This window comes from Sphingomonas sp. Leaf9, from assembly GCF_001421355.1.
Lineage (GTDB): Bacteria > Pseudomonadota > Alphaproteobacteria > Sphingomonadales > Sphingomonadaceae > Sphingomonas.
The window spans coordinates 559,448-616,585 of sequence record NZ_LMKC01000001.1; the positions used below are offsets into that span (position 1 = coordinate 559,448).

Annotated in this window: 53 protein-coding genes and 1 tRNA gene (1 of these 54 running past the window's edge); 16 read left to right on the forward strand and 38 right to left on the reverse strand. The window is 67.3% G+C overall.

Annotated features, from left to right (window positions below):
• Positions 1-39 precede the first annotated feature (39 nt).
• Positions 40-189 carry a hypothetical protein gene (locus ASE58_RS02705; RefSeq protein ID WP_156347579.1) on the forward strand — a complete coding sequence of 50 codons (150 nt, stop codon included), beginning with the start codon at positions 40-42 and terminating at the stop codon, positions 187-189.
• A gap of 75 nt (positions 190-264) precedes the next feature.
• A complete protein-coding gene (locus ASE58_RS02710) occupies positions 265-720 on the forward strand; it encodes a hypothetical protein (RefSeq protein ID WP_055817639.1) in 456 nt (151 codons plus the stop codon).
• A 2-nt stretch (positions 721-722) separates the two neighbouring features.
• On the opposite strand, the gene ASE58_RS02715 is transcribed toward ASE58_RS02710, so the two are convergent.
• On the reverse strand, positions 723-1,721 hold the full coding sequence (locus tag ASE58_RS02715; RefSeq protein WP_055817641.1) for a hypothetical protein: 999 nt from the start codon (positions 1,719-1,721) through the stop codon (positions 723-725).
• Complete coding sequence (locus tag ASE58_RS02720; protein ID WP_162233497.1) at positions 1,718-2,494, reverse strand: glycosyltransferase family A protein; 777 nt, start codon at positions 2,492-2,494, stop codon at positions 1,718-1,720. Before ASE58_RS02720 ends, ASE58_RS02715 begins: the two co-directional genes overlap by 4 nt.
• 123 nt (positions 2,495-2,617) lie before the next feature.
• On the opposite strand from ASE58_RS02720, the gene ASE58_RS02725 reads away from it, so the two are divergent.
• Positions 2,618-3,673, forward strand: a complete 1,056-nt coding sequence (locus ASE58_RS02725) for a glycosyltransferase (protein ID WP_055817645.1) — start codon at positions 2,618-2,620, stop codon at positions 3,671-3,673.
• Positions 3,670-4,440, forward strand: a complete 771-nt coding sequence (locus tag ASE58_RS02730) for a glycosyltransferase family 2 protein (RefSeq protein WP_055817648.1) — start codon at positions 3,670-3,672, stop codon at positions 4,438-4,440. The genes ASE58_RS02725 and ASE58_RS02730 overlap by 4 nt, the downstream gene beginning before the upstream one ends.
• 290 nt (positions 4,441-4,730) lie before the next feature.
• Here the strand turns inward: ASE58_RS02730 and ASE58_RS02735 are convergent, their stop codons facing one another.
• The 8 genes from ASE58_RS02735 to ASE58_RS02770 form a co-directional block, all read right to left on the reverse strand.
• Positions 4,731-5,138 carry a hypothetical protein gene (locus tag ASE58_RS02735; protein ID WP_055817650.1) on the reverse strand — a complete coding sequence of 136 codons (408 nt, stop codon included), beginning with the start codon at positions 5,136-5,138 and terminating at the stop codon, positions 4,731-4,733.
• 2 nt (positions 5,139-5,140) lie between these two features.
• Entirely contained in the window at positions 5,141-5,350 is a 210-nt protein-coding gene (locus tag ASE58_RS02740; RefSeq protein WP_268795047.1) for a sulfurtransferase TusA family protein, read from the reverse strand.
• Positions 5,347-6,720: a ribosome biogenesis GTPase Der gene (gene der / locus ASE58_RS02745; RefSeq protein ID WP_055760065.1), complete on the reverse strand. Its 1,374-nt coding sequence runs from the start codon at positions 6,718-6,720 to the stop codon at positions 5,347-5,349. The genes ASE58_RS02740 and der overlap by 4 nt, the downstream gene beginning before the upstream one ends.
• Before the next feature lie 202 nt (positions 6,721-6,922).
• Positions 6,923-8,254: an outer membrane protein assembly factor BamB family protein gene (locus ASE58_RS02750; RefSeq protein WP_055817651.1), complete on the reverse strand. Its 1,332-nt coding sequence runs from the start codon at positions 8,252-8,254 to the stop codon at positions 6,923-6,925.
• Positions 8,255-8,282: 28 nt separating this feature from the next.
• The gene (locus ASE58_RS02755) at positions 8,283-8,984 is read right to left on the reverse strand and encodes a tetratricopeptide repeat protein (RefSeq protein ID WP_055817653.1); all 702 of its coding nucleotides are present in this window, start codon (positions 8,982-8,984) and stop codon (positions 8,283-8,285) included.
• A 194-nt stretch (positions 8,985-9,178) separates the two neighbouring features.
• Positions 9,179-10,039 carry a 3-methyl-2-oxobutanoate hydroxymethyltransferase gene (gene panB / locus ASE58_RS02760; RefSeq protein WP_055817655.1) on the reverse strand — a complete coding sequence of 287 codons (861 nt, stop codon included), beginning with the start codon at positions 10,037-10,039 and terminating at the stop codon, positions 9,179-9,181.
• A 24-nt stretch (positions 10,040-10,063) separates the two neighbouring features.
• The gene (locus ASE58_RS02765; RefSeq protein WP_055817657.1) at positions 10,064-10,504 is read right to left on the reverse strand and encodes a hypothetical protein; all 441 of its coding nucleotides are present in this window, start codon (positions 10,502-10,504) and stop codon (positions 10,064-10,066) included.
• A gap of 65 nt (positions 10,505-10,569) precedes the next feature.
• Complete coding sequence (locus tag ASE58_RS02770) at positions 10,570-10,926, reverse strand: ArsC family reductase (RefSeq protein WP_055818155.1); 357 nt, start codon at positions 10,924-10,926, stop codon at positions 10,570-10,572.
• A 640-nt stretch (positions 10,927-11,566) separates the two neighbouring features.
• Here ASE58_RS02770 and ASE58_RS02780 point away from each other — a divergent pair.
• Positions 11,567-11,782 carry a hypothetical protein gene (locus ASE58_RS02780; RefSeq protein WP_055817661.1) on the forward strand — a complete coding sequence of 72 codons (216 nt, stop codon included), beginning with the start codon at positions 11,567-11,569 and terminating at the stop codon, positions 11,780-11,782.
• Positions 11,783-12,085: 303 nt separating this feature from the next.
• On the opposite strand, the gene ASE58_RS02785 is transcribed toward ASE58_RS02780, so the two are convergent.
• Positions 12,086-13,828 carry a methyl-accepting chemotaxis protein gene (locus ASE58_RS02785; protein WP_055817664.1) on the reverse strand — a complete coding sequence of 581 codons (1,743 nt, stop codon included), beginning with the start codon at positions 13,826-13,828 and terminating at the stop codon, positions 12,086-12,088.
• A 183-nt stretch (positions 13,829-14,011) separates the two neighbouring features.
• Between ASE58_RS02785 and ASE58_RS18100 the strand changes: the two genes are divergently transcribed.
• Together ASE58_RS18100 and ASE58_RS02795 are read left to right on the forward strand one after the other, a co-directional pair.
• Positions 14,012-14,440, forward strand: a complete 429-nt coding sequence (locus tag ASE58_RS18100; RefSeq protein WP_055760047.1) for a hypothetical protein — start codon at positions 14,012-14,014, stop codon at positions 14,438-14,440.
• 9 nt (positions 14,441-14,449) lie between these two features.
• A complete protein-coding gene (locus ASE58_RS02795; RefSeq protein ID WP_055817666.1) occupies positions 14,450-15,268 on the forward strand; it encodes a ferredoxin--NADP reductase in 819 nt (272 codons plus the stop codon).
• A 184-nt stretch (positions 15,269-15,452) separates the two neighbouring features.
• On the opposite strand, the gene ASE58_RS02800 is transcribed toward ASE58_RS02795, so the two are convergent.
• From ASE58_RS02800 to ASE58_RS02825, 6 genes are all read right to left on the reverse strand, one after another.
• Complete coding sequence (locus tag ASE58_RS02800) at positions 15,453-17,585, reverse strand: TonB-dependent siderophore receptor (RefSeq protein ID WP_055817668.1); 2,133 nt, start codon at positions 17,583-17,585, stop codon at positions 15,453-15,455.
• A gap of 85 nt (positions 17,586-17,670) precedes the next feature.
• Complete coding sequence (locus ASE58_RS02805; RefSeq protein WP_200909282.1) at positions 17,671-18,087, reverse strand: GNAT family acetyltransferase; 417 nt, start codon at positions 18,085-18,087, stop codon at positions 17,671-17,673.
• The gene (locus ASE58_RS02810; RefSeq protein WP_055817671.1) at positions 18,084-18,968 is read right to left on the reverse strand and encodes a hypothetical protein; all 885 of its coding nucleotides are present in this window, start codon (positions 18,966-18,968) and stop codon (positions 18,084-18,086) included. The genes ASE58_RS02805 and ASE58_RS02810 overlap by 4 nt, the downstream gene beginning before the upstream one ends.
• Positions 18,969-19,040: 72 nt before the next feature.
• Positions 19,041-19,667, reverse strand: a complete 627-nt coding sequence (locus ASE58_RS02815; RefSeq protein ID WP_200909283.1) for a hypothetical protein — start codon at positions 19,665-19,667, stop codon at positions 19,041-19,043.
• A 73-nt stretch (positions 19,668-19,740) separates the two neighbouring features.
• Complete coding sequence (locus ASE58_RS02820) at positions 19,741-20,028, reverse strand: hypothetical protein (protein WP_055760031.1); 288 nt, start codon at positions 20,026-20,028, stop codon at positions 19,741-19,743.
• A 113-nt stretch (positions 20,029-20,141) separates the two neighbouring features.
• Entirely contained in the window at positions 20,142-20,882 is a 741-nt protein-coding gene (locus tag ASE58_RS02825; protein ID WP_055817673.1) for a Bax inhibitor-1/YccA family protein, read from the reverse strand.
• 117 nt (positions 20,883-20,999) lie between these two features.
• Here ASE58_RS02825 and thpR point away from each other — a divergent pair, with 117 nt between their 5' ends.
• The 4 genes from thpR to ASE58_RS02845 all read left to right on the forward strand — a co-directional run bounded on the left by thpR (position 21,000) and on the right by ASE58_RS02845 (position 23,840).
• Entirely contained in the window at positions 21,000-21,545 is a 546-nt protein-coding gene (thpR, locus tag ASE58_RS02830) for an RNA 2',3'-cyclic phosphodiesterase (protein WP_055817675.1), read from the forward strand.
• A gap of 106 nt (positions 21,546-21,651) precedes the next feature.
• Positions 21,652-21,984: a glycine zipper 2TM domain-containing protein gene (locus tag ASE58_RS02835; RefSeq protein ID WP_156347583.1), complete on the forward strand. Its 333-nt coding sequence runs from the start codon at positions 21,652-21,654 to the stop codon at positions 21,982-21,984.
• 78 nt (positions 21,985-22,062) lie between these two features.
• Positions 22,063-22,488: an OsmC family protein gene (locus ASE58_RS02840; protein ID WP_055817677.1), complete on the forward strand. Its 426-nt coding sequence runs from the start codon at positions 22,063-22,065 to the stop codon at positions 22,486-22,488.
• Between the two features lie 152 nt (positions 22,489-22,640).
• A complete protein-coding gene (locus ASE58_RS02845) occupies positions 22,641-23,840 on the forward strand; it encodes a glycosyltransferase (protein WP_055818162.1) in 1,200 nt (399 codons plus the stop codon).
• A gap of 52 nt (positions 23,841-23,892) precedes the next feature.
• Here ASE58_RS02845 and ASE58_RS02850 read toward each other — a convergent pair whose 3' ends face one another.
• From ASE58_RS02850 to yajC, 4 genes are read right to left on the reverse strand one after another with little or no spacing between them, the layout of a single operon-like run.
• A complete protein-coding gene (locus tag ASE58_RS02850; RefSeq protein WP_055817679.1) occupies positions 23,893-24,258 on the reverse strand; it encodes an Mth938-like domain-containing protein in 366 nt (121 codons plus the stop codon).
• Positions 24,255-25,211, reverse strand: coding sequence for a protein translocase subunit SecF (gene secF, locus ASE58_RS02855; RefSeq protein WP_055760013.1), 957 nt, complete (start codon positions 25,209-25,211; stop codon positions 24,255-24,257). The genes ASE58_RS02850 and secF overlap by 4 nt, the downstream gene beginning before the upstream one ends.
• Before the next feature lie 12 nt (positions 25,212-25,223).
• Positions 25,224-26,816: a protein translocase subunit SecD gene (gene secD / locus ASE58_RS02860; RefSeq protein ID WP_055760011.1), complete on the reverse strand. Its 1,593-nt coding sequence runs from the start codon at positions 26,814-26,816 to the stop codon at positions 25,224-25,226.
• Positions 26,816-27,160 (reverse strand): preprotein translocase subunit YajC, encoded by a 345-nt coding sequence (gene yajC, locus ASE58_RS02865; protein ID WP_055760006.1) that lies wholly within the window; start codon positions 27,158-27,160, stop codon positions 26,816-26,818. Before yajC ends, secD begins: the two co-directional genes overlap by 1 nt.
• A 159-nt stretch (positions 27,161-27,319) precedes the next feature.
• Between yajC and ASE58_RS02870 the strand changes: the two genes are divergently transcribed.
• Together ASE58_RS02870 and ASE58_RS02875 are read left to right on the forward strand one after the other, a co-directional pair.
• Positions 27,320-27,396: transfer RNA gene (locus ASE58_RS02870), tRNA-Pro, on the forward strand.
• A 407-nt stretch (positions 27,397-27,803) separates the two neighbouring features.
• Entirely contained in the window at positions 27,804-30,824 is a 3,021-nt protein-coding gene (locus ASE58_RS02875) for a TonB-dependent receptor domain-containing protein (protein WP_327196322.1), read from the forward strand.
• Between the two features lie 57 nt (positions 30,825-30,881).
• On the opposite strand, the gene ASE58_RS02880 is transcribed toward ASE58_RS02875, so the two are convergent.
• From ASE58_RS02880 to ASE58_RS02905, 6 genes are all read right to left on the reverse strand, one after another.
• Entirely contained in the window at positions 30,882-32,288 is a 1,407-nt protein-coding gene (locus ASE58_RS02880; protein WP_055817682.1) for a glycoside hydrolase family 30 protein, read from the reverse strand.
• Positions 32,285-34,549, reverse strand: a complete 2,265-nt coding sequence (locus ASE58_RS02885; RefSeq protein WP_055817683.1) for a beta-glucosidase — start codon at positions 34,547-34,549, stop codon at positions 32,285-32,287. Before ASE58_RS02885 ends, ASE58_RS02880 begins: the two co-directional genes overlap by 4 nt.
• Before the next feature lie 66 nt (positions 34,550-34,615).
• Positions 34,616-35,662 (reverse strand): LacI family DNA-binding transcriptional regulator, encoded by a 1,047-nt coding sequence (locus ASE58_RS02890; RefSeq protein WP_055817685.1) that lies wholly within the window; start codon positions 35,660-35,662, stop codon positions 34,616-34,618.
• Between the two features lie 91 nt (positions 35,663-35,753).
• Entirely contained in the window at positions 35,754-37,271 is a 1,518-nt protein-coding gene (locus tag ASE58_RS02895; protein ID WP_055817688.1) for a tryptophan halogenase family protein, read from the reverse strand.
• A 101-nt stretch (positions 37,272-37,372) separates the two neighbouring features.
• Positions 37,373-40,258, reverse strand: a complete 2,886-nt coding sequence (locus tag ASE58_RS02900; protein ID WP_082468904.1) for a TonB-dependent receptor — start codon at positions 40,256-40,258, stop codon at positions 37,373-37,375.
• Positions 40,259-40,393: 135 nt separating this feature from the next.
• Positions 40,394-41,623 carry an MFS transporter gene (locus ASE58_RS02905; RefSeq protein WP_055817690.1) on the reverse strand — a complete coding sequence of 410 codons (1,230 nt, stop codon included), beginning with the start codon at positions 41,621-41,623 and terminating at the stop codon, positions 40,394-40,396.
• 184 nt (positions 41,624-41,807) lie between these two features.
• Between ASE58_RS02905 and ASE58_RS02910 the strand changes: the two genes are divergently transcribed.
• Positions 41,808-42,551 (forward strand): VIT1/CCC1 transporter family protein, encoded by a 744-nt coding sequence (locus ASE58_RS02910; RefSeq protein WP_082467581.1) that lies wholly within the window; start codon positions 41,808-41,810, stop codon positions 42,549-42,551.
• 36 nt (positions 42,552-42,587) lie between these two features.
• Here the strand turns inward: ASE58_RS02910 and ASE58_RS02915 are convergent, their stop codons facing one another.
• The 9 genes from ASE58_RS02915 to ASE58_RS02955 form a co-directional block, all read right to left on the reverse strand.
• Positions 42,588-43,235 (reverse strand): class I SAM-dependent methyltransferase, encoded by a 648-nt coding sequence (locus ASE58_RS02915; protein WP_055817692.1) that lies wholly within the window; start codon positions 43,233-43,235, stop codon positions 42,588-42,590.
• Positions 43,228-43,878, reverse strand: a complete 651-nt coding sequence (locus ASE58_RS02920; protein WP_235513465.1) for a tetratricopeptide repeat protein — start codon at positions 43,876-43,878, stop codon at positions 43,228-43,230. Before ASE58_RS02920 ends, ASE58_RS02915 begins: the two co-directional genes overlap by 8 nt.
• Entirely contained in the window at positions 43,875-44,654 is a 780-nt protein-coding gene (locus tag ASE58_RS02925; RefSeq protein ID WP_055817693.1) for an SDR family NAD(P)-dependent oxidoreductase, read from the reverse strand. Before ASE58_RS02925 ends, ASE58_RS02920 begins: the two co-directional genes overlap by 4 nt.
• On the reverse strand, positions 44,641-46,719 hold the full coding sequence (locus ASE58_RS02930) for an AMP-binding protein (protein ID WP_055817695.1): 2,079 nt from the start codon (positions 46,717-46,719) through the stop codon (positions 44,641-44,643). Before ASE58_RS02930 ends, ASE58_RS02925 begins: the two co-directional genes overlap by 14 nt.
• Positions 46,716-47,246: a thermostable hemolysin gene (locus tag ASE58_RS02935; RefSeq protein ID WP_055817697.1), complete on the reverse strand. Its 531-nt coding sequence runs from the start codon at positions 47,244-47,246 to the stop codon at positions 46,716-46,718. The genes ASE58_RS02930 and ASE58_RS02935 overlap by 4 nt, the downstream gene beginning before the upstream one ends.
• A 61-nt stretch (positions 47,247-47,307) precedes the next feature.
• Positions 47,308-49,647, reverse strand: coding sequence for a TonB-dependent receptor (locus ASE58_RS02940; protein ID WP_156347584.1), 2,340 nt, complete (start codon positions 49,645-49,647; stop codon positions 47,308-47,310).
• Complete coding sequence (locus ASE58_RS02945) at positions 49,601-50,542, reverse strand: FecR family protein (protein ID WP_055817701.1); 942 nt, start codon at positions 50,540-50,542, stop codon at positions 49,601-49,603. Before ASE58_RS02945 ends, ASE58_RS02940 begins: the two co-directional genes overlap by 47 nt.
• An 85-nt stretch (positions 50,543-50,627) precedes the next feature.
• Positions 50,628-51,173, reverse strand: a complete 546-nt coding sequence (locus ASE58_RS02950; RefSeq protein WP_235513467.1) for an RNA polymerase sigma factor — start codon at positions 51,171-51,173, stop codon at positions 50,628-50,630.
• A gap of 130 nt (positions 51,174-51,303) precedes the next feature.
• A complete protein-coding gene (locus tag ASE58_RS02955; RefSeq protein WP_055818172.1) occupies positions 51,304-53,856 on the reverse strand; it encodes a TonB-dependent receptor in 2,553 nt (850 codons plus the stop codon).
• A 276-nt stretch (positions 53,857-54,132) separates the two neighbouring features.
• On the opposite strand from ASE58_RS02955, the gene ASE58_RS17420 reads away from it, so the two are divergent.
• Positions 54,133-54,783: an alpha/beta fold hydrolase gene (locus ASE58_RS17420; RefSeq protein ID WP_235513468.1), complete on the forward strand. Its 651-nt coding sequence runs from the start codon at positions 54,133-54,135 to the stop codon at positions 54,781-54,783.
• Here the strand turns inward: ASE58_RS17420 and ASE58_RS02970 are convergent.
• Both ASE58_RS02970 and recA read right to left on the reverse strand, forming a co-directional pair.
• Positions 54,774-55,418 carry a glutathione S-transferase family protein gene (locus ASE58_RS02970; RefSeq protein ID WP_055817710.1) on the reverse strand — a complete coding sequence of 215 codons (645 nt, stop codon included), beginning with the start codon at positions 55,416-55,418 and terminating at the stop codon, positions 54,774-54,776. The genes ASE58_RS17420 and ASE58_RS02970 overlap by 10 nt on opposite strands.
• Positions 55,419-55,556: 138 nt before the next feature.
• Complete coding sequence (gene recA / locus ASE58_RS02975) at positions 55,557-56,651, reverse strand: recombinase RecA (protein WP_200909284.1); 1,095 nt, start codon at positions 56,649-56,651, stop codon at positions 55,557-55,559.
• A gap of 154 nt (positions 56,652-56,805) precedes the next feature.
• On the opposite strand from recA, the gene ASE58_RS02980 reads away from it, so the two are divergent.
• Positions 56,806-57,138, forward strand: partial view of a hypothetical protein gene (locus ASE58_RS02980; protein WP_055817711.1) — the 5' portion only. 171 nt of this gene lie beyond the right edge of the window; 333 of the gene's 504 nt are visible here — the first part of the coding sequence; its start codon is at positions 56,806-56,808; its stop codon lies off the right edge, out of view.

Consider the following 57,138-nt stretch of genomic DNA (forward strand, 5'->3'; position numbering starts at 1 on the left):
CTGAAGCTTCCAGTGATTATGTTGCATCGCGCCATGACTATGATGTTCGACACTTTCCGCGCGATCCTCCCGCACTCCGACCGGTTCGACCGCCTGCTGGCGATCGGCTGGGAGGATATTGGCGGGGTCGTCCTTGCCATGGGGGCCGTCGCGTTCATGACGGCGGTGGGTGCCATTCGTGCGCGTTGAGCCGCCGGCGTCCTATATTGCTGCGCGGCAACATTTCCTGGAACGGGTTTACTCCAAGGAACAAGGGTTTTGCGTATGATCCGTTCGACTGCGGTCCTGCTGGCCGGGGCGCTGCTCGCCGCCTGCGGCACCTCGACGTCCCCCGCACCGGAGGCGACGGCGAACGAGACCGTCGACCTGCGCCATCTGGTCGAAACCGAGGTCGCCGGGAACGGCATCGAACGCTATCCGCTGGAGGGCGTGGAAATCCCCACCCCGTCCGACGGTCAGTCGCGCTATGAGGTCCTGCGCCAGCGGCGGACGGCGGCCGGCACGATCATCGCGATCCTGCGCCAGCAGCGCGGCGACCGCTTCGTCTATGCCCGCACCGAACTGGATTGCGAGCGCAAGCTGTTCCACGTCGTCGGGGTCGCCGATACGCGGGCGAAGGTGGAAACCAACGTCGCGCATGACGGGCCGCTGCGGTCGACCGACGGCATGCCGCTGCGCCAGGAACTGTCACGCTTCATCTGCGCGCGGGCGTCGGCCTGAGGCTATTCGCCCGCCGGCGGAACGGCCGGCGTGGCGACCTCCGCCTCGAAATCGGGATCGACTTCGGCGACCGGCAGCGTGCCGCGTCGCCGTTGGAAGCTGGTCAGCAGGAAGAACAGCAGGTTGGACCCCTGCGTCAGCGCGCCGCCGGCCAGCAGCAGCCCGGCCATCGCGGCGCGGGGGCCATCGACGATATGGCTCATCTCCAGCGCGGCCGACAGGAACAGCAGGTCGCGGTTGGGCACGATCGGCAGGCGACTGATGACCATCTGCACCGTCAGGAACGTGACCCACACGCCCAGCGGTTCGGCGGGCAGCACCACCGCCCATTGCGTCGCCTGCAACAGCACGACGATCAGGATGCGCGCGACATGGATGCCGAGCACCGCGCCGGCGATCCGCCAGCTGACCGACAATATCTGCTTGCGCAGCCGCAGCAGCAGCGGCGTCAGGAACGCGGCGACCAGCAGCCCGGCAAGCAGCATCCCGCCCGCCGAATGCAGCCAGTCGGCGATCCATTTCGCCCGGCCCGTCCCCATGAAGATGACCAGCAGGACCGAGGTGATCGCCGCCGACGCCAGCGCGGAGAGGATCGCATTGTCCTTGATCGCCAGCAGCAGCGTTTTCGAGGCGATGCCCAGCCGCTGGCGCGCCCAGACGAACAGATAGACCTCCCCCGAATAGCCGACGAACGCCGAATTGAAGACGCGCTTGCGCACGAACACCGGCAGACTGCCGGGCAAGGGGCGGCCGAGCAGCAGGCGGAAGATCCACACCTCCGACACCGGCAGCGCCATGAACATCACGACGAACAGGATATAGAACCACGGCGTGCGCGGCAGGGCGGCGGCGACGTTGGTCCAGCCGATCGCGCGGACCTTCAACACCAGCCACAGCAGGACGCCGACGAAGAACAGCGCGCGAAACACCGTGCCCGCCCGCGCGGCGGCCGGCGTCTGCGACCATTCGTGCAGCCGTTTGGCGCGGTCGGAGAGGGTCACGCGAACACCCCGGCGCTACGCGAATCAGCGACGAACGCGTCGAACGCGGCGCGCGTAGCGGGGTCGAGGCGGAAGCGCGAATGGCCCCACACCCCGCCCGGCAGGAACCGGCGCACGGCATATTCGATCGCGGCCAGCGGCGTGTTGCGCACCCGCCGTTCGAAATGGGTCCGCTCCCACGTATTGGCCCCGTGGAACGCGCGGACGAACAGCCCCGGCGCGTCGAGCACGCCGATCCGCTCGAGCGGCCAGTGGCCGAGGAAATCGGTATCCTCGCCCCGCCGCTTCTCGGGATAGCGCGCGGACGGATCGGCGCGGTGGACGATGCTGCCCGGCACACCCGGCTCCAGCGTGCCGACATAGGGGTGGTCGAACCAGTCGGGCGCATCGAGGTGCATCAGCGTGCCGCGCAGGACACAGGCGTCCCTGCCGCCATCGAGCACCGCGACCTGCCGCGCCAGCCGGTCGGGATGATACCAGTCATCGTCGTCCCACTGCGCGACGATGGCCCCGCGCGCCAGGTCGAGCGTGCGGTTGCGCAGACGCCCCAGCGTCGTTTCCGGCGTTTTCGCCACCCGGTCGTAGATCAGCCGGTCGGCGGGGATATCGGCGAAGAGCGGGGTGTAGTTCTGATCGCCGTCATCGACGACCACCAGTTCGCGGTTCGCCCAGCGTTGCCGCAGAAAACAGTCGACCGCCCGCCGCGCCAGCCCGGCACGGTTCGCGGTCACCATCACGCAGCTTACCCGCGCGCCGTCATCGGACCAGTTCATCGCCAGCGCCTTAGACCCGGTTTGGAAAGGCGTCGAGACGCCTTTCGTCGTGCGGCGCCGGGCCGGTGCCGCACCACAATCGCTAGTGGCGTAACGCTCCGGTCGCTGGTAGCCGGATCGGTGATGCGGATCGTCTTCGTCCTGACCTATCCCACCCATCACGGGGTCGCCGATGTGCGCGAGTGGTTGCGCTGGGACAATCGCGACCGGCGGATGCCCGGCATCCTGACCGAGCAGGGCGTCGAGGTCGAGCTGTGGGGGCTGGCGCGCGAGCCGCTCGACACGATGTCCGACCTGCCCGGCATCGCGCCCTACCCCATCCGCCTGTTCGCGCCGTCCAATCCGCAGGCCAAGACCCGCGAACAGAAAAGCGACGCGATGGTCGCCGCCGCGCGGATCGATCCGGCAACGTTGTTCGTGCTGATCGGCAGCAATGGCGGCGCGGGGTTCGACCTGTTCGACCGGGTGCTTCGGCCGGACCAGCGGCGCTTCGCGGTTATCATCGGTGGCGACTGGTGGAGCCGGATCGTGCCGCACGCCGCCTTCGTATTCCCTGAATCGGCGGTGCAGGAGGCGAAGCTGACCCGGCCGGGCTGGCGCTTCTGGCGGCGAGCCATTCCAGAGGCGCGGATGCAGCGGCTGCCCAAGACGATCGATACCGACCGCTTCGCGCCGCAGCCGGCGGACAAGCGGTTCGACGTGATCGCGACCAGCCGGCTGACCCGGTACAAGAAGTTCGACGAGATCGCGGCGCTGGGCGAAACCCACCGGGTCGCGGTGATCGGTGATGGGCCGCAAGGCGACGACCTGCGCCGCCGCTTTCGCAAGGTTGCGTGGCTGGGGCATGTGCCCAATGCGCAGGTGCCGTCGGTGCTGGCGCAGTCGCGGCTGTTCTTCCATGCCGGGCGGCGCGATTATTTCCCGCGCGCGATCCCCGAAGCGATGGCGTGCGGCCTGCCGGTCATCGCGTTCGACGACCGGATCGGGCCGGACGTGATCCCGCCGGCCTGCGGGCTGCTGGTCAAGGACAACGACTATCGCGACAAGGTGGCCGCGCTGCTCGCCGATCCAGCGGCGGTGGCGGCGATGGGCGCGGCGGCGCGCGCCCATGCGGTTGCTACCCATGGCGCGCGGTCGTCGGAGGCCGCCTGTCGCCGGTTGATGGAGCTGGCCGCGTGACCCGCTGGACGTTCGTCATCGCCTATTACAACGAGGCCGATTTCCTGCCCGCGACGCTGGCGGCGCTGGCCGGACAGACGGTGCCGTTCCGGCTGGTGCTGGTCGATAACGGATCGACCGACGGATCGGACGTGATCGCTCGTGCCTTTACCGCGCCGGGGGTCGAGGTGGTGCACCTGTCCGAAGCCCGGCCGGGCAAGATCCATGCGCTGGAATTGGCGATGGGGCAGCTGACTACCGAGTTCTGCGCATTCGGCGATGCCGATACCTGGTATCCGCCGCACTATCTGGCCGAGGCGGAGCGGGCGTTCGATGCCGATCCGCGCACGGTGGCGGTGATGGCGCTGGGCGTCGATGCGTCGAGGCAGAAGCTGCGCCGCGCGCTCTATTCGGGCTTCGTGACGAAATTGCTGTCGAAACAGACGCATACCGGTGGATATGGACAGGCGTTTCGAACTTCGGCGCTGGTCAAGGCGGGCGGTTTTTCGGAACAGCTGTGGCCCTACGTCCTGCTCGACCACGAAATCATGCAGCGCGTCGCGAAGCTCGGCCGCATCGTCTATCCCTATGATTTCTGGGCCAAACCCTCGCCGCGCCGGTCGGACCGGCGGCGGGTCCGCTGGACGCTGGGCGAGCGGATTCTGTACCACGCGACGCCATTCGCGGCGAAGGACTGGTTCTTCTACCGCTTCCTCGGGCCGCGGTTGAAGGCTCGGGGGATTACCCATTTGAATTTGCGGGATAAACCCTGGGAAGCGAAGCCGTAAGTCGGTTCAAAGTTCATGATGTTCACACTCGTGCGCATTTCGTAGCGGTCGTGACGTTTGGCGGTGTTGCCGGTTGGAGTTTCAGGCGCCGGGCGGAGGATGGCACGGCGATCACGCTGTAGGAAAGCCACGATGTAGGGCGTACCCGTTCGTCCTGAGTAGCCACTGAGCTTGTCGAAGGGGCGTATCGAAGGACCGCGACCAGATGCTTCGATACGGGTCTTCGACTTCGCTCAGCCCCTACTCAGCACGAACGGGCAGGTTCGATGGCATTGGGCTTCAGCAGAGCGTCAGTCTGCCGGGCGAACCTCCCGTATTGCCCGTTCCGCATCGCCCAACAGCGCCCCGAACGCCACGAGCAGTTCCGGGGCGGACGGCCATTCCCATGGTAACATGCGGTCGCCATCGGCACGGAAGCTGTCGGTACTCGCCTCTCGCCAGATGCGCGCGGACCAGCGCCCCTTGAACATCGAGGCCGTACCGGGTGCAGGAGCGTCCAGCCGGATTTCGGCGGACACGCGACGATATTCCAGATCGACCAGATCGGTGCGTTCAAGCCGCAGTCCCCACCATGGCCAGTCGCGGCCGGTGCGGTTGGACGTATCGCGCACGACCGCCGTCGCGAACAGCGCGCTGTCCCGACACTGTGCCGCGAACGAATCGAGCGTGCGCATTCGATCGACGAAAGCGGCGGTCATCGTCAGGCGGCCGTATCCCGCTCCACTCGGAACACCCCCTCACCCACCACGTTCAGCCGCGCACCAACCGCCGTGGCCGCGCTCGCCAGTTCGCCCGCCGCGCGGGGGTCGTCCGCTGCGATCTCCACCACCGACGCCCCGTCACGCAGCGCCCGCGCCAGCCGGATGGCGGGCCAGGGGCAGCGCATGCCGCGGGCGTCGATGCGGGTCACTTCGAATGGTCGAACGGGTTCTTCGGCGCGCGCAGGTTGAGGCGAACCGGGACCGCGCCGAAGCCGAATTCCTTGCGGATGCCGTTGATGAGATAGCGTTTGTAGCTTTCGGGCAGGTCATCGACGCGCGTGCCGAACAGCACGAAGCTGGGCGGGCGGATGTTGTTCTGCGTGATGTAGCGCATCTTGATCCGCTTGCCGCCGGGCGCGGGCGGCGGGTTTGCCTCCAGCGCGCGGTCGAACCAGCGGTTGAGCTGTCCGGTCGACACGCGGCGGCCCCATGCCTCGCGGGTTTCGAACGCGGCCTGCATCAGCACGTCCAGCCCCTTGCCGGTCGCCGCCGATACGGTGAGCAGCGGCACGCCGCGTGCCTGCGCCAGGCCTTCGTCGAGCGCGCCCTTCACGCCGTTGAACAGCGACGATGCGTGTTCGGCGATGTCCCATTTGTTGAGCGCGATCACCAGCGCGCGGCCCTCTTGCAGCACGCGGTCGGCGATCTTGATGTCCTGCAGCTCCAGCCCGCGCGTACCGTCGAGCAGCAGCACGACGACCTCGGCAAAGTCGATCGCGTGGAGCGCGTCGGCGACGGAGAGCTTTTCGAGCTTCTCCTGCACCCGCGCCTTTTTCCGCATGCCGGCGGTGTCGATCAGGCGGACGGGCCGGACACGGCCATCGGGGGCGGTCCAGTTCCAGTCGACCGCGATCGAATCGCGGGTGATGCCGGCTTCGGGGCCGGTGATGAGGCGGTCTTCGCCGAGGAAGCGGTTGATGAGCGTCGATTTGCCCGCATTGGGGCGGCCGACGATGGCGAGCTTCAAGACGGCGGTGTCGGGGTCGAACTCGCCTTCGTCCTCCGGCTCCGGCTCGTCCTCGCGCTCGACGAACGGGCGCAGCGCGTCGAACAGGTCGGCAACGCCCTCGCCATGTTCGGCGGACATCTGCACCGGATCGCCAAAGCCCAGCGCCAGCGATTCGAGGACACCGTTTTCGCCCGCGCGCCCTTCGGCCTTGTTCGCGACCAGGATCACGGTGCCGTCGGCCGAGCGCAGCCAGCGGGCGATTTCCTCATCCAGCGGCGTGATGCCGGCGCGGGCGTCGATCATGAACAGCGCGACATCGGCCATTTCGACCGCCGCCTGCGTCTGCATCCGCATCCGCCCCGGCAGGGTCGCGGCGTCCTCATCCTCGAATCCCGCCGTGTCGACGATGGTGAAGTCGAGGCCGAGCAGGTTCGCCTGCCCCTCGCGCCGGTCGCGGGTCACGCCCGGCTGGTCATCGACCAGCGCCAACCGCTTGCCCACAAGGCGGTTGAACAGCGTCGACTTGCCGACATTGGGACGGCCGATAATGGCGACGACGGGTAAGGGCATGGGGATTCCTGGGGTGACGGGTTGCCGCCGAGTGTAGGGGAATGGGGTCGGGGGGTCGAGGGTGTGCGCTCAGCCCGCCGCCATCGTCATTCCGGCGCAGGCCGGAATCCATTGTGTCGGGTGCTGGCGATCAAATCGCAACGTCACCCCATCCATGGATTCCGGCCTGCGCCGGAATGACGGATGGGGTGACGAGAGCGCGTTACTTCCAGGCGGTCAGCTGCCCGGCGTCGTCCAGCAGGTACAGCATCCCGTTGGCGACGACCGGCGACAGATTGTAGCCCGCCTTCGACCGGGTGTCCTGCGTCGTCGTGATGCTGCCATCGGCGGTCGAGGCCGAGACCAGCTGCCCTTCGGTATTGGCGAGGATCAGGCGGTTGCCGGCGAGGATCGGGCCGACCCAGCTGATCGGGTTCTTGCGCTTCTTGACGTTGCGGAAGCCGGGCAGCTGCTGGACCCAGCGCAGCTTGCCGCTGCCGCGCGAGATGCACAGCAGGCGGGCGTCGTCGGTCACGACGAAGATCCATTCGCCCGCGACCCACGGCGTCGAGATGCCGGCGAGATTCTGTTCCCACAAACGCTGGCCCGACACGAGTTCGAGCGCGACCATGCGACCGCCCTGCCCGACCGCATAGACGCGGCCATTGTCGATCACCGGTTCGGCATCGATATCGGCCAGCGCCGACACCGAGGTCGAGGCCGAGGTGCGCGACAGGCTGTCGCCCCACACCGAACGGCCGTTTTCATAGCGATAGGCGTTCAGTTCGCCCGACGAGAAGCCAGCGACGACCGTCCCCTGTGCCGAGGCAGGCGCGGCGACGCCGAACACACCCTGCGATTCGATGCTGCCCGACTGTGTCCACACGACCTTGCCGTCGCTCTGGTCGAGCGCGAACAGCTGGTTGTCCTGGCTGACGACATAGACCTGCCCGTTGGCGAGCGAGGGCGCACCGCGCAGGGGGCCGCCGGGCTTGGCGCGCCACACTTCCTTGCCGTCGGCCACGTCGAACGCGACGACATCGCCCAGACCATCGGTGGCGAAGGCGCGATTGCCCTCGACCGACACGCCGCCGCCAAAGCGCGCGCGGGTGTTGCCGTCGCCCTTGACGGTCTGCGCGGTCCACACAGTGGCACCGGTCGCGGCGTTCATCGCGGTGACCATGCCGTTGACGTCGATGACGTACAGCCGGCCGCCGACCACGACCGGCGCGGCGGCAAGGCGGGTGCGGGTGTTGCCACCCTCGATCCGCGTGCTCCACGCCTGGGTCAGTGTATCGCCGAGTGCCACATGGCTCATCGATTTCGACGCGTTGCCGCCAGGCTGCGACCAGTCGGCGTTGGTCTCGGCGATCGGCAGGACGACCTGAAGGTTTGCCAGCGCCGGATCGACCTCCGCCAGATTTTCGGAGGCGAGGATCGGCACGCGCTGTCCGACGACGGGCGTGCGCGGCCCGCCCTTGCCCTTCAGGGCGCTGCAACCGCCCAGCAGCGCCAACGCCGCGACCGCTGCCGAGAGTTTCAGATGCGTCTTCATGGGAAGGGGTTCCGGTATCGAAAGGAAGTTATTGCGCGGCGACGGTCGGCGCGGCGGGCGCGGCATCGACGCCGAGCGAGCCGGCCATCTGCACGGCGCGGGCACGGATGCTGTCGGGCACGCCGTCGCTCTGCGCGATCAGGCCAAAGGTCTGTCCGGCCTGTTGCAGCTTGTTCTGGCGCAGATAGGCGACCGCCACCATCTCGCCCGCGCTGCCCAGCCACGGGCTGCCCTTGTCGGCAAGGCCGCGCAGCCGGTCGATGACCTGCTGGGGTTGCAGCGAGTCGTACTCGACCGCGGTCTGGCGGACGAGGGCCATGTCGCGGAACGGCTGGGCCAGGGTTTCGTCGGCAGCGACCTTGGCAAAGGCGGCGGCGGCACCCTTGGTATCGTTCTTCGACAGCAGCATGTCGGCCTGCGTCAGCAGCGCGGTGGCGCGCACCGCGTCCTTGTCCGAGCTGGTCAGCTTGCCGACGATATCGCTCGCCTGCGCGACGCGGCCCTGCTGGATATCGTCGAGCGCGATGGCGAGCTGTTCACCCTGTTCGCCGGCCAGCGTGTTCTGGTGATGGTTCCACCACGTCCACCCGCCGAACGCGGCGAGTACGACCAGGACCGCGACGATGATCCACAGGCCGTAGCGCTTGCCGATGTTCGACATCTGCTCGCGGCGCAGCTCTTCATCGACTTCGCGGATGAAGGCTTCGTTGTTTTGCGGGGTCAACGCCAAGGGAACAGCTCCGGGGGATAGATCAAGCGCGCTCCTTTAGCCGACACCCATGCGAAACGAAAGCGAATGGTCGTAGGCGTCGGTGCCGGGGTGGGACCATGGGTTGGCGAAGCTGTGCGGGGGGTGAACGGACTGCCCGGCTACACGTCACCCCGGACTTGATCCGGGGTGACGTGTGGGTTGCGCGGTTCCGCTCAATTCTTCGGCGCGTAGAGTTGCGCCGGGCCGGGAAAGGTCCGGTCGCGGACCTCTTCGGCGTAGGTCGCGACCGAGCCGGCGATCTGTCCGGCCAAGTCGCCATAGGTCTTCACGAAACGCGGCGTGCGTTCGAACAGGCCGAGCATATCCTCCGCGACCAGCACCTGCCCGTCGCACTGCGCCGATGCGCCGATGCCGATCGTGGGACACGCAATGCGACGGGTGATCTCCACCGCGATCGGCTCGACCACGCCCTCGATCACGACCGCGAAGGCGCCGGCGTCGGCCACTGCCACCGCATCGGCGACGATCTTTTCCGCCTCCGCCGCGCTCCGCCCGCGCGCGCCATAGCCGCCCAGCTGGTTCACCGCCTGCGGCGTCAGGCCGACATGGCCCATCACCGGGATGCCCCGCTGCGACAGGAAGGCGACGGTTTCGGCCATCGCCGTGCCGCCCTCCAGCTTCACCGCCGCCGCGCCGGTCGCCTTCAGCAGCATTGCCGCGCTTTCGAACGCCTGTTGCGGACTTACCTCGTAGCTGCCGAAGGGCAGGTCGATGACGACCAGCGCGTGATACGACCCGCGCACCACCGCCGCGCCATGCGCCGCCATCATGTCGAGCGTGACCGGGACCGTGGAGGGCAGACCGTAGATCACCTGCCCCAGGCTGTCGCCGACCAGCAGCATGTCGCACTGCGCATCCATCAGCTGCGCCATGCGCACGGTATAGGCGGTGAGCATCACCAGCGGGGTCTTGCCCTTGGCGGCGCGGATCGCGGGGATAGTCAACCGCTTCATCGGCGCCGGGGTGGGCGTCGCGCGGCTGGTGGCGGTGTCGATGGTAAAGGTCGTGGACATGGGTGCCGCTCTAGCCGAGCGGGATCAGCGAAGCCACCCGCGCACGATGCCGTGACGCGCCACCGCCAGCTGCCACAGCGCGATCGCAAAGATCACCAGCGGGAACGGAACGGTCGCCGCCGCACCTTTCCGCGCGATCAGGTCGGTCGCGGTGAAGACCCAGCCGAACTGGATCGCGACCGCCAGCAGCGACGCCGCGAACAGCCCCGCCGCCCAACGCCGCCCGAGCAGCAGCGCGACGCTGCCCAGCAGCCCGCCCCAGGTGGCGATGCCGTAGATCCAGTCGAACCAGCCCGGCAGCGATGTGTAGAAACGGCGGTCCTGCTCGTTCATCGCCGCCAGCGCGGCCGGGCCCATCGTCACCTGGCTATAGAAGGCGAAGACGCCGATAGCGCCCCACAGCAGAAACAGGATGGCGACGATGCGGAACCATGGCGGCGGGGTTCGGACGAACGTCGGTGCCATATCACTCCCCACCCCTGATTCGATACGGCATCGTAATGATGCTCTGTCCCGAGTGGTTAACGCACTTATTCCGCGATGGCGAATCGCCCGGCATAGGCGTCGGGTTTGAACCCGGTTTCGATCCAGCCCGGCCCGACCAGCACCGGGCGGCGGATCATCGATGGCTGCGCCAGCATCAGGTCGATCGCCCTGGCGGCGTCCAGATCGGCCTTGTCCGCGTCGGGCAGCTTGCGGAACGTCGTCCCGCTGCGGTTGAGGAGCGTTTCCCAGCCGAGCGCATCGACCCAGCCGGTCAGCGTCGCCCGGTCGATCCCGGCCTTCTTATAGTCGTGGAACCTATAGGCGATGCCGTGCGCGTCGAGCCAGGTGCGCGCTTTCTTCATCGTGTCGCAGTTGGGGATGCCATATATGGTTAACGTCATCATCACCTCGTCATAGCTACCGGGCCAACATAGCGTTAGCGTGCAAAAAGCGGCCCGTCAGCAACCGACCCCATAGCGGACGACGGCAGATCGCGGTAATGTCGCTTAATGAGCGAAACAGGTTTCGATGCCCTGATGCACGAGGCCTGCGTAGTATGGGGTTTTTGCGGGTGTATGAAGGCCGGTGAGCCGCTCCACGTCACGCAGCTAATACCGTCCGAAGGACCGGTGTATGCCGGGCAGTTCGTGGAGTGGCTACTATTAGCGGACGACGTCAACCCGAACCTATCGAAGTATGAGTTCCATAAGGCTGCGCTTCTCGCGTCTTTTATAAAGAACATGGGCGGTGACGTTGTGGACGCGAGTTTGCTTCGATGGAGTGACTGCCAACCGGATACTATTGAGCCGGACGCCAAGCATCGGGGCTGCATACCCGACGCCACAGACGGCAGCTAACCACCCAAAGTCAGCCTAAAGGGCACGTCCGCTTTTTTGCATACAGGCGTGACAACATGGTCGCAGTTGAGGATGCCGTAGAGAGTTATAGGCATAGCTGCTCCTTGATCTTGAACGACAAAAATTCGAATGGCCCGCGTCGCTGGCTATTGCCATTCGCCCGATCCAACATAGGATCGAGGACATGGCAAAACTGTTCGCCACATTACCGATCATTGCAGCGATACTTTATGCCGCATCAATCGGATGGATGATTTGGTTCACCTTTGCGTTCTTTGGCTTTAACTGGAATCTGAGCGATATCGGCGGCAAGGTGGGGTTTGGTGCGGTGGCGCTATCGCCAATTCCCGTCATCATATATTGTTTCCGACGCGCGCGATCGCTGCGGCAGCAGTCATGATCGAAGTCGGCCAGCTTCATCATCCGACTACGCTTCTGACAGATTGCTCACGATTGGCGTTTCCGTAATGGGTCGAGGTGATCGATTGCTGGCAGTTATTGGGCTGCACCGCCGATAACGCGTCGATGCCGGAAAACAGGGTCAGGCTATTGCTGCCGATGGAACCGGCTCGAATCGGCAGTATTCAATGGCAGAGCGCAGTCGTAATTGGCTATTGCTCCGCGTCACAACCGGAAAATCCCAGGCTGCGCTGGGATGACGCCTGTTGCCACGATTGCGGTCAGGCCACCGCCCTCTCCCCCTTCACGCCGCCGCGCGATAGGGGAGCGGTTTGCGGGCCTCAGCCGACAGGTGGAAGCGGTCGACGTGATCGGCGAGTGCGGCGGCCTGGTCGGCGAGGCCGCGGGCGGCGGCGGTGCTTTGTTCGACCATTGCCGCGTTCTGCTGCGTGACCGAATCCATTTCGCTGACCGCGATGTTCACCTGATGCAGCCCCGACGACTGTTCGTCGGCGCCCTTGGCGATGGTCGCGACCAGATCGGCCAGTTCGGCGATGCGGCCGACGATCCGCTCCAGCGCGCCGCCGGTTTCGCCGACCAGGTTCACACCGATCTCGACCTGACTGCCGCTGGCCATGATGCGGCTCTTCACGTCGCTGGCGGCGTTGGCTGAACGCTGGGCCAGCGCACGGACTTCGGAGGCGACGACCGCGAAGCCCTTGCCCGCGTCACCGGCACGCGCCGCTTCGACGCCGGCGTTGAGCGCCAGCAGGTTCGTCTGGAACGCGATGCCGTCGATGACCGAGATGATTTCGGAAATCTCGTCCGACGCGCGCTTGATCCCGCCCATCGCATCGACCGCCTGGCGGACGATCCGTACGCCCTCCTCCGCATCGCCGCGCGTCGCCGCCATCGTCGTGTTGGCCTGTGCCGCGCCGGTCGCGGTGCGGCGGACGGTCGCGGTGATCTGATCGAGCGCCGCCGCCGTCTCCTCTAGGCTGGCGGCCTGTTGTTCGGTGCGGCGCGACAGGTCGTCCGACGCGCTGCTGATGTCCGAGGCGCCGTTGCGGATGCCGCCGGTCGAATGGACCACCGCACGCATCGCGTCGTTCAGCGCGCCCATCGCCGAATCGAAATCGGTGCCGAGCTTGCGGAACGATCCGGTCATCGTGTCGCCCAGCCGGGTGTCGAGATGCCCGCGGGCCAGCGCCGACAGCCCGTTGCCGATGGTTTCGACCACGCGCTGCTGCTCCGCCTCACGCTCCGCCGCGACGATCGCGGTGTCGCGGAAGGTTTCGAGCGCGGCGGCCATTTCGCCGACCTCGTCGTGTCGCGCGCGCCCCGGAATGGCCGAGGCGGTATCCCCCGCCGCCAATGCGCGCATCCGGTTCGCCACCGCCTCGACCGGCAGCGAGATCGAGCGGCCGATGCGGTGCGCGCAGAAGGCGACCAGCAGCATCACCGCCAGTGCCAGCGCGCTGAGATACAGCGCCGCATCGAAGATCGCGCCGTTGACCCGATCGATATATACGCCCGATCCGATCACCCAGCCCCATGGCGCATAGCCGGTGACGTAGGACAGCTTGGGCAGCGGTTCCTTCTGGCCCGGCTTCGACCAGTAATAGGTCAGGAACCCGGCCCCCTTGGTCTTCACGATCTGCGCCATTTCGACGAAATGGGCCTTGCCGTTGGTATCGCGGTTGTTGGTCAGGTCGGTTCCGACCAGTTCGGGCTTGATCGGGTGCATCAGCATCGTGGGATGCGTGTCGTTGATCCAGAAATATTCGGTGCCGTCATAGCGCATGGCCTTCACCGCGCTGAGCGCGGCCTGCTGCGCCTGCGCACGGGTCATGCGGCCCGCCACCTCTTCGTCGTGGAAATGCGCGACGACCGAGCGGGCGGCCTCGACCGCCTGGCGGGTGTTGCGTTCGATGTCGCGGTGCATGATCGACGACAGGTGGAACAGGCTGATGCACAGCAGCGCGACCAGTCCGAGGGCGGCGACCGCCCCGATCAGATTGATGCGACCACGAACCTTCAATTGCATGCGTGCCATCCCCACCATTTCCCGTCGGGTCTGTCGCAAAATACTGAACATCACGTTTAAGAATCGGGCGATGCGCGGATCATCGTGCGATCGTCGATGCCCGTCGCACGTCGCCGCCCAGCCCATTGACGCCCCGTTCGATCCACGATAGCCAATGCGAATGAGTATCAATAGCGAGGCTCTATGTACGATCTGATCGACCGGCCGGTAACGGTCCTGTCCCCCGGCGACCGTTTCCTGATCGATGCGATCCGGCTGTGGGTTGCGGCGCGCAGTGCCTGCCAATGTCCCGCCGCGCTGCTGGCGGCGCGCTTTGCCCAGTCGGGCGCGCTCGATGCGCTGGGCGACTTCGACGCGTGGATGACACAGCTGTCGACCCATGCGCGGGTGCCGATCCAGATCAATTGTAAATGCGGGCTTGTGACCGACGATGAATCGGTTCTCTTGACCTTGGCGCGTGATCTCGTAACGGGACGCGATGCGAAGGCGCGGACCACGCTTTCGCTGCTGGTCGCCGAAGAGGCGATCGCCCCCACTTTTTGCGCGCTGGCCCGGACGGCGGCAATGCTCGGACAGGTCGGGCTGCCGCCGGGGACCAACGTCAGGACGTAAGGATTATCGATGACCGACCGCACCGCCGTCGTCCACGGCCTCGAACCCACCAACGCGCTGAGCGTCGAGCGCGTGCGTTCGGTGCGCCACTGGAACGAGCATCTCTTCAGCTTCACCATCACCCGCCCGCCGAGCTTCCGCTTCCGCTCGGGCGAGTTCGTGATGATCGGCCTGCCCGGCGACAACGGCAAGCCGCTGCTGCGCGCCTATTCGATCGCCAGCCCGGCCTATGCCGAGGAGCTGGAGTTCCTGTCAATCAAGGTGCCGGACGGCCCGCTGACGTCGAAGCTGCAGCAGATCGTGCCCGGCGACGAAATCTTCCTTGGCAAGAAGCCGACCGGCACGCTGGTCACCGATGCGCTGAAGCCGGGCGAGCGGCTGTTCATGCTGTCGACCGGTACTGGGCTCGCGCCGTTCCTGTCGCTGATCCGCGATCCGGACGTGTATGAGATGTATTCGTCGATCGTGGTCGTCCATTCGGTGCGCCGCGTATCCGACCTCGCGTTCCGCACCACGCTGGAATCGCACCTGTCGGGTGATCCGCTGGTCGAGGATCAGGCGGCGGCGCAGTTCACCTATGTGCCGACCGTGACGCGTGAGGAATTCCACACCACCGGCCGCATCGACGCGCTGGTCGACAACGGCACGCTGTTTTCGGCCCGCATCGGCGGGGCGCAGGCGTTCGACCCGGCGACCGACCGCATCATGCTGTGCGGTTCGACCGAGATGATCCGCGACTTTTCGGAATATCTCGAAGGGATCGGGTTTGAGGAAGGGTCGAATGCGAAGCCTGGTGATTATGTGATCGAGCGGGCGTTCGTAGGGTAAGGCTGGCCGACGCACCCACGCCGTTCGTCCTGAGTAGCCACTGAGCGAAGTCGAAGGGGCGTATCGAAGGACCGTCACCGGTGCTTCGATACGGGTCTTCGACTTTGCTCAGCCCCTACTCAGCACGAAAGGGGCGCGCTGGACGGATGAGAAAAGGGGGCGGTACCACCGCCCCCTTTTCGCGTCAGTAGCTGACCCGCACCGTACCCAGCACCGTGCGCGGCGCGTTATAATAGCCCTGGTCGAAGTTCAGCGCGCTCAGCGCCTTCGCATTGGCGACGTTGCGGACATTGGCGCTGAGCGACACGCGCGGGGTCAGGTCATAGCGCGCCATCACGTCGAGCGTCGCATAGCCACCTTGCGTGATCCGCACCTGCTGTCCGGTGGTCGACGACACGACGCCCGACGGTTCGAGGTACATGCGGCTCTGGTACTGGCCCGACATGCCGAGCTTCAGCGCAGGCAGCGTGACCGGCGCCCAGACGATGTTCAACCGCCCGGTGTTGCGCGGCACGAAGGTGCGCACCGCCTGATCCTGTTCGCCGCGGATACGCATCGCGGTGAAGCCGCCGGTCGCCTGCACGCCGGGTGCCAGCTGCCCGCTGACCTCCAGCTCGATCCCGCGCGAGGTCGCGTCGACGCCGCGATAAAGGGTCTGCCTGATCGTGGTGTCGTAGCCGGCCGTTTCCGCCGTATTCTTTTGCCGCGCCTGGAACAGCGCGACGCTGGCGTTCAGCCGGCCGCCCAGCCATTCGCCCTTCAGGCCCGCCTCCAGATTGTCGCCTTCGATCGGGTCGATCAGGCGCAGCGTGCCGCCCACCCGCTCCAGCTGGTCCTGCGGATTGAAGATCGTCGCGAAGCTTGCATAGGCGCTGATGTTGCCGGTCAGGTCATAGGTGGCGCCGACGAACGGCAGGAAGCGCGCACGGTCGTAGTTGGTCGGCGCGCCGTAGGACACACCCTCGCTGAACGCGCGGGTGGCGTTGGCGCCGATCATCACCTTCAGCGGGTCGGCGGGGTTCAGGCGCAGCAGGCCGTACACCGTCTCGCGCCGGCTGTGCGTGTCGAGGCTGCGGCTGAAGGCGGGGAAGTTCGGTTCGGGGAACGTGCCGTCGAACGCGGTCGCCAGCGGCAGCGACACGCCGATCAGCGCGTTGTCATAGGCCGAATCCTGGGTGTAGCGCTGCGCCGAACGGTTCGCGCCGAACATCACGTCATGGCTGCGGCCGAACAGCGACACGGTGCCGGTGATATTCGCATCGATCGTCAGGTTGCGCGCGAACGACCGGAACGCGCCGGGATAGCTGGCGATGCCGAGGCCGGTGGCCCGGTCGGGCGCGCCGTTCGGGCCGAAGACATAGAATAGCCGGTCATCCTCGTCGATCGCGCGGCGCTGCACCGACAGCTTGGCCGTCCAGTCGCCGAACCGGTGTGTCACGTCGCCGAACATCTGGCGGTCGGTCACATCGAAGCTGGACCAGTCGGGCGCGGTGTTGGTCGATCGGGCAAGGTCGATGCGGGTGCCGTCGGAATAATAAAGCGGGATCGCGCCCCACATCGCCGCGCGGCTCTTGTGGTTCTGATAGCCATAGCCGGCGCTGACCACCGTATCGGGGCCAAGGTCCGCCTCGACAATGCCATAGCCGGTCCAGCGGGTCAGGCCGTAGCGGTCGAGATAGCTGTCGCCGTCGAGATAGGAGCCGACCGCGCGGGCGCGGATGCCGCCGCCCTTGGTCAGCGGCACGCTGACGTCGCCGTCGAGGCGCAGATTGTCGTACGATCCATATTGAACGCTGGCGGAGGCGGCGAGGTCGCGGGTCGGGCGCTTGCGGATGAAGTTGATGACCGCCGACGGGTTGCCGGTCGACGAGAGCAGCCCCGGCGCGCCGCGCACCACCTCGATCCGGTCGTACATCGCGGTATCGACCGATCCGTTCTGGATCTGGAACGGGAACGGCAGGCCGACGCCATCGATCTGGAACGTCTGAATGTCGAAGCCGCGGGCGGAATAATAGAAGCGGTCGGTTTCCTGCGCCTGCACATTGACGCCTGGCACCGTCGCCAGCAGCGCGTTGATGTCGTTGAGTTGGAAATCCTCGATCTGCGCGCGGGTCACGACGCTGACCGATTGCGGCGTCTCTCGCAGCGACAGCGGCAGGCGGGTCGCGGTGCTCTGCGCCTTCACCGCATAATCATCGCTGCCTTCGGTACGCTGCCCGGTGACCACGATCTCCTCGCCACGCTGTTGCGGATCATCCGCAGCGATAGGAGCCGGGGTCAGCGCGGTGGCGGCAAGGAAGACGGCGATGGAGGACATGCGAAACGATCCCTGTGATGTTTCGCGTCCGCTACGGCTTCGCTATCGCTTTTGCAAGTGACTATCATTAGTCGACCGGCTGCATCTACGTCGCAATATCGATGAAACGGCCAAAGACCGTTACCCCCTGCTCCTCCAATCCGATGCGGCGGTAGAATGCCATGACGGCATGGTTATCGGCGCGGACCATCAGCTGCAGCTTCGGCACCGATCGTGCGCGCAGCCACTGTTCCGCCGAATCGAACAGCGCGGTGCCGATCCCCTGCCCCTGCGCATCGGGTCGCACAGCGAGGTAGTAGAGCCAACGGCGATGCCCGTCATAGCCGACCATGACGCTGCCGATCGGCACGCCATCCCGTCGCGCGACGAGGATGGTCGAGGTCGCGCCGTCCACCGCGCGGGCGAAATCGGCGGCCGGGTCGTTCCACGGCCGGGTCAGTCGAACCTCCTGCCACAGGGCGATGATCGCCGCCGCATCGGCAGGCGTCGCGGTGTCGATCACCGGGCGATGCAGGTGCTGCCCGCCCACAGCGCGCTGACAGTGTCCTTGGCATCGTACAGCCCCGACAGGCCGCTGCTGCCGAATTCACGGCCGAGGCTGGTTTCCTCGACCGGGGCCACGATCACCGCGTCGACATCGGCGCGCTTCGATCCGATCCCGACGCCGCCCATCGTGGTCAGCCCGCGGCCGCGTGCCGACCAGCCGACGAAGCGCCCCTCCTGGAAATAGACGGCGATGCGCGGATAGGTGGCGACGTCGAGCGGCCCTTCGCCGCAATCGGCGTTGCGCGAGCGTTGCGGCAATGCCTGGGTCGCGGCCTCGACCACGCGCAGCACGACCTCCGCCGGGGTGCCGAAGGGCAGCGACCGGCTGCTCGCGCCGGCCACCGTCTGCAACCCGTCGGGCGCAAGGTTGAGCGCGACCGCGTTGCGCGCGGCGGCCTCCGCCCCCGCCGGCGCATCGCAGCGCAAGAGTCGGGTCAGCCCATCGACACCGGTCAGTTCGAGGCTGCCGCCGCTGCCGAGCGCGAGGCGATAACGCCGCTGTTCGGTAATTCCGCTGCGATCGCCGATCACGTCGACATCGACCGCGCCGGCATCGGCGGCGGTGATCGCGCGGGTCGGCAGGTCGGTGTCGCCCATCCGCACCGCATTCGCGGCGATGACGACGCGGCTCGCTGCCGCCGGGTTGGCAGCGCAGGCGGCACCGCTGACGTCCCAGCTGCCGACGAAGCGGGTCGGGATCGTCACCAGCGCTTCAGGGGTCGGCGTCGGCGACGGCAGGACCGGCACGTCCTCGCTCAGATTGGCCGGCGCGGGTGCCTCATCCGCCTGCCCGCATCCGGCCAGCATCGCCAGCAGCCCGATCGTCCAACGCCGCATTCGCTTTCTCCGCTTTTGTCCCCTCGCAGGACTGCCGCAATCGGCCGCGCACGGAAAGGGGCAACGCGCCGGTCAGTGCGGCGTGGTCGCCGCGTCGCGCAAGGGCGTGTTGTCGTTGGCGGCGGACGGCGGCTGCGTCGCGAAATACGCCTTGGCCGGCAGTTCGACGACCGTCACCCGCCCGGCATTGGCCTGTTCGATCGACTGGATGAAGGAGCGCGGCTTCTTCATCAGCTTCTTGTCCTCGACCACGGTCAGGCCCGACCGCCGCGCCGCCTCCGCCACGAAATGCACGCAGTTGCGGCGGTTGAGATTATAGTGCGAATCGCCCTTTTCGCCCCATTCGTCGATCAGCGAACGCACCGACGCATATTGCGCATCGCTCAGCACGACCGAGAAATGGGCGTTGCTCTTGGCGATATAGGATGGCTTCGGCCGATCGATCATGCCGCCGACCGACCCCATCAGCAGGGCGGGCGTAATCGCCTTTGCGGTGAAGCCGTAGCTTTCGTTCACCGCCGGACCACCGGCATCGGGCGTACCCGCGAAGGTGAAGAAGGCATGCGGAAAATTCTGCCCGAATTCCTGCGACCAGAAGGTGATCGTCACCGCCGCCTGTGCCGGCACGATCGCGGCCAGCAAGAGCGACAGCAAGGCAGCGATGCGCAGGATCGGGCGGAACAGCCGGTTGGTCGTCATAGCTGCCTTCTTACCGAGCGCGGCGCGCCGGGAAACCCCGATGCGCCGCCCGAACCGTACCATGTGCTGGCGATCAGTCGCGGTCGTTGTGTCCGGCCAGCTTCGCTTCCTGCTCGGCGTCATAGCCCGACGATGGTGCCGGGCCGTCGCTGCCCGGCTGGAGCGCGCTGGGCGTGTCGGAGGCGTCCATCGATTCGTCGAGCCCCTGGTCGAGCTTCGCATCGCTGTCCGATTCGTCGCGATCCGTGCCGCCGGTACCGGCATCGCCACGCGCCGGGTTCGCCTCGCTCTCCCGCCCATCCGGCGCGACCGAGAGCGACGCCATGGCCTTGTCGTCGATACCGTTGGTTTCGTTGGTCATATCCCTCACTCCTTCCCCGCCCCAACAAGCGAGGACGCCGGGCGTTCCGCCCATGCGAAAAGGCCCGGCAGTTGCCTGCCGGGCCTTCCATAGTGACGTCGTAAAGCGTGGGATCAGTCGCGGTTGCCCATGAACGACAACAGGAACTGGAACATGTTCACGAAATCGAGATAGAGCGACAGCGCGCCGAGGATTACGGCCTTGCCCGCGAAATCGGTGCCGGCGACCTGGAAATACATCGCCTTGATCCGCTGCGTATCATAGGCCGTCAGACCGGCGAACAGCAGCACGCCGACCGCGCTGATGACCAGGCTGAACACGCCCGACTGGAAGAACAGGTTCAGCAGCGACGCGACGATCAGGCCGACCAGCCCCATGATGAGGAAGGTGCCGAACCCGGTCAGGTCACGCTTGGTCGTGTAGCCATACAGGCTGAGCGCCAGGAACGCGGTCGCGGTCGAGAAGAAGGTCAGCGCGATCGACGGGCCGGTATAGCGCAGGAAGATCGTCGACATCGACAGACCCATCACCGCCGCAAACGCCCAGAACAGCCCCTGTGCCGCGCCGGTCGACAGGCGGTTGATGCCGAAGCTCATGACCATCACGAAGATCAGCGGCGAGAACATGATGAGGTACTTCAGCGCGCCGGGCTGGTAAAAGACCTGCGCGGCTGGCGACGTGTCGCCACCCCATGAGAACAACAGCGCGACGATGCCGGTCAACAGCACGCCCGAAGCCATGTAGTTGTACACCGAGAGCATGTAGGACCGCAGCCCCGCGTCGCGCGCCATGTCGGTGGTGCGGTTACGGGTGATCGGTGCGGCCGTCGTCCGGGGATCGGACCAGTTCGCCATTGTAAACTCCTCTTCCCGGCACACATGCCGGATGATGGAAATATCGTCCGGGCAACGGGCGATTTCAAGACAAACGCGGGTAGCAACACTTTGTTACGCCGCTGGGAGGATTCACGCGTGCACCGCCTGTTCGTCGCCCTTCGCCCGCCGGCCGCGCTGCGCCGGATCCTGCTGGACATCATGGATGGCGTGGAGGGCGCGCGGTGGCAGGACGAGGCGCAGCTGCACATCACGCTGCGCTATATCGGGGAGGTTGAGCGCCCCGTCGCCGAGGATATCGCGGTCGCGTTGCAGGCGATCCACGCCCCTGCCCCGACACTGGCGCTGTCGGGCGTCGGGCGGTTCGATACCGGATCGCGCGGGGGATCGCGCGGTCGGGCGATCTGGGCCGGCATCGCGCCGCACGATGCGGTCGCCGCGCTGCATCGCAAGGTCGACCATACGCTGGTCCGCGTCGGGCTGCCGCCGGAGGGGCGCGCGTTCCTGCCGCATGTCACGCTCGCCCGGCTGAACCGCGCGTCGGGACCGGTTGACGGCTTCCTCGCCGCCAACGCCGGCCTGACATCGCCGGCGATGCGGTTCGACCACATGACCCTGTATGAAAGCCATCTGGGGCAGGACGGCGCCTGGTATGAACCGGTCGTCCGGGTGCCGCTGGGCTGACTTGTCCCCAAACCTGAACGAGAGCCTTTCGTTTCGTTCATGAAACCGTCAGCGCGAGGATGCGTTAAGGGGCCACATCAGGATTACGGACGAAAGGAAAAACCCCATGCGCAATTTGATGATGGCACTTGCCGCCGCCTCGCTGCTGGCCCCGGTCGGCCCGACCTTCTCGAAGCACGGCATTTCGGTCGGCAAGACCGATGCTGAAGCACAGCGCCGCCACCGGTATCGCGAATGGCGCGGTCGTGACGGCCGCCGCTACTGCCGCAAGGAAAACGGCACCACCGGTCTGGTCGTAGGCGGCGTTGCCGGCGCGCTGGTCGGTCGCACGATCGATTCGCGTGGCGACCGTACGCTCGGCACGCTGCTGGGCGCCGGCGCGGGCGCGCTGGCCGGTCGCGAGATCGAGAAGAGCGGCAGCCGTAACCGTTGCCGTTGAACCTTAACCGGTCTGGCGAATTCTGAGGGGCGGGTCCGGCGACGGGCCCTCCCCTTTTTCATTCGCAAAGGTTTCGCCATGATCCGCAGTGCATCCGCCCGGTATGAAGGTCTCGGCAAGGACGGCAAAGGCCACATATCCACCCAGTCGGGCGTGCTGTCCGACCAGCAATATGGCTTCAACACCCGGTTCGAGGACGGCAAGGGCACCAATCCCGAGGAGCTGATCGCCGCGGCTCATGCCAGCTGCTTCACCATGGCGTTGAGCTTTGCGCTCGCCGGCGCCGGGTTTAGCGACGGCACGCTGGAAACCACCGCGAAGGTGACGCTGGACAAGGATGGCGACGGGTTCAAGGTCACGAAGTCGGCACTGACGCTCAACGCCAACGTCCCCGGCATCGACCAAGCGAAATTCGAGGAAATCGCGGCCGGCGCCAAGGCCGGTTGCCCGATTTCGAAGCTGCTGAATGCGGAAATCACGCTGGAACACACGCTGACGGCGTAATGCATCGGTCGGGGGTGGCAGGCTTGCCCGTCCCCCCCGTCACCCCGGACTTGATCCGGGGTGACGCATATCTGATCGTACCGCTTCTCTATCGGACGTCGGCCCGCCGTTTTCGCGAAGCCTTCACCCTTTTCGCGCTACACCAGCCGGCGATGCTGCGTGTCCTGACCCTTGCCACCCTGTTCCCCGATGCCGTGCGGCCCAATTTCGGGGTGTTCGTCGAACGCCAGACGCTGGGGCTGGCCGCGCTGGAAGAGGTCGAGGTGCGGGTAATCGCACCAATCGGGCTGCCGCCCTTTCCGCTGTCGCTGCATCCCGCCTATCGCGCCCTGTCGGCCCTGCCGCAGCGCGAGGTGTGGAAGGGCCTGAGCGTTGAGCGCCCGCGCTTCCTGAACCTTCCTGCGACGCAAGGGCGATTCCATGTCGCGGCGCTGGTGCGACGGTTGCTGCCGATGCTGACCCGGCTGCGCGAGACTTTTGCGTTCGACGTGATCGACGCGGAATTCTTCTTTCCCGATGGCCCGGCGGCGGTCGCGCTGGGCAGGCATTTCGGCGTGCCGGTGTCGATCAAGGCACGCGGGGCCGACATTCACCATTGGGGCCACGCCCCCGCCACCGCCGGGCAGGTTCGTGGCGCAGGCCAGGCCGCCGACGGGCTGCTGGCGGTGTCGCAGTCGATGGCCGACGATATCGCCGCCGCCGGGATCGACCGCCCGGTTCGCGTGCATTGCACCGGCATCGACCGCACCCGATTCGGTACGATCGATCGCGCGACCGCCCGGCAGCGGCTGGGGGTCACCGGCCCGCTGGTCGTGTCGCTGGGGGCATTGATCCCGCGCAAGGGACACCGGATCGTGCTGGATGCGGTGGCGGCGTTGCCGGGTGTCAGGCTGTGGATCGTCGGCGGCGGACCGGATCAGGCGGCGCTGGCGGCGCGGATCGCGGAATTGGGCATCGGCGACCGGGTGAAGCTGACCGGGCCGATGCCGCATCGCGATCTGCCCGACCTGCTGGCGGCGGCCGACGTCATGGCGCTGGCATCGTCATCGGAGGGGCTGGCCAATGCCTGGGTCGAGGCACTGGCGAGCGGGACGCCAATCGTGATTCCCGATGCCGGGGGCGCGCGCGAGGTGGTGACGGTGCCGGCGGCAGGACGGATCGTGGCACGCGAATCGAGCGCCTTCGCGCAGGGGATCGCGGCAGTCCTGTCGCAGCCGGCCGACGGACAAGCGACGCGGGCGGTGGTCGACGCGTTCAGTTGGGAGCGCAATGCGGCGGAGTTGCGCGAACATCTGGCGGGGTTGGTCGCGGGGCGGTCGCTCGCCGCGCCTGTCACGCCGGACTTGCCCTGAGGATCGCTTTCGACCGATCCGGGGGCAATAGCGGCATGGGGCCTACTCCCCGTCAGAGCGGGTAGAACGCCGCCGCGATCTGTCGCCCTTCGTCGCGCAGCACGCCCCAGGCGCGGGCCGCCGCGCGGCTGTCCATCGCCTCGATCCCCAGCCCAAGCGCGTCGAGCTGACGGACCAGCGCGCGCGGCGGCTGGCGCAGCGTCGCGCCGGTGCCGAGCAGCAGGAATTCAGGCTGCATCGCCAGTACCGACGCCAGCGCATCGGCATCGAGCGCGTCGAACGCCGGCGGCACCCACAAATCCGCGCGCTGCGGGGTCATCAGCAGCGCGGGATAGATGCCGTCATCGACGCGAAACCCCGCCGTCGTCAGGCCGGAGACGACCGGGCCATCGCCCTTGCGGACCCGGTCGATCTTCACCGCGACGCCTTGCCCGGCGCCGGGTCCTTGACCGTGCCCTCGCCCACCGGCGCACCGGGCTTCAGCCCCAGCGTGATGAGCAGCGACGACGAGACGTAGATCGACGAATAGGTGCCGACGATCACGCCCAGGATCATCGCGGCGGTGAAGCCACGCAGCACATGGCCGCCGAACACGATCAGTGCGGTGAGCGCCAGCAGGATGGTCAGCGAGGTCATGACGGTACGCGGCAGCGTTTCGTTGACCGACAGATCGATCAGCTCGCGCATCTCCATCTTGCGGAACTTGCGCATGTTTTCGCGGATACGGTCGTCGATCACCATCTTGTCGTTGATCGAATAGCCGATGATCGTCAGCACGGCGGCGACGATGGTCAGGTCGAACGGCATCTGCGTCAGCGCGAAGAAGCCGAGCGTCATCAGCACGTCGTGGATGATCGCGACGGCGGTCGAGATACCGAACTGCCATTCGTAGCGGAACCACGAAAAGACCGCGATGCCGACGATCGCCAGTAGGACCGCCAGCACGCCGTTCGTCACCAGTTCGTCGGACACCTTGCCCGACACGGTGGAATAGTTGCTGAAGGTCGCACCGGGAAATTCGGTCGACAGCGCCGACTTCACCCGTTCGACCAGCCGGTCGGTCGCACCCGAATCACCTTCGGGTACCGGCAGGCGGATCGACACGAGGGTCGGATCGCCGAACTGCTGGATCGCAGGCTCGCCCACCCCCAGCCGTTCGATGGTGGCGCGCACCTTGTCGATCGCGGGCGGCGAGGCGAATTTTTCCTCGATCGCGACGCCGCCCATGAAGTCGACGCCGAAATTGAGGCCCCGCACGAACACCAGCCCGACCGCCAGGATGCTGAGGATCAGCGTTACGGTGAACGCGAGCTTGCGCACCGCGACGAAGCGGATGTTGGTGTTGTCGGGAACCAGCTTGATGAGACGCATGACGCTGGGGCCTTAAATGGTGATGTCGGTCGGACGATGGCGGCGCATCCATCCGGCAACCAGCATCCGCGTGAAGGTAACGGCGGTGAACACCGAGCTGGCGATGCCGAGCAGCAGCACGACCGCGAAGCCTCGGATCGGGCCGGAGCCGAGGATCAGCATGATGAGCCCGGCAATGGCGTGGGTCACGTTCGCCTCGAAGATCGTGCGGCTCGCTTCCTTGTAGCCCAGCTCCAGCGACTGCAACACGCTGCGCCCCCGCCTGCGCTCTTCACGGATACGTTCGTTGATGAGCACGTTGGCGTCGACCGCGGTGCCGATGGTCAGCACGAAGCCGGCGATACCGGGCAGCGTCAGCGTCGCCTTCAGGAACGCCATGACCGCGAGGATCATCAGGATGTTCAGCACGACCGCGATGGTCGAATAGATACCGAACCGGCCATAGGTCATCACCATGAAGGCGATGACGGCGATGGTCGCGATGATCGCGGCGGTGACGCCTGCCTTGATCGAATCGGCGCCCAGTTCGGGGCTGACCGTGCTTTCCTGCACGACGGTCAGGTCGACCGGCAGCTTGCCCGAACGCAGCGCGATCGAGAGCTGGTTGGCCGAGTCGACGGTGAAGCCGCCGCTGATCGTGGCGCTGCCGCCGAGGATCGGTTCGTTGATGTTCGGCGCGGAGATGACCGAATTGTCGACGATGATCGCGAACGGCTTGCCGGTGTTTTCCTGCGTCACCTTCGCGAAGCGGCGACCGCCCTCGGCATTGAAGTTGATCGTGACGTTGGGCTGGCTGTTCTGGTCATAGGTCTGGCGCGCATCGGCCAGCTGGTCGCCCGAGATAATCGTGGTGCGCTTGACCGCGATGCCGCCGCCCTGCGCCGGATAGGGCAGGATCTGGCTGCCGGCCGGGGCCTGTCCGCGCGCGACGGCGGCGGGATCGGCGGTCAGGTCGACGAGCTTGAATTCGAGCCGCGCGGTCTTGCCGAGCAGTTCCTTCAGCGCCTTGGGATCGGAAAGCCCCGGCACCTGCACGACGATGCGGTTGCTGCCCTGCTGGATGATCGTCGGTTCGCGCGTGCCCAGTTCGTCGATGCGGCGGCGCACGACCTCGGTCGCGTCCTTCATCGCATTTTCGACCGCAAGCTTGAGGCCGGCCTGCGTCGGGGTCAGGACGAAGCGCGTGGTGTCGCGCACCTCGATGTCCCATTCGCGCTGGCCGGTCATCCCCGCCCCGCCGCCGGTGAGGCTCAGCAACTTTTCGCGCGCGGCGTCGACCTGTGCGGCATCGCGGACCATGAAGCTGATCTGCCCGCCGCGCGTCGAGATATCGCCGACCGCGACGCGCGGATTGCGGCGCATCTCGGTTGCGATCATCTCGCGCATCGCTTCGACCCGCGTCGCCGCGACGTCCTGCGTCTGCGCTTCGAGCAGTATGTAGCTGCCGCCGGCAAGGTCGAGGCCGAGATTGATCGTCTGCGACGCGTACCAGTTCGGCAGCTTCGCACGCATCGCCTCGGGCAACAGGCTCGGCACCGCGAACAGCGACAACAGGATCACGGATGCCCAGATGGCGATCCGTTTCCAGCGGGGAAAGTCGAGCATCAGTCGTTCGCGGGCTTGGCGCCGGCGGGCGGCGTGACTTCGGCGATGGTCGCCTTCACCACGCGGACGCGGGTGTTGGCGGCGATCTCCACCTCGACGAACGTGTCCTCGACCTTGATGACCCGGCCGATGATGCCGCCGGCGGTGACGACCTGATCGCCACGCTTCACGGCGGCGATCGACGCCTGCAGCGTCTTCATCCGCTTCGACTGCGGACGGATCAGCAGGAAGTAGAAGGCGACGAAGATCAGCAGCAGCGGCGCGATGCCGATGAGCGTGCCGAGGAAACCACCCGAAGCCGCAGGGGCGGCAGCGGTCTGGGCGAAAGCGGAAGGTACGAGCATTGCTGGCCTGAATGTCCGAAAAAGCGGACGCCGCGAACACGGCATCCTGTCAACTGCGGGCAGCTATCATCTGCGCAGGTCCCACGCAACATTTGCCCTTGTCGACGCTTCGGGCTTGCATGCCGACGAAACCGGGCCTAAAGGCACGCCCTCTCTGATCGGGGCGTAGCGCAGCCTGGTAGCGCATCACACTGGGGGTGTGGGGGTCGCAGGTTCGAATCCTGTCGCCCCGACCAGAGACATCAGCCACTAGCGCTGATGAGAGCCGGGCCGCAGATGGCTGGCAATCACCATTTCGGGTCGGAACCACCCGATTCGCCTCTCACGCAAACGCACTGCATTGAATGGCAATTAGCGTTCATGCGGGGGGCCCATCCCTTCTGCCGACGCAGCGACACCTCTCGCACCCATCGATTGCGTCCAGCGACGAGGCCGCATCAGGTCAGCCTGCGAGCGCCAGCACGGAGGGCGAGAGGCACGTAGGGCTACCCCACCGCTGCAGCGGATATATTTCCCGCCGTTCCAACCGCGTCCTTAACACCCCGGTAACGCCCCCCGCCATACAGCGGCCTCGCTCCGTCCTGCACGGCGCACGGGGGATGGGCGATGCATGTCGCCGTGTAATTTTGGGGGAAAATTCCAGGTGGTTGTGATTCATTCGGCTCGTGGCGCGCTGCGCCTCGGCATCTCGACGGCGGCGTTGCTGGCCGCGACCGCGTTTCCGGCGCTGGCCCAGGACACGGTACCGGCACCGGCCGCAGCCACTGCCGAACCGGTGGTCGAGGATGCGGCGGCGGCACCCGTCGCGCAGGTGCCGGCAGCACCGGCCCCCGATGCCGGTCTGCCCGCGACCATCATCGTCACCGGCACGCTGTTCCGCGATTCGAACGCCAGCTCGATCTCGCCGGTAACCGTGCTCAGCGCCGAAACGCTCGAACGCGCGAACATCACCACCGCGCAGGACGCGATCCGCTCGGTCTCGGCCGACAGCGCCGGGTCGATCTCGACCGGGTTCCGCAACGGCTTTTCGGCCGGTGGTGCCGCGGTGTCGCTGCGCGGTCTGGGCGTATCGTCGACCGTCGTGCTGATTGACGGGCTGCGCTCGGCGAACTTCCCGCTGAACGACGACGGCCATAACGCCTATGTCGACCTGAACTCGATCCCGTTCAGCATCGTAGACCGGATCGAAGTGCTGAAGGACGGCGCCTCGTCGACCTATGGCGCGGACGCGATCGGCGGCGTCGTGAACCTGATCAGCAAGAAGAATTTCCAGGGCGTCGAAGGGTCGGTGCAGGGCGGCACCACCGAAAAGGCCGATGGCTCGCGCTACCGCGCCACGCTGACCGCCGGCTATGGCGACTACAAGGAACAGGGGTTCAACTTCTACCTGAACGGTGAATATACCTACGACGCCTACATCACCAACAATTCGCGCGGTTACCCGTTCAACACGCTGGACCTGCGGCCGAGCGGCCTGAGCGACCGCAACCTGAACGACGAATCGCTGACCGCGCAGAACCCCCAGGCCGTCGTCGTCCGCGTCAGCCAGAGCGACCTGAACAACCCGCTGTCGGGCAAGATCGGTTCGCCGCTGACGACCCAGTATCAGCTGCTCAATCCCGGTTCGTGCCCGTTCGGCACCTATACGGTGAATACGACGACCGCACGCGGAACGGCATGCGCGCACAACATCCCCGGTGAATATTCGATCATCCAGCCGCAGCAGCAGCGGTATTCGACCACCGGTCGCCTGAGCATCCGGCTGAGCGACAACCTCGAGATGTTCGCCAGCGGCAGCTATTCGCATTCCGAAGTCGACATCAAGGGTGCCCCGACCGGCATCCGCCAGACCCAGCCCTTTGGCGGGTCGGCGGCGCTGGCATCCAGCAGCCCAGGCATCGTGCTGCCGGTCTATATCTGTGCGGCCGGCACCAACTGCGCGACGGCGGCGGATCGGCGACTGAACCCGAACAACCCCTATGCCGCGGCCTTTGCCGCCAATCCGGGCCAGGGTGCGGCGCGCATCTATTATTCGTTCGGCGACATTCCGGCGAACAGCCACCGCTATGTCGACGTGTTCCGCACCACGGCGGGCATTTCGGGCGACCTGGGCAGCGGGTTCAAGTTCCGCCTGAACGGCGTCTATGCCCGCGACAACTTTGCCGTCACGCAGCGCGGCTTCCTGAATATCCAGGGGCTGCTGGGCGCGATCAACACCGGTGCTTACAATTTCGTCAATCCGGAGCAGAACAGCGCGGCGGTGCGCGCGCAGATCTCGCCCGATCGGACCACCCCGTCCTATTCGACGGTCGCAACGATCGGCGGCTCGGTGCTGAAGGCGCTGCTGCCGCTCGGCGGCGGTGACCTGAATGTCGGGGCCGGGTTCCAGGTCCGTCGCGAAACACTGATGAACCGCAACCAGAACCGCGACCTCAGCTATTACGGGCTGAACACGTCGTCGGCGCGCGGCGCGCAGACGGTGACCGCGGGCTTCTTCGAAATCGACGCGCCGTTCGTGCGCGAATTCGATCTGAACGTCTCTGGCCGCTACGACAATTATTCGCAGGGCTACAGCCGCTTCTCGCCGAAGGTTGGCATGAAGTTCATGCCGATCGACCAGTTCTCGCTGCGCGCCACCTATTCGAAGGGGTTCCGCGCACCGACCTTTGCCGAAAACAATCCGGCCAGCAGCTATTCGGGCTTCTCGTCGTTCACCCCGCCGGCCAGCTTCGTCGCGGCGCATCCGGGCAACGCCGCCTATACCAACACCTACAACATCGGCAGCGGCGCGACCGGCAATGCCGACATCCTGCCCGAAGTCTCGCGCAGCTTCTCGGCCGGCGCGATCTTCAAGCCGGTGCGCTGGTTCAACCTCACCGTCGACTATTACAACATCAAGAAGTCGAACCTGATCGTCACCGGTCCGCGCCGCGCCGATGCGATCGCCGCCTATTACGGACAGGCCAACTCGGCCGCCGGGTGCGCCGCGCTTGCCGCGGTCGGCGAAGGCTATCGCTGCAACGTCATCGACGCGCCCGATCCTGACAACCCCAATGCCCTGCCCCGTCTGCTCGTGTTCGACGTGCCCTATGTCAACGCGAACTATCAGGTCAGCTCGGGCGTCGACATGCAGGCGAACCTGAACGTCCCCGTGAACGACCAGCTGCGCCTCATCAGCCGGCTCGACGTCACGCAGGTCATCAATCTCGACCTGGTGACCCCGGATGGCGTCGTGCAGAAATATGCCGGTACGCTTGGGCCGTACCAGCTGTCGTCGGGTGGCGGCACGCCGCGCACGCGCGGCAACTGGCAGAACTCGATCGAAGTCGGCAACCTCGCCGTGACCGCGACGACCTATTATGTCGGCCGGATCAAGCAGGTCGCGGCGGACAACATCACGCCGGTCAACGGGGTGATCGACCTGTCGTGCAGCAAGGCGCTGACCGCGCAATGCTACATCCGGCCGTTCATCTATGCCGACCTGAACGCCGCTGTGGAGGTGAACGACCAGTTCCGCTTCTTCGTGAACGTCCAGAACGTGACCAACGCCCGCGCCCCGCTGGCGTCGGGCGCCTATACCAGCAACCCGAACTATCTCAGCAGCTGGCATTATGCCGGGCTGGTCGGCCGCAGCTTCAGCGCGGGCGCCAAGTTCAGCTTCTGATCCTGCCTGCACGAACGCTGCGCATCGGGGACACCCTCCCCGATGCGCAGCGCCATGTCAGCGGCCGGTCGCATCCCAGCGGAGGGTGACGGCGGCACCGGGCGGGAGCAGGTGGTGCACCGTTCGCGTGCCGCTGCGCACGCTGAACGCTTTCGGGGTGGCCGCCCGGTTATAGGCCAGCAGGACGACGCTGCCGTCGGGATTGCGGAACGCGACGTTGGGAAGGTCGGCCGGTTCGCCACTGTCGATCCGCACGGCACCCGGATCGACGAAGCGGCTGAGATGGCCGAGCGCATAATATTCCAGCTCGCGCTGCACGGTATGTCGGGCCGGGTCGATGGTGACGACGCCGCGACAATCGCGACAGCCGCCCTTGTTCGGGCCGCCCTTCGGATCAAGCGCCAGGTTCCAGAGCAGTACGCCCCGCGCCCAGTTCCGGGTCGATCCGATCATCAGATTCTGCACGGCGTCGCCGAAACCGGTCTTCCATCCCGGTCGCCAGTTCCCGCCCGAACATTCGGTGAAGAAGGTGTCGGTCTGCGGAAAGGCGGCGTGCACGCGCGACTGGGCCGACACGTCACCGCCATAGCAGTGCCAGGCAACCCCGGCGACATAGCGGCGGGCAACGGGATCGCGCAGCACGGTTTCGGGCTGCTGCGGCTGATCCCAATTATGGTCCCATTCGAGCACGCGGGTCGCAAGCTTCGCCTGCACCAGCGCGGGCCCCAGATCGCGCCCGACGAAGCGTGCCCGATCGACCGCCGCCCATTTCATGCCCGGATAATCGCGGGGCGAGAAATCGGGTTCGTTCTGGATGGTGACATAGGCCATCTTCACGCCCGCTGCGGCATAGGCCTGCAGATAGCGGACGAAATACCGGGCATAGACGGGATAGGCATCGTCGCGCAGCGTGCCGCCGATCATCGAATCGCCGGTCTTCATCCAGCCCGGCGGGCTCCACGGGCTGGCCATCACGACCAGCCGCGGGTTAATCGCCAGCGCCGCCTTCACAGTCGGCAGCACGGTCGTGCGGTTGGGCGCGATCGAGAAGCGGGCCAGCGCCGGGTCGCGCTGTCCGGCGGGCATGTCGTCGAAGCTGTAGTGCGTCGGCGAAAAGTCCGATGCCCCGATGGTCAACCGGGTGAACCCCAGGCGGAGGGCGTCGGGGCCGCTGCCGAACAGGTCGCGCAGCAGCGCCTGTCGCTGCAACGCGGGCAGTTGCTGGATCAGGATCGCCGAGGCGTCCGTAATCGACGCGCCGAAGCCGACCATCGTCTGATAGCGGCGCGTGGGATCGATAACGATCGTCGCCCCCTCCCCCGCCTGCCCGGCGGACAGCGCGACGGGCTCCAAGCGCTGGCTGCCATCGGCATTGGTCTGCCACGCGCGGATGCCGGCGGGCGGCGCGGGTGCTGCGCCGATGGCCAGCAACGCGACCATGGCGAGAAGCGGGCGGCGGATCATGGCTTCACGCTCCGTTCGGTCAGGGTCGCGGTGCCCGACAATGCGGCGTCGCCCGCAAAATGCCCGACCGTGACCGGATAGCGCCCGGCGGCGACGTGCCAGCGCCGCCCGGTCACGTCGTAATCGGCGATCAGGCGCGGATCGACCGTGACGCTGACGCGGCGACGCTCCCCCGGTGCCAGCGCCACCCGTTCGAAGCCGATCAGCCGGGTGGTCGGCCCCGCACGGCGGCCGGCAGTGGCGTAAATTTGCGGCACGTCGGCCCCGGCGACGCGGCCGGTGTTGGTGACGGTGAAGCTGACACGCAGCTCCGCCCCGTCCTCGACCTTCAGCCCGTCATAGCGGAAGCTGGTGTAGGACAGGCCATGACCGAACGGGAAGAGCGGCCGCTTGCCCTGCTTCAGATAGCCGCGATAGCCGACCGCCGCGCCCTCTTCATACGGGACGACCGGTGACAGTTCGCGATCAACCATGCCGTACGTGCCGCCGGATTTGCGTGCGGAATCGGCGGCCTTCATCTCGGCCAGGCCGGCGATCACCGGGCGCGGCGCCTGTTCGATGCTGGCGGGGAAGGTCATCGGCAGCTTGCCCGACGGATTGACCGCACCGAACAGCAGGTTGGCGATCGCCTGCCCCCCACGCTGTCCCGGATACCATGCCTGCAACACCGCCGGCACCTTGTTCAGCCACGGCATCAGCACCGGCCCGCCGGTTTCCAGCACGACGGCGGTGTTGCGATTGGCACCCGCGACCGCATCGATCAGCGTGTCCTGAAGGCCCGGCAGCGCGAGGCTTTCGACGTCTTGCGCCTCGGTTCGCCACTGCCATGCGAAGACGATGGCGAGGTCGGCCTTGCGCGCGGCGGCGGCCGCGGCAGCGGGGTCGAGGCCGTCGAGATAGGTAACGGTCGCACCGGGCGCCATCGCCCGGATCGCGGCGAGCGGCGAGGAGGCGTGCCACGTAATTCGCGCAAAGGACGATGCCGCTCCTTCGGTCAGCGGGATTTCGACCGGCGCGCCGCCGACCGATCGCACCTGCGACGATCCGCCACCCGATAGCACGCCGACATCGGCGTGTGCCCCGATCACCACGATGCGTCTGGCGGTGCGCGCCAGCGGCAGGACGCCGCGATCGTTCTTCAGCAGTACCGCGCCCTTTTCCGCCGCCTCCTGCGCGACGCGGGCGTTTGCGGCGTAATCGATCGTCTGCGCGGTGGTCGACACCGGATGGTCGATCAGCCCGGTCGACACCACGCCCCACAATATGCGGCGGTTCATGTCGGCAAGGCGCGCGGGCGAAACCGTGCCGGCGGCGATCGCATCGGCCAGCGGCTTGCCAAAGAACATCGCCTTGTCGAGTTCGCGGCCCGATTGCTGGTCCAGCCCGGCATTGGCGGCTTTGACGGTCGAATGCACCGCGCCCCAGTCGCTCATCACCCACCCGCGATAGCCCCAGTCACGCTTCAGCACCTGGTTCAGCAGGAAGTCGTTCTCGCACGCCCAGTCGCCGTCGAGCTTGTTGTACGAACACATCACCGACCCCGGCCGCCCGCGCTCGATCGCGATCTGGAAGGCGAGCAGATCGCTTTCGCGCAGATCGGCCTCGCCGATGCGGGCATCCATCGTGGTGCGCAGCGTCTCCTGCGGGTTCAGCGCCAGGTGCTTGACCGTCGAGACGATATGGTTCGACTGGACGCCGCGGATCGATTCCCCGGCCATGATCCCGGCGAGCAGCGGGTCCTCCCCCAGATATTCGAAGGTGCGCCCGCCCCACGGATCGCGGGTCAGGTTGACGCCGCCGGCCAGCAGCACGTTGAACGTCTTGGCCCGTGCCTCCGCACCGATCATCGCGCCGGAACGATAGGCGAGGTCGGGGTCGAAGCTGGCGGCGAGCGCAAGGCTGGCGGGCAGCGCGGTCGCGACGTCGCCTTTACGCTGTTCGATCTGGTTCGCGACGCCGAGCGAGGCATCGCTTTCCCTGAGCGTCGGGATGTTCAGGCGTGGGACGCCCGGCACATAGCCGGCCGACGGGATCATGTCGGCGGGGCGGTCCTTGCTCATCGGCGGGAAGTAACCGAACACGTAGCGCAGCTGCTCTTCGCGCGTCATCCGACGGACCAGCGTATCGGCGCGGCCTTCGGCGGCGTCGGCGGGCACTGGCGTCGGCGTCTGCGTCTGCCGGGCATCCGCTGCGGTCGCGAGCAGCAGCAGGGGCAGCGTGGTCGCGACGCCCCACTGCGTCGCACGGTGGATCGACGTCATAACCTCTCCTATCGGCGCAATTGGAAGCGCTTCCAATCGCACTCATCGACGCGCCGCCGGGAAAAGTCAAACGCTGGCGGGTGCCGCGACCGATCCGCGCTCGACGATGGAAAAGGGCAGCCGTTCGGCCCCTGCCGCGACCGGCGCGGCGCCCGACAGCGCCTCGGCGATGATCTGCACCGCCCGCGCGCTCATCTCCTGGATCGGCTGGTGCACCGTGGTCAGTGGGGGCCATACCAGTGCCGACACCGGGGTATCGTCGAAACTGGCGATCGACAGGTCGCCGGGCACGTCGATGCCGGCGCGGTGCGCGGCGAACAGCGCGCCGACGGCGGTATCGTCGTTGGCGCAGATGATCGCCGTCGGCCGATCGGCAAGCGCGACCATCTTCGGCAACAGGTCGACGCCCGATTTGAACGTGAAATTGCCCCGTTCGGCCCGCATGGCAGACGGTGCCAGTCCCGCTTCGTCCAGCGCGCGCAATGCCCCGCGATAGCGTTGCTCCGCCGACAGATGCTCGGCCCGCCCCTGGATGAAGCCGAAGCGCCGATGCCCGAGCGCAATCAGGTGGCGGGCCATCGCGAAGCCGGCCGCTTCGTCGTCCATGCCGATCCCCGGCACGCCGCCATCCTCGGCGGTGGCGGGCGAAATGCGTACCACGAACGCGCCGATGCGGCGCAGCCCCGCAATCAAGGTCATCCGGTCGGAAAAGGGCGGGGTCAGGATGACGCCCGAACAGCGGCTGTCCTCGACGAGTTCGATCAGGCGCGCCTCGACGTCGTCGCGGGTCTGTTGCAGGCTATGGGTCACCAGTTCCATGCCCGTCTGCATGCAGACGCGCAGCGCGCCGATCTCCAGCGCCGACTGGTAATAGGAATTCGGCTCGCTCTCGGTATCCGATGCCAGGATCAGCAGCACCGACCGGTTGCCGCCCCCCGCCAGATAGCGCGCCTGCAGATTGACCTGGTAGCCAAGCGTCGCCACCGCCTCCAGCACGCGGGTACGCGACCGCGCGCTGACATTGGGGCCGTCGTTCAGCACCCGCGACACGGTAGCGCGGGCGACCCCCGACAGGCGGGCGACGTCATCGATCGTTGGCTTGCGTGCCGTCACTTCCCGCCCCGCTCCCCGGATTATCGCGCCCCAGCCGTGTGGCAGCGGCGCGCACGACGCGCAAGCGACGCGCCGATCCGGTGGGGCGGGGTCATGCGGTGCCGGTCGGCGATGGCGCGGCGCAATGATGCGCGACGAAGGCGTCGTGCGCCGGCATCCGCGCGACGCATTTGGCAATGACCCCGCGCACATCGGCCAGATAGCGTTCGATCTCCGCAGCCGGGGTCACGTCGACCAGCGGGTCGGGCGCGGCGGGCACGATCCCCTGCCCGATCAGGACCTGGATCCAGCTCTCCTCGGCGAACAGTTCGTCATCCTCGCGAAAGATGCGGCCGTTGGCGGCGAACAGCGCCATCTTGCGCGCCAGCGTTTCCGGCACGTCCATTGTGCGGACGTGACGCCAGAACGGCGTGTCGTCACGTGTCGTCGCCTTGTAATGCAGGATGATGAAGTCGCGGATGCGCTCCATCTCGAAATCGGTCTGGCGGTTATATTCGGCGATGGTCGCGGGGTCGAAACCGGCATCAGGCATCAACCGGACCAGCCGCAGGATCGCCGACTGGATCAGGTGCAACCCTGTCGATTCCAGCGGTTCGAGGAACCCCGCCGACAGGCCGATCGCGACGCAGTTGCGCACCCAGCCCTTGCGCCGTTTGCCCGGCACGAACGACAGCCGCCGGGGGGTGCCGACCGCCGGCTCCTCCAGATGGTCGAGCAGCAGCGCCTCTGCAGTGGCATCGTCCATGTGGCGGCTGGCATAGACATGGCCGTTGCCGGTGCGATGTTGCAGCGGGATGCGCCATTGCCATCCGGCGGGCCGCGCGGTCGAGCAGGTATAGGGCGGGAAATCCGCCGATCGTTCCGACGCGACCGCCACCGCCCGGTCGCATGGCAGCCAGTGGCTCCACGATTCATATCCCGTGGATAGCGTCTGTTCGATCAGCAGCCCACGAAAGCCCGAGCAGTCGATGAACAAATCGGCCTGGATCACCGCGCCATCGGCCAGCGTGACCGAGGAGAGGAAGCCGGTATCGGGATGCTGCCCGACCGCGACGATCTCCCCCTCGCGCCGTTCGACGCCGCGCGCGCGGGCGTAATCGGCGAGGTAGGCAGCATAGAGGCCGGCGTCGAAGTGAAAGGCATAGGCGATCTGCCCGATCGGACTGTCGGGCATGTCGGCGCGCGGGCGCAGGAAGCGGTTGGCGGTCGCTGCGACGGTGTTGATCGAATAATCGTCGAGCGGCCCGCCTGCCCCGGCACGATGCAGCTTCGTCCAATATTGGTGGCAGCGCAGCCATTCGAGATCGCGGCCGATGACGCCGAAGCCGTGGACATAGCTGCTGCCGATCCGCGACCAGTCGTCGAAGCGGATGCCCAGCTTGAAGCTGCCCTGTGTCCGGCGGAGGAAATCGTCCTCGTCCAGCCCCAGCAGGTCATTGAATTTCTTGATCGCGGGGATCGTCGCCTCGCCCACCCCCACCGTGCCGATCGCGTCGGATTCGATCAGGGTGATGGCATAGCGACCCTTGAACAGCCGCGCGAACATTGCGGCGGTCATCCACCCGGCCGATCCGCCACCGGCGATCAGGATGCGTTTGAGCGGGGTCATGCGGTGGTTCTATCGTTCCTCGATCGCGATGGCATCGGCCATGCCCCGTCGCCCCGAAAAAAGTCGCGGCGGGCATTGCCCGCCGCGAGGCTGGGGGGAAGTCAGAAGCGGTAGTTGAACCCCAGAAGGAACTGCCGCCCATAGGTTTCATAGGTTTCGAGCAGCGACCCGCCGTCCGACGTCTTGGTCCCGCCGCCGTCGAGGCCGAGGCGGGTGCGGTAGGGCGAGTTGGTCAGGTTGTTCACCTGGAACAACACGCCCAATCCTTCCAGCGCGCCGCCCTGGACCGTGTAGCCGACCTGCGCATCGACCTGCTTGTCGGCGAGGATCTCGGTAAAGCCGCGCGTGGCGAACAGCTGCACGACCTCGCCCTTGAAGCCCGACCGATAACGCTGGCTGATCCGCGCCTGGAACCCGTCGCGCTCGTAATAGCCGGTGAGGTTGTAGACCGTGCCCGACAGCCCCGGAATGCGCACCGCCTGCGTCGGATCGGGGTTGCTGGTCGGGTTGAGGTTGGATTCGGTCAGCGACAGGCTGCCCTGCACGCCCAGCCCGTCGAGGACCGAGGTCAGCGTGCCGAAGTTGAACGCGCCGCTGAATTCCAGCCCCTTGACCGATCCGCCCTTGCCATTGGCCGGCAGCGTGATCTGCCCGATGTTGCTGATGACGACGCCCGCCGGGATGGCGTTGGCGGTCGTCGGCAACGGGATGCCGCTGAAATCGAACGTGCCCGACTGCTGGTAGATATAGGTCTTGATGTCCTTGTAGAAGCCGGCGACCGACAGGTACGTCGTCGGGTTGATGTACCATTCGTACGCCAGGTCGAGCGCGTCGGCGCGCCACGGTTTCAGCTTCGCATTGCCGCCCGATGCCGACCATGGATTGACCGTGGTGCCGGGCGCGCAGGGCTGGCCCGAACACACCAGCGAGTTGAACCCCGGTGCGACGTTCGCGCGCATGTCGTCCATCCGCGGCCGCGCCATCGTCTTGGACGCCGCAAAGCGCAACCGGTGCCCGCCGCCCAGATCGTAGATCAGGTTCAGGCTGGGCAACACATCGGTATAGCTCGCCCCGTCGCGGATACGCTGCGGCACGATCGGCTGTCCGGGTTCGAGGCCGTTGATGACCACGCCGGTCGAGGACTGGTCCTGGTTGACGACCTGTACCCCGACATTACCCTTCAGCCGGCCCCAGTCGATATTCGCCTTGGCGTGCCAAGTGATGACGTCCTCGAGGATCGACCAGTTCTTGTCATAGAAATTGGCGTCGCGGATCGGAGTGATGTCGTAATAACGCGCCAGCAGGTCGGTCGGGTTGAAGGCCAATACCTGTCCGAACCCGGCAAAGCCCAGGTCCGTCGGCTTTTGCAGCAGCCCGGCATCGACCAGCACCTGCTGCCGCCCGTTCTTCAGGAACAGGTCGTTGTCGTCGACCGCCTTCGACTTGCTGCGATGGGTCCAGTTGACGCCGATGTCGAAGCCGCTGAAGAACCCCTCGACCTCGTGGCTCAACCGCAGGTCGAGGGCATAGACCTTCTCATCGACCTTCGGGAAGCGGATCGCGCCGTCATGGCCCCACCCGCCCCACGGCGCGCGGTCGCCCAGCGTCACCCGGTTCGCATCGGCATAGTTTAGCCCCGGATCATAGCTGGCAAAGCCGTCCTCGGGCGTGGTGAAGCCGATATTGTCGGGCGTGCGGCCGACGTTCGGCGTGGCCGGCGTGACCCCGCCGGTGCCGCGGCCATAGCCGGCATAGGTTTCGAGGATCTGTTCGTTGCGCTTGTTCTGCGAATAGGACAGGTCGGCGACGAACTGCGTCCGGTCGTCGAGGCGGAATTCGTTGTTCAGCCCGGCGGAGAACAGCTGGTCGTTGCGGCGGTTATTGTCGTTGCGGATGATCGGCACCGCGCCGACCTGCGTCCCGCCGGTCGCGATTTTCGTACCGCCCAGATCCGCGGTCGTGACGCCGGTATAGGTCAGCCCGTCGGCGAACGGGTTGGAAAACCACTGCGCGCCGCGCGTCACCTCGTTCTGGCGGAATTTGGAATAATAGACGTCGAGCGTCGAATGCACGCTGTCGCTCGGCTGCCATTCGAGGATGCCGATGAACGCGTCGCGCACGTTGCTGCGCGAGGTGACGAACACCTCCTGCCCGTTGACCAGCAGCGCGCCATCGGCGCTGTCGGGGCGGACGATGTTGATCGGCGCACCGTTCGCATCGGTCTGATCGCCGAACGCTTCGTAGCCATAGGCCTTGTAATGGCGGTTGCCCGATGGGGAATCGATCCGGGCATAGCCCAGCGCGATGCCGATCGTGCCGTTCGCGAACTGGTCGATATAGCTGGCGCTGACGCGGTAGCCGACATTGCGCACATCGTCGTTGAGCTTGCGCCCCTCGGTCTTCTCACCCCGGATATTGACCGCGAACGCCTGCTTGCCGAACGTGAGCGGGCGAACGGTGCGCAGGTCGGCGGTACCCGACAGACCCATGCCCGCAATCTGCGCATCGGGCGTCTTGTAGACGACGACGCTGGAGAGCAGTTCGGAAGGATATTGGTCGAATTCGACCGCGCGATTGTCGCCCGAACTCGCCTGCTGGCGTCCGTTGAGCAGCGTGGTCGTGAAGTCGGGCGCAAGGCCGCGGATCGAGATGACCTGTGCCCGGCCGGCAACGCGCTGGGCGGCAAGGCCCGGCAGACGGGCGATCGATTCGGCGATCGACACGTCGGGCAGCTTGCCGATATCCTCGGCCGACACCGCCTCTACGATCGAGGTGTTGTTGCGCTTCAGGCTGATCGCGTCGGCAACGCCGCGGCGGATGCCGGTGACCACGATGGCATCGTCGACAGGAGCGGCGGGATCGTCTGCTAACGGCTCCACCGGCCCGGCCGTGCCCGGCACCGGGGCTGCCGCTTCCTGCGCCAGCGCGCCGGGCACCAGCGCGGTCGAACCCAGCAGCAGCGAGATCAGCGTCGTCGCGCGGCGCATGCGTAGGCAATCCATGACAATCCTCCCCCATCAACCCGGTCTGTGGCCGGTTAATCGCCGCCATAGGATCACCGAGACAGTGATTGGAAGCGCTTCCAATTGTGTAACACAAAGTTTCCGCCGTGCAATCGCCAATTATGCGGGGGTGCGGGGCATCGGATAGCGTCGCGCAAAGGCGAGGATGGGCAGATAGCAGGCGGCGGGCAGCAGCAGCGCGTGAACCAGCCCGATCCGATCGGCCAGCGCCCCGGTCAGCATCGGCACGATCGCCCCGCCGATCACGGCGATACACAGGGTCATCGCCCCCGGCGCGGTCTGTTCCGGCCGAACCGGCAGCGCGAGGACGTAGATGGTCGGGTACATGATCGAATTGACGACCCCGACCGCCAGCAACGCCCCAGCCGCCACGACACCGCTGGTCATGACCGAGGCCACGACCAGTAACGTGGCCAGCGCCGCGGCGATACCCAGCACCCGTGCCGGCGCAACCGTCCGCATAACAGCGGCACCGGCGAAACGCCCCGCCATCGCCCCGGCCCAATATAGCGCGACCAGCCCGGCGGCCGCTTCGGCGGGCCATGCCAGCGCATGACGCGTCATCAGGAAATCGGTGAGCAGCGCCCCGATCGTCACCTCCGCACCGACATACAGAAAGATCGCCCCCGCCCCCGCCAGCAGCCGCCGATCGCCCAGCGTCGCGATCCATGCCGACCGCGTGATGTGCAGGCTGCCGGCGGGCAGTCCGGCAAGCAGGTCCCGGCGGCGAAAGAACGCGGCGGCCAGCAGGGCCAGCACGATCGCCGCCAGGGCGAACGGCAGGACCGGGCCGGTCGGATCGGTCGCGACCTTCGCCGACAGGATCGTCGTCGCGCCCAGCGCCGGCCCGGCGACCGTCCCGACCGAATTGAAACCCTGCAGAACGTTCAGGCGAATGGCCGCACGCCGCGGATCGCCGACGATTGTCGCGGCGGTATTGCTTGCGATCTGGAGGAACGTCGCGCCGGTCGACACCGCGAGCAGCGCGACGAGGATGACCGGATATTGCTGCATCGTCAGCCCGGCGGCCAGCCCGATGCAACCCAGCGCCATGATCGACAGGCCGATGGCATGGGCGCGCATGAACCCGCTTGCGGCGACGATCGCGGCCACCGGTACCGCGAACAGCAGATAGCTTGAGAAGGACGCCAGCTGCACGCTGGTCGCCATCAGGTAATCGAGCCCCAGCGTCAGCCGAAGGCGCGGCACCAGCAGGCTGATCGACGACGCGACGAACCCGCCGATGAAGAACACGCCGAGCGACAGGCGGAACAGGCGCGTCGCAACCCGGTCGATGGATGCGGACGGCGTGGCCTGTTCGTGTTTCACGGAAATCCTTTGGAATGACGATCGGCGGTGTACCGGTCGCGATATTCGCTTCAGGACATGACCTTCCTTCCCGCAAATCGCAAATCCCGGCGGGCATCGGAATCTTTGCAGACGAACCGTGCCGATCATGGCCAAATGCCGTATCGGCCCGGATCGCGTGGCAGAGAGAATCGGGGGAACGTCCATGACGGTCAATCAGGCAACCGGCGGTCACGATACCGCACCTCCCGCGGACCCGGTGTTCACCGAACACCACCTCGTCCATCGCACCGGGTGGCTGCGCGCCGCCGTCCTTGGCGCGAACGACGGCATCATCTCGGTCTCCAGCCTGCTGGTCGGCGTCGCGTCGGCGAGCGGCGCGACGCATGGCAGCGTGCTGCTGGCCGGCACGGCGGCGCTGGTCGGCGGGGCGCTGTCGATGGCGGCCGGCGAATATGTGTCGGTCAGCTCGCAGTCGGACACCGAACGCGCCGACCTGGCGCGCGAGCGGAACGAACTGGCCCGCGCACCCGAACAGGAAACGGCGGAACTGGCGGCGATCTACATTTCTCGGGGCGTAACGCCGGAGGTGGCACGGCAGGTCGCGGAACAGATGATGGCGCATGACGCGCTCGGCGCCCATGCCCGCGACGAACTCGGCCTCAGCGACGATCTGGCGGCACGCCCGGTGCAGGCGGCGTTGTCCTCGGCGGCGGCGTTCACGGTCGGCGCCGTCGTGCCCGTACTGATCGCCGCGATCGTCCCGCGCGATATCGTCAGTGTCGCGGTGTCGGTGGCGGCGTTCGTGCTGCTCGCCGTACTGGGCGTGCTGGGCGCGAAGGCGGGCGGTGCGCGCGTGCTGCCGGCCGTTGTCCGCGTCACCTTCTGGGGCGCGATCGCGATGGGCGTGACCGGCGCGATCGGCCATGTGTTCGGGACGGCGATATGATGGCTGGCCGCTTGGCGGTGCCGTGGCTCCGGTTGCTTACGGAGAGGCGGTCGCTGTCTTTGCCAGGGTGACCGACAGGACGAACCCGCCGGCGCCCAGCGTCGTGATCGGTTCCAGCCGCGGGGGCGGCCCGTCGGGTGCGATGGCGGTGGCGAGCGCGAGCAGCGCCGCCGCATCGTACAGCCGGTGCGTCGCCGCCTTATCCATGCCCCAGCGGGTCATCGTCGCCGCATCGGTGACGTAGGCGACGAAGCGGCCACCGGGGCGCAGCACCCGGCGCACCTCGCCGATGATCTCCCTGGGCCGATGCCAGAAATACAGCGTGTTGACCGCCAGCACCGCATCGACGCTGCCGCCGATGATCGGCAGGGCGGCGAAATCGCCCTGATGCGCGACCACCCGCCCGGCGTCGATGTCGGGGCGGAAGCGACGCCGGATCGTCGCGACCATCAGCGGCGCATGATCGATCGCGGTCACCCGCGCGCCCGCACGCAGCAATCGCGCGGTCCCCGCCCCGGTGCCTGCACCAAGGTCGAGGACATGCTCGCCCACACGCGGCGCCAGTGCGGCGATGCTGTGGCGAAGCGGCTTGCGGTTGGCGATATCCATCAGGCCACCGACCAGCCGCCCGGTCAGGCCGCTGGGCGCGGCCAGTTGCCGCGCCAGCCCGGTCGGATCAGCCACCGTGATCGATCTTGGCCAGCAGGTCGCGGATTTCGGCGCGACGGCCCGCGTCCCATACCGGGCGGCTCCGGTCGACCGGCGCGTTCAGTGCGCGGTGCAGGAAATCCTTTGCCCTGGCCTTTTCCCCTATCGAATTAAGGAAGTCGCCATAGAAGAAGTTGTTGTCCATCCCCTTGGGGTCCTGCACCAGCGCCTGCTGGAAGAACGTCTTGGCACGCTTGGCATTGCCGAAACCTATCGGGAAGCCGGGCACGCGGTAATAGAGTACGCCCAGGCTCATTGCCGCACCGCCATCGGCGACGTTCGGATCGATCGCATAGGCCTTGCCCAGGATATCGCGCGCGCGGGTGGCGAGGCCCAGCTGCTTGAACACGCTGGCGCGTGCCGCCTCTTCGCTGACCACGATCCCTTCCCACAATAACGGTTCGGCATGGCCGGGATAGCGCGCGACGACCTGCGCGGCGCGGGTCTCCAGCGCGGCGAGCTGGCGATACTGGTCGTCACGGTTGGGCACTTCGTAGCGGATATGCGCCCATTGGTCGTTGATCCGCTTCACGGCGGCATCCATCACCGGGTCGGTGCTGGCCAAGGCGGGAACCGCGACGACGGAGGCGACGACGGCGGCAAGCAGAGGACGGATCATCGGGATACTCCTTCGGTAACGGGGGACAGCAGGGCACGGGCGGCGGCGATCTGGCCGCGCAGCCCATGGTCGATCAGGCGCGGGGCGAGTGCGTTCAGGTGGGAAAAGACCCGCTCCATCCCGCCGATCGCAACATCGCCCGCGCCGCGTTCGATCGCGGCGACGATGCGGTCGGCGATCGCTTCGGGCCGGTCGGCGCGCATCCGCGTGGCGTCCATGAACGCGCGGATCTGCGGCGTGTTGAGCGGGGTGTTGACCGCGCGCGGCGCGACATGGGTGACGGTGATGCCGCTACCCGCAACCTCGCGGCGCAGCGCCTGGCTGAACGCCTTCAACCCCGCCTTCGCACTCGAATAGGCGGTGAAGAACGGATAGGGCACCGCCCCCATCATCGACCCGATATTGACGATGCCGCCCGCGCCCCGCGCCCGCATCTGCGGCACCAGCGCGGCGGAAAGGATGGCGGGCGCGACGAGGTTGACCGCAAAGCCGGTGGCGATCCGGGTCACGCCCTGTTCGTCGATCGCCCCGAAATATTGCAGCCCGGCGGCGTTGACGAGGATATCGATCCGCCGCCCGGCCAGCGCCGCCGCAAAGCTGTCTAGCGCGGCCATGTCCGACAGGTCGACCGTCGCACTCTCATCGCACGCGGGCGATATGGCACGGTCGATGCCCAGCACCTGCGCACCCTTCGCGCGGAACCGGTCGGCGAGCAGTCCGCCCAGCCCCCCGGCCGCCCCGGTCAGCGCGACCCGTGCGCCGTCAAGTCGCTGCACGGGTGTCCTCCAGCTCGATCCCGGCGAACACCCCCCCGAACAGGCCGAACATGTCGCGCGCCATCGCGATGATCGCCGCCTGATCGGCCGGGTCGTCGATGCGGTTCATCAGCTTTTCGAAAAAGACCATGTGATCCTGGTCGAGCGCGCCGTGCGACGTCAGATAGCGGAACGCGTTGTCCGGCAGGCCCAGCGTCGACTGCACGGCACTCGCGCCGTGCGTCGCCAGCGCGATGCTGGTCCCCTCCAGCACGAACACCATGCCGAAGAACGCCGCCGGATTACCCTCGCGGATGGTGCGATAGGCGTGCTCGACCATGGCGCGGGTGGCCGGGGCCGGCTCGCTTGCCGCCGCCGCCGCGCGGTCGCCACCGGCGGCGGCGATATCGTCGAGGATCCAGTGTTCGTGGCCGGTTTCCTCCTCGATATACTCGTCCAGCGCCTCGACCAGCATCGGCCGGTCGACCAGGCGCGCGCGCGCTTCCTGCATCAACAGCACGGTGTGGCTGACATGATGATAGGCCTGCGTCAGATAGGCGATGTAGTCGGCGCGGCTGATCCGGCCGGTCAGGCCCGCCTGCAATTGCGGCGTCATCGCGAACCGTGCCTGCGCCTCGCGAGTTTCGGCGACCAGGCGGTGGAAGAAAGGCTGGGTCATCAAAGGCTCCTCATCGGGATAGGCGGCATGGATCGCGGCACGGCGCAGCCGGCCATTGCTGGTCAGCAGGCCGCTGGCCGGGGTGAAGGGCGGCACGACGCGGAAGGCGCCGATCCGGGCATAGGCGGGCAGCGCACCGTTGGCGGCGGCAACGGCGGCGGCGACTTCCGCATCGGGGCTGGCCGGTACGATCAGCGCGTCGAGTTCGGCACGCCCCTCCCCCCGGACCAGCACCTGCCGGATCGCGGGCTGCATCAGCAACACGCCCTCGACCCATTCCGGCGCGATGTTGCGGCCATGGCTGGTAACGATCAGCGCGGATTTGCGCCCTTCGATCCACAGCCGTCCGGCATCGTCGATCCGGCCGATATCGCCGGTCGCCAGCGGCCCGGCGGCGCGCGGTGCGCCGACCGTGCCAAGGAAGAGCGGCCCGTCGATCAGGACCTCGCCATCGTCGGCGAGGCGGATAGTGTTCGACCCGATACTGCGCCCGACGCTGCCGGGCGCCGTGCCGTCGTCCAGCGAGACGACCGATCCGCATTCGGTCAGGCCGTATCCCTGCCGAACCGGCAGGCCGATGGCGGTCGCGGCGGCGAGCAGTGCATCGGGCACCCGCGCGCCGCCGACCGCGACCAATGTCAGCGCGGGGAGCCGTTCCCCGGTCGCGAACAGTGTCTTGACCAGCAGGCCGAGCAGCTCGGGCACGAGGATCAACGAAGTAATCCCCCGCCCGACGATCGCGCGCACCAGCGCGGCCCCGTCCGGGCGGAACGGATCGCCCATGCCGATCGCCGCCTGCGGCTGCGCGACATAGGTCCCGCCGGCAAGGATCGTCGCATAGAAGCCGGCGACATTCTCCAGCAGGATACCCGGCGGCAGTACCGGCAGGTGGCGGCCGGCGTGATGCGTGCCGAGATGCTCGACCACCGCGCCTGCGACGCCGCACAGATGCTCACGCGACAGGCAGACGCCCTTGGGCGCGCCGGTCGAACCGGAGGTGAAGGTGATCCGCGCCGTACCCTCGGGCAACGCGACCGCCGGCCCGGTCAGGTCGCGGGTCGCGACCCGCAGTTCGCTACCCCACAGCGTCACCGGCCCGCTCAACAACGCCTGCGCGCCCGCGCTCTCCAGCGCATGGTCCTCCTGCGCGGTCGTGAAGAACGGCGGCAGCGGCAGCGAAACGCAGCCCGCCTCGATCAGCGCCAGGTCGAGCAGGCACGCGTCGGCACCATGGTCGATCCGCGTCGCGACCGGACGCCCGCCGGGAAAGCGCGCGGCGAGCGTCGCGGCCAGCACCGGGATCAACCGCGCCAGATCGGCCCAGCTGTAGCGGGTGTCACCATCGATCGCGATTGCGTCGGGCATCGCGGCGGCATGGGCGTCGATCGCCCGCAGCAGCGGCGTCATGCGCCCGTCTCCCCGAACAGCACCCGGCGACAGGCGGCGATCTCCCCGGCGCAGACCATCGGGTCGGCATCGTAATAACGCCCCCAGCTATCCGCCGCCGCGCCGAGCGCTGCGGCATGGGCCGGTGCGATCGTCACGATCGGCAGCGACAGCCGCGCGAACATCGCCCGCAGCGGCGCGGTCAGCACCGCGACCGCGACGTCCAGCTGCCCGTCGAGCGCCGCCGCCGCCTCGCGCCACAGCCCGATCGTCGCCGCCGCCCGCGAAGAGGCATGATCGCCCAGCTCCACCACCCGGCACCGCGGCACCGGCCGCCCGAACGCACGGGTCAGCAGGGTTTCGACCGGTTCGGCCAGATAGCGTTCGAGGAACAGCGGCCCATCCGCCGCCGACCGCATCCCGATCGCGGCGAGCGGCACGTCGGGCGCGCCCATGGTCAGGTAACGGGGATAATCGGCCGACGGGGCCGCGCCATGGCATTCGAAATATCGGCGCTCGATCAACGAGCGTAACGCGCTTTGGTACATTCCGGTCCTCCCGAATGCACCCAAGACGCCGGGCGGGCGGCGCTACCCTACCTGCCCCCCGTCAAAAATTTCGCCTGAGCGACAGCGAGAGGGTTCGCGGCCTGAGCGGCGTGCGCTGATCGCTGGCGGCGGCGGTAAAGGGGTTGCCAAAGGCGAAGCTGTCGGCACGACTGTCGGTCAAATTGTCGAGGTCCCACCGCCATGCCCAGTTCCCCCGGCGCGCGCCGAACGCCGCGCCCAGCAGCAGATTGCCCTCGGTCTCGCGAACGACCAGCGGATCGGGGTTCAGCCGCGCATCGCCGACGAAGCGTGCCCGCAGCACGCCCGACCAGTGCCATCCGGCCCGCTCCCGCGTCACCGTCAGCTCGGCATGGCCGGCAAGGTCGGGGACGACCGGCAGGCGGCGGTCGACCGGATCGACGCCGCCGGTCCCGGCGACGATCCGCGCATGCTGCGCCAGCATCCCGGCGGTCAGCACGATGCCGCGCCACGGCGTCCACCCGATACTGACATCCGCCCCGACATTGCGCGCCTCGCCGATGTTGCGGGTGGATACCAGCCCGTCCGCCGCCAGCATGTCCGCCTGCACGTCCGACCAGCGCGAGGCGAACAGCACCCCGTCCAGCGTCCAGCCACCGTGCCCGCGCCAGCGCAGGCCCAGATCGGCCTCGCGCAACGTATCGGCGCGGTATGGTGCCACCGCGACCTGCCCGTCGGGCGCCTGCACACCGCCGGGACGCAGCGCGGAGGCATAGCGGGCATAGACCAGCGTCGCTGGCGTCGGCTTCCACGACCGCGACGCGCTGGGACTGGCCCGCATGATCCGGTCGGCATAGCTCCCCTCGCCCGCCTGCCGGTCGTCGTCGCGCCGCCGGTCGTCGATCGCCGAGCGAAAGACCCGCAGGCCGAGCGTGCCCGACAGCGTGGCCGACGCATGGCCGGTCACCTCGCCAAAGACCGCCTGTTCGTCGACCTGCCGTTCAAACCGCAGGATCGGGATCGTCGCGGCAGCCGGATCGCCGGGGATCAGCGTTCCCGTCGCCCGGGTCCCGGCATCGAGCAACGAGACCCCGGCCACCCAGTCCAGCCCCGCCATCGTCCCCGCCAGCCGCGCCTCGGTCGACCGGACGCCATAGCGCCGCGCATCGCCATATTGGACCGGCCCCACCGCACCCAGCACCGCCGCCTTGGCCGATGCGTCATAGGTCGCCTGCAATTGCTGCCACGTCGCGCCGGCCGTCAGCGTGAGCGTCGCCGCGCCGACCGGACCGATCGCGGTCGCGCCGATCGCCGCGAAATCGGTATCCTGCGGTTCGGACAAACGCACCGCGCGGCGCAGCGTCGCGCCACCCTCGACATATTGGCTGTCGCGCACGAACGCATATTGCAACGTGCCGTCGACCTCCAGCGACCATCCGGCCGCCGTGCCGCGCACCGCCAGCCGCCCGCCGGTGGTGCGCCCGTGATTGATCCCGCGCCGGCCGCCCTGGTCGATCCAGCCCGCCTGCCCGATATCATAGGCGACCGCGCGCACCGCCAGCCGGTCGGCAACCAGCGGCACGTTCGCCACCGCCTGCACCGCACCCGCTGCGCGTATCCCGGCGGTCAGGCTGCCCTGCACGTCGACCCAGCCGGCGGCGGTCGCATCGGGCGCGGCGGGCACCATGCGGTACACCCCGCCCAGCGCGCCGGTACCGTAGAGCGGCCCCTGCGGCCCCTTCAGCACCTCGACCTGTTGCATGTCGACCAGCCGCAGGTCGGGATCGGGCGCGTCATAGGTCGCGCGTACATCGCCCAGATACACCGACACGCTCGACTGGGCGAAACCGTCGAACGGCCCGTCGGCGACACCGCGCACGAACAGCCGGTCGCGCCCCGCGCCCAGATTGGTCGTGAATAAGCCGTTGACCGTCGTCGCCAGCGCGCCGGTATCGGGTGCCGACCCCAGCAGCCCCAGCCGCTCGCGCCCCGCAATCTCGACCGACACCGGCGCGTCGGCCAGCCGCTGCGGCACCTTGACGGCGGTCACGACGATCTCGGCCGTCCCGTCATCGGCCGGTATGGGGGGCGAAGGCGGCGCGACCCGCGCGGGCCGGCGCGGGGGCGGCGGGGGCGTGGCGTCCCGTTCGCTCCGCCAGATCGCAGGGCCGACCCGCCGGGCCCGCCACCCGCTATGCGCCAGCAACCGTGCCAGCGCGCGCGCGACCGGCATCCGCCCGCGAACGGTGGGGGCGACGCCCGGCACCGGCCCGGTCGCCGACCCGATCGACACCCCCGCCTGCCGCGCGAGCAGGGTCAGCGACGTGGCGATCGGCCCGGCGGGCAGGTCGATAGCGACTGCCGGAGCCTGTGCCTCAGCGGGCAGGCTCCAGCCGCACGCCATCGGGATCGCGCACGACACGCAGGTCGAGGATCGCCGCCACCTGTTCCACCAGCTTCGATCCGTCACCGACCGTCAACGCCCCCGAAAAACGCCGGTCGGCTATGGAAGGCGCGACGCGGATACCCGCACCCGCATATCGGGACAGATCGACCGCGACCAGCGCCAGTGGCGTGTCGCTGTAGCTGAGCGTGCCGCCGCGCCAGCCGCCGATGTCGGCCGGGTCGGCGCGCCCCTGTGCCACGCGTCCGTCGATCAGCGACAGGCGCTGCCCGGCGGCGACGGTGCGGGGGGTGGCGAGCGCCCCGGCCGCAACCGCCACCTGCCCCTCGGCCACCGCCACCTGCGCGACGCCGCGCCCGTCGGTCGACACGTCGAACCGCGTGCCGATATCGCGAATCTCGACCGGGCCGGCAGCGATGGCGAGGGCGCGGTCCTCGCGGTGCGCGACGTCGAAATAGGCCGCGCCCTGCAGCGCCAGCTGCTGCGACCCGCCGCGCGCGGTCAGGCGGCTGTGTGGCGCGATCGTCACGCGCACCCCCTCGCCCACATCCACCGCCTGCGCGGTCGCGCCGGTCTGCCACATGCGGCCGTCGGGCGTGCGGGTCGGCAGGCCGATCGTCAGCGCAAGCGCGGCCGCCGCCACCGCCAGGGTGCCACCGATCACCGGCCAGCGCCGCCGGGCAGGTACAGGCGGCGCGACATCGACGTCCGCCGCCATGTCGTTCGCGGGCAGCAGCGCGCGGATCGCGGGGGCCTGTGCCGCGATATCGTCGTCGAGCAACGCCAGCCGGTCGAACGCCGCGCCGTGGCGCGGGTCCGCCTCCAGCCACGCAGTGAAGCCGTCCCAGTCCATGTCGTCGGCATCCTGCACGGCGAACCAGCGCGCCGCCGCCGCGTCGATCGTCTCGCTCATGCCGTTCCCATCCTTGCACGCGCAGGCCACCGCGATCCCCGTCGCACGGGCCTGTCATATCCGAAAAGACGCCGCGCTGCGCCCATCACCCTACCTCCCGCTCGTCGAGCAGCCGGCGCAGATGCTGCATCGCCGTCGCCATATGCTTTTCCACCCCCTTGCGGCTGATGCCCAGCCGCTCGGCGGTTTCGGCATGACTCAATCCTTCCAGCTTGTGCAGCCGGAACGCGCGCTGCGCCCCGAACGGCAGGCGGGCGATGGCCCCGGCCAGCCGCCGCGCCTCCTCCTGCCGGATCGCGATGTCCAGCGCGGTCGTCGGCTCGACCGGTTCGGGGGCGTCGGCGCGCTGGCCCAGCGTCTCGTCCGCCCATGCCCGTTCGCGACCTTCGCGCCGGCGGCGTTCGCGCAGCTGGTCGAGCACCAGATTCTGGGCAATGCGGAACAGATAGGCGCGACCGTCGACCACCGGCCCGCTCGCCACCGTGTCGATCCGCAGCCACAATTCCTGCATCAGGTCGCCGGCCATATCGGCGCTGCCGGTACGGGCGTGCAGGAACCGGCGCAGCGATGCGGCGTGCAGCTGGTACAGCGCGCGCAATCCGCCGCCCGGTTCGTCCGCCATGTCACTCATTCGGTTGCCACGTTACCGGCTTTCCCCGGCGCGCGACAGCCCGATCGACAGCTCGGCGGATCGGCCCTGTCCGAAGCGCGTGGGGGCCGGATCGACCCCAGGCGCTTCGGACGAGTGCCGGATGGGCGGTTCAGTACGCCGCCGAGAACGTCAGGAACCACTGGCGCGGCGGGATGGGATAGGCGGAAAAGCTGTTGGTCGCCGATCCGACCGACAGCGTGGATTTGCCCCGCGCATCAGTGAGGTTGGTGACGTTCAGCGCCAGCTCCGCCTTGCGCAGCGGCAGGATGGCGTCCGGCACGCGCGCGGCGACCCGCAGCGAGGTCAGGAAATAGGACGACACGCGCGCATCGTTGCTGAACGTCGCATAGCGCGCGCCGACATAATCGCCGATCACCTGCGTATCGATCGGGCCCAGCGTCAGGTTCGCGACCGTCTTGTTCATCCATTTCGGAATGCCGGGCAGCTGCTTGCCGCAGGTCGGCACGACGCCATTGGTCACGAGGAAGCCGCCGATGCAGGTGTCGGTCGCGGCGCCGATCCCGCTGGCGGTCGAGGTATAGTCGCTCTGGTATTTCGACAGGTTGTACGACGTCGCGTTGTACAGCGAGAAAAGCTGCCCGGCGCGCAGGGTGAATGCGGCGTCGATGCCGTCGGTCTTCACATTGCCGACATTGACCAGGATCGACGTCCCGCCGGTGATCGCACCGCCCGCGATCCCGCCCGGATTGGTCGAGATGGCAAGCAATCGATCGCGGAAATCGACATGATAGTAATTGACCTGCGCGCTGAGCGACAGTCCGCCGCCCAGATTACGGTTGGAGCGCAGTCCCGCTTCATAGGTCCAGCTGCTTTCGGGACGGCCATTCTGGGCAAAGGCGTTGAACGCGGTCTGGCTGCCGGTGAACCACGGGCCGCCGCCGCCCGCCAGATAGGCCTGATACTGGCGCAGGTTCTTCTGCGCGTTGGCATAGAGTTCCTCGCTGCCGTTCAGGTCGAACTTCGCACCGACCGCCGGCAGGAACCAGCGCAGCGTGTTGATCCGCCCTTCCGGCAGCGTGCTGGTCAGGCCCGACAGCGATCCGACGCGCGGCTGCACCGGATAGCGCCCCGACGCCCATTGCGCACTCGTCTTGAACCCGGCCTGCACCAGCAGCCGGTCGAACACCTGCCAGCTGTCCTGCAGGTGGAGCTGCAGCTGCTCGATCTTCGCCTCGCCCTGATATTGGGTGAACAGCGGCTGTGCGACCTCCAGCGGGCGGATATAGGGGGTGCTGTTGCCCGGATTATTCGCATCGACCGCATACCAGCGACGCCACTGGGTCGTGCTGTTATGTTCGAACCAGCCGCCCAGCTCGATCTTGTGCGCGCCCAGATCGACGTCGAGCGCCGAAATCACGCCCCAGCGATCGATGCGATATTCGGTGGTGCGGGTGATGAGGCCCGATCCGCCGGTCGCCGCGACCAGGGCGGCACCGGCGGCGGCGGCCTGTTGCGCGGTCAGCGCGGTGCAGCTCGACGGGCGCACACCGTTGTTGTTGGCGGAAAAGCGGCAGTTGGACGGCAGCGTGGCATAGGCCGGGTCGAGATAGGCCTGCGCGGTCGTGATCGACTGGCCGAGCGGCCCGGCCACCACGCCGGCGCCGTCATTATGGTGGTAATAGGCGGTGTGCGACAGCGTGGCGTTGGGCGCCAGCCGCGCCTCGTAACGGCCATAGGCGAGGTAGTCGGTGCGCTGCGCATCCGAATAATAGTTGCGGTAATTGCCGCCCTGCGCTGCTGGCGAATTGCCGAGCGTGCTGAGATACCCGGTGCGATAGCCGTTGAAATCGGGGTAGAAGAACGGCTTGGTATAGGGCGTGTAGAGCTGCGTCGACGTAGCGGTGCCGCCGGCCGACGGCTTGAAGAACACCGTCGCGTCCTCGTTCGGCTGGGTCATGTCGTTATAGTCGAAATACAGTGTCAGCTTCCCGATCCGGTCGTCATGCACGAACTTGGCATTCGCCTGCCACCCGCCCTGGATACCGTTGAAGTCCCACGCCCGCGCACGCTGCCGCACGCCCGAGACGTAGGCGCTGTTCGTGCCGCCGAAGGTGCCGGTGTCGAGCCGGACGAAGGTGCGCGACGTATCGTAGCTGCCGACCGTCTGCGCCGCCGCGATCCCCGGCGTGGCCAGCGGGTTGGCCGAATAGGTCTCGACCGTACCGCCCAGATTGCTGTTCGACGGCGTGGCGAGATCGCCCGCGCCGGTCGCGACGACCACGCGACCGACATTCTCCGAAATCACCGCGCGCTGCGGCGACAGGCCATTATAGTTGCCATAGCTCTGATCGCCGAGCGGGATGCCGTCCATCGTATAGCCGAGCTGATTGGCAGCAAAACCGTGGATGAAGAGCTGCGCGTTCTGTTCGTTGTTCCCCCACGGATCGGCGGTGATGTAGAGGACGCCGGGCAGCGTCTGGATCGCCTTGAGCGGGCTGACGCCGGGCAGGATCTTCTGCATCTCGACGCCCGGCAACTCGACCGCGGTACGCGTCCGCCCGCCGGTAACGACGATCGTCGACGGCTCGGCACCCTCGGCCTCACGCGCGCTGGTGGATGCGTCGGCCTGCTGCGCCGACACCGTGGCGGGCATGACGGCCGCGAGCGTGAGGGCGAGCAGCGACACGGACGGATGGATCATCTTCATTTTTCCCGGAAACGGCAACGGCGGTGGTGCTGCGCGTCCGGTACGCATCATTGCGGTTATATTGGTGACGGTTGCGTCACGAATTGGTGACGCCGGAGTGTCAGATCGATGACGGTGACCGAGTTGGCGGCATGAGGGAACCCGGCGGGGCGGGGCAGTTTGCCGTCCCATCCCGTTTGCTGCCAGCGACCGGTCAAGCCCGTTCCGGCCCTGATCGTCGTCCACGCGCTCGGGATAAGCGCTGCGACATGGCACCCAGTTTGCGCGCGGTTGGGTGGCATACCGTCGATCGCGATCGACCTGCCCGGCTTCGGCACAGCCGTCGACGCGGGATCAGGCGACGTCGCCGGGATGATCGATGCGGTGCGGCCGATCGTCGCGCGGGCCGGATCGTGCGTGCTGGTCGGCCAGAGCATGGGCGGCAAGATCGCCACGATCGTCGCTCGCCGAAACCGCCGGGACGACGGTGGCCAGCGTCGTGCTGGTCGCGGCATCGCCCCCGTGGCCCGAACCGATCGACGAGGCGCGGCGGGTGCGAATGATCGACTGGTTTGCCGACGGGACCATCACCGCCGAAGATGCTGCGACATTCGTCGACGCCAATTGCCCAGGCCGCTACGCGATCAGGCGATAGAGGCGGTGCGGCAGAGCCGTCCGGCAAAGTGGACCGGCTGGCTGGAACGTGGCAGCCGGGAGGATTGGAGCCGCCAAGTCGGATCGCTGCCGATACCCGCACTGATCGTTGCCGGTGCGGAGAACGGCGATCTGGGCGAGGTGGCACAGCGGCGGCTGAACCTGCCGCAGTACCCGGCCGGGCGGGTGGAAGTGGTGGCGGATGCCGCGCACCTCATCCCGCTGGAGCAGCCCGACCGCCCGGCAGCGTTGATCGCCGACCCTCTGCGGCGGATCGCTCAGGCATAGGCATAGGCCCCACCGGCGGCGAGCGCGGCGCGATAGGCCGGGCGGGCGTGGATGCGGTCGAGCCAAGCGATGACGTGCGGACGCGAAGCATCGAGACCGGCACGGTTGCGCGCCGCCTCCAGCGGAAAGCTCATCATGATGTCGGCGGCGGTCATCGCATCGCCGGCGAACCAGTCATGGCTGGCCAGATGCTGTTCGACATAATCGAGATGGACGTCGATCATCGGCTGCACCTTCTTCTGCGCGGCCTTGCCCAGCAGCGGCACGCGGCCCAGCACCAGCTTGACCAGCAGCGGCGGCATCAGCGAGCCTTCGGCATAGTGCAGGAAATGGCGGTAGTGCAGTGCGTTGCGGCGATGCGCGGGCATGCCCAGTCGGCCGTCGGCCTTTTCCACCAGATATTCGACGATCGCGCCGGTTTCAGCGACGACCAGCGCCCCGCCCGCCGCCCCGGCATCGCTGTCCTCGATTACCGGCGATTTGCCCAAGGGATGGACACGGCGCAATTCGGGCGGGGCCAGCATCGTCGCCTTGTTCCGTTCATAGCGCTTCACCGCATAGGGCAGGCCCAGCTCTTCCAGCAGCCAGAGCACCCGCTGCGAACGGGAATTTTCAAGGTGATGGACGACGATCATGGAACCCCCGGTTGCGCGCGGTGCGAATGGCAAAGTTCACAAAGTTCACACTCGCCAAACGATCCGTCGCCTGCACGACAAAGGCGACCGGCCGTGACGACAAGCGGACGGCGACCCATCGGATCGCCGCCCTGCCCGTTACATATCGTCGTCGCCATCCTCGGCATCGGGGCCGGTCATCATTTCCTCGGCGACCTTTTCGGTGCGCTGGCGGATCGCCGCCTCCAGCTTGTCGCGGAGTTCGGGATGTTCGGTCAGGAAGTTCTTGGCATTTTCACGGCCCTGTCCGATCCGCACGCTGTCATAGCTGAACCACGCGCCCGACTTCTCGACCAGCCCGGCCTTCACGCCCAGGTCGAGGATCTCGCCGATCTTCGAGATGCCCTGCCCATACATGATGTCGAATTCGACCTGCTTGAACGGCGGGGCGACCTTGTTCTTCACGACCTTCACGCGGGTCGTGTTACCGATGATCTCGTCGCGGTCCTTGATCTGCCCGGTGCGGCGGATGTCGAGGCGAACCGAGGCGTAGAACTTCAGCGCGTTGCCGCCGGTCGTCGTCTCCGGGTTGCCGTACATCACGCCGATCTTCATGCGCAGCTGGTTGATGAAGATCACCATGCAGCGCGAACGGCTGATCGAACCGGTCAGCTTGCGCAATGACTGCGACATCAGCCGCGCCTGCAGGCCGACATGGCTGTCGCCCATCTCGCCCTCGATTTCGGCACGCGGCACCAGCGCGGCGACCGAATCGACCACCAGCACGTCGATCGCGTTCGACCGGACCAGCGTGTCGACGATTTCCAGCGCCTGTTCGCCGGTATCGGGCTGCGACACGATCAGTTCGTCGATGTTGACGCCCAGCTTCTTCGCATAGACCGGATCGAGCGCGTGTTCTGCGTCGACGAAGGCGACGGTGCCGCCGCCCTTCTGCGCCTCGGCCAGCACGTGCAGTGCCAGCGTGGTCTTGCCCGAGCTTTCCGGCCCGTACACTTCGATCACGCGGCCGCGCGGCAGGCCGCCGACGCCGAGCGCGATGTCCAGGCCGAGCGAGCCAGTCGAGATCGCCTCGACCTGCATCGCTTCCTTCTGGCCCAGCTTCATCGCCGAACCCTTGCCGAATGCCCGGTCGATCTGCGCCAGCGCGGCGTCGAGCGCCTTTTGCCGTTCGCCCGCCGCCTTGTCGTTCGCTGCCGCCATCTTGCTATCGACCGCCTTCAGATTTGCCGCCATGTCCAGCCTTTCGCGTAGAGCAACCGCGCCGAGGGTTCAACGCGCCTTGTTGGATTTGCATGTATTCGTTTTGTTCCCGCTCCGCAAGAGCGGCTGTTGACGCGGTGGCTTGGTGGCGCAACGATCGGGCGACGGGGATAAAGGGGCAACCGACATGGCAGCATGGATCTGGGTTGGCGTGGCGGCCGGGATGGCAACCGCAGCGGTGGCGGGATCGGAACCGGTGCGGCAGCGACCGGTAGCCGCCTCGCGCGCGAACGCATCGCTTTGCGAACCCCGGGAAACCGTGATAGCCCATTGCGCGATCGGGACGCGGCAGGTGTCGATCTGCGCGCGGGGATCGACCGCCACATATCGCTATGGCCGACCCGGGCGGGTCGAACTGACCGCATCCGACCTGCGTTGGGCCAGTACCGGCTATTCGGGCGGCGGCGAGTTGCAGGTCACGGCGCGCAATGCCGGCCATAGCTACACGCTGTTCGACCGG

Coding starts and splice junctions, on each gene's coding strand:
- ASE58_RS02705 (WP_156347579.1), top strand. CDS start 40: ATGATGTTCGACACTTTCCGCGCGATCCTCCCGCACTCCGACCGGTTC.
- ASE58_RS02710 (WP_055817639.1), top strand. CDS start 265: ATGATCCGTTCGACTGCGGTCCTGCTGGCCGGGGCGCTGCTCGCCGCC.
- ASE58_RS02720 (WP_162233497.1), bottom strand. CDS start 2,494: ATGAACTGGTCCGATGACGGCGCGCGGGTAAGCTGCGTGATGGTGACC.
- ASE58_RS02725 (WP_055817645.1), top strand. CDS start 2,618: ATGCGGATCGTCTTCGTCCTGACCTATCCCACCCATCACGGGGTCGCC.
- ASE58_RS02735 (WP_055817650.1), bottom strand. CDS start 5,138: ATGACCGCCGCTTTCGTCGATCGAATGCGCACGCTCGATTCGTTCGCG.
- der (WP_055760065.1), bottom strand. CDS start 6,720: ATGCCCTTACCCGTCGTCGCCATTATCGGCCGTCCCAATGTCGGCAAG.
- ASE58_RS02750 (WP_055817651.1), bottom strand. CDS start 8,254: ATGAAGACGCATCTGAAACTCTCGGCAGCGGTCGCGGCGTTGGCGCTG.
- panB (WP_055817655.1), bottom strand. CDS start 10,039: ATGTCCACGACCTTTACCATCGACACCGCCACCAGCCGCGCGACGCCC.
- ASE58_RS02765 (WP_055817657.1), bottom strand. CDS start 10,504: ATGGCACCGACGTTCGTCCGAACCCCGCCGCCATGGTTCCGCATCGTC.
- ASE58_RS02770 (WP_055818155.1), bottom strand. CDS start 10,926: ATGACGTTAACCATATATGGCATCCCCAACTGCGACACGATGAAGAAA.
- ASE58_RS02780 (WP_055817661.1), top strand. CDS start 11,567: ATGGCAAAACTGTTCGCCACATTACCGATCATTGCAGCGATACTTTAT.
- ASE58_RS02785 (WP_055817664.1), bottom strand. CDS start 13,828: ATGCAATTGAAGGTTCGTGGTCGCATCAATCTGATCGGGGCGGTCGCC.
- ASE58_RS18100 (WP_055760047.1), top strand. CDS start 14,012: ATGTACGATCTGATCGACCGGCCGGTAACGGTCCTGTCCCCCGGCGAC.
- ASE58_RS02795 (WP_055817666.1), top strand. CDS start 14,450: ATGACCGACCGCACCGCCGTCGTCCACGGCCTCGAACCCACCAACGCG.
- ASE58_RS02800 (WP_055817668.1), bottom strand. CDS start 17,585: ATGTCCTCCATCGCCGTCTTCCTTGCCGCCACCGCGCTGACCCCGGCT.
- ASE58_RS02810 (WP_055817671.1), bottom strand. CDS start 18,968: ATGCGGCGTTGGACGATCGGGCTGCTGGCGATGCTGGCCGGATGCGGG.
- ASE58_RS02815 (WP_200909283.1), bottom strand. CDS start 19,667: ATGACGACCAACCGGCTGTTCCGCCCGATCCTGCGCATCGCTGCCTTG.
- ASE58_RS02820 (WP_055760031.1), bottom strand. CDS start 20,028: ATGACCAACGAAACCAACGGTATCGACGACAAGGCCATGGCGTCGCTC.
- ASE58_RS02825 (WP_055817673.1), bottom strand. CDS start 20,882: ATGGCGAACTGGTCCGATCCCCGGACGACGGCCGCACCGATCACCCGT.
- ASE58_RS02835 (WP_156347583.1), top strand. CDS start 21,652: ATGCGCAATTTGATGATGGCACTTGCCGCCGCCTCGCTGCTGGCCCCG.
- ASE58_RS02840 (WP_055817677.1), top strand. CDS start 22,063: ATGATCCGCAGTGCATCCGCCCGGTATGAAGGTCTCGGCAAGGACGGC.
- ASE58_RS02845 (WP_055818162.1), top strand. CDS start 22,641: ATGCTGCGTGTCCTGACCCTTGCCACCCTGTTCCCCGATGCCGTGCGG.
- secF (WP_055760013.1), bottom strand. CDS start 25,211: ATGCGTCTCATCAAGCTGGTTCCCGACAACACCAACATCCGCTTCGTC.
- secD (WP_055760011.1), bottom strand. CDS start 26,816: ATGCTCGACTTTCCCCGCTGGAAACGGATCGCCATCTGGGCATCCGTG.
- yajC (WP_055760006.1), bottom strand. CDS start 27,160: ATGCTCGTACCTTCCGCTTTCGCCCAGACCGCTGCCGCCCCTGCGGCT.
- ASE58_RS02880 (WP_055817682.1), bottom strand. CDS start 32,288: ATGATCCGCCGCCCGCTTCTCGCCATGGTCGCGTTGCTGGCCATCGGC.
- ASE58_RS02885 (WP_055817683.1), bottom strand. CDS start 34,549: ATGACGTCGATCCACCGTGCGACGCAGTGGGGCGTCGCGACCACGCTG.
- ASE58_RS02895 (WP_055817688.1), bottom strand. CDS start 37,271: ATGACCCCGCTCAAACGCATCCTGATCGCCGGTGGCGGATCGGCCGGG.
- ASE58_RS02900 (WP_082468904.1), bottom strand. CDS start 40,258: ATGCGCCGCGCGACGACGCTGATCTCGCTGCTGCTGGGTTCGACCGCG.
- ASE58_RS02910 (WP_082467581.1), top strand. CDS start 41,808: ATGACGGTCAATCAGGCAACCGGCGGTCACGATACCGCACCTCCCGCG.
- ASE58_RS02920 (WP_235513465.1), bottom strand. CDS start 43,878: ATGATCCGTCCTCTGCTTGCCGCCGTCGTCGCCTCCGTCGTCGCGGTT.
- ASE58_RS02930 (WP_055817695.1), bottom strand. CDS start 46,719: ATGACGCCGCTGCTGCGGGCGATCGACGCCCATGCCGCCGCGATGCCC.
- ASE58_RS02935 (WP_055817697.1), bottom strand. CDS start 47,246: ATGTACCAAAGCGCGTTACGCTCGTTGATCGAGCGCCGATATTTCGAA.
- ASE58_RS02945 (WP_055817701.1), bottom strand. CDS start 50,542: ATGAGCGAGACGATCGACGCGGCGGCGGCGCGCTGGTTCGCCGTGCAG.
- ASE58_RS02950 (WP_235513467.1), bottom strand. CDS start 51,173: ATGAGTGACATGGCGGACGAACCGGGCGGCGGATTGCGCGCGCTGTAC.
- ASE58_RS02955 (WP_055818172.1), bottom strand. CDS start 53,856: ATGATCCATCCGTCCGTGTCGCTGCTCGCCCTCACGCTCGCGGCCGTC.
- ASE58_RS02970 (WP_055817710.1), bottom strand. CDS start 55,418: ATGATCGTCGTCCATCACCTTGAAAATTCCCGTTCGCAGCGGGTGCTC.
- recA (WP_200909284.1), bottom strand. CDS start 56,651: ATGGCGGCAAATCTGAAGGCGGTCGATAGCAAGATGGCGGCAGCGAAC.